Annotated in this window: 35 protein-coding genes (1 of these 35 cut by a window edge); 19 read left to right on the top strand and 16 right to left on the bottom strand. The window is 42.8% G+C overall.

The features are described from left to right. The first annotated feature begins 87 nt into the window (after positions 1–87). Complete coding sequence (locus tag JMY09_RS06450; protein ID WP_201622769.1) at positions 88–372, top strand: hypothetical protein; 285 nt, start codon at positions 88–90, stop codon at positions 370–372. 213 nt (positions 373–585) lie between these two features. Then, complete coding sequence (locus JMY09_RS06445) at positions 586–777, top strand: hypothetical protein (protein WP_201622768.1); 192 nt, start codon at positions 586–588, stop codon at positions 775–777. Between the two features lie 5 nt (positions 778–782). Here JMY09_RS06445 and JMY09_RS06440 read toward each other — a convergent pair whose 3' ends face one another. Next, the gene (locus tag JMY09_RS06440; RefSeq protein WP_201622767.1) at positions 783–1049 is read right to left on the bottom strand and encodes a hypothetical protein; all 267 of its coding nucleotides are present in this window, start codon (positions 1047–1049) and stop codon (positions 783–785) included. 171 nt (positions 1050–1220) lie between these two features. Continuing rightward, positions 1221–2585 (bottom strand): serpin family protein, encoded by a 1365-nt coding sequence (locus JMY09_RS06435; protein ID WP_201622766.1) that lies wholly within the window; start codon positions 2583–2585, stop codon positions 1221–1223. Between the two features lie 268 nt (positions 2586–2853). Between JMY09_RS06435 and JMY09_RS06430 the strand changes: the two genes are divergently transcribed. From JMY09_RS06430 to JMY09_RS06405, 6 genes are all read left to right on the top strand, one after another. After that, positions 2854–3531: a DsbA family oxidoreductase gene (locus JMY09_RS06430; RefSeq protein WP_201622765.1), complete on the top strand. Its 678-nt coding sequence runs from the start codon at positions 2854–2856 to the stop codon at positions 3529–3531. A 188-nt stretch (positions 3532–3719) separates the two neighbouring features. Continuing rightward, positions 3720–4883 carry an iron-containing alcohol dehydrogenase gene (locus JMY09_RS06425; RefSeq protein WP_201622764.1) on the top strand — a complete coding sequence of 388 codons (1164 nt, stop codon included), beginning with the start codon at positions 3720–3722 and terminating at the stop codon, positions 4881–4883. 94 nt (positions 4884–4977) lie between these two features. Continuing rightward, complete coding sequence (locus JMY09_RS06420) at positions 4978–5877, top strand: SMP-30/gluconolactonase/LRE family protein (protein ID WP_201622763.1); 900 nt, start codon at positions 4978–4980, stop codon at positions 5875–5877. 232 nt (positions 5878–6109) lie between these two features. Continuing rightward, complete coding sequence (locus JMY09_RS06415; protein WP_373416583.1) at positions 6110–7147, top strand: TAXI family TRAP transporter solute-binding subunit; 1038 nt, start codon at positions 6110–6112, stop codon at positions 7145–7147. Next, a complete protein-coding gene (locus JMY09_RS06410) occupies positions 7125–7697 on the top strand; it encodes a DUF1850 domain-containing protein (protein ID WP_201622761.1) in 573 nt (190 codons plus the stop codon). The genes JMY09_RS06415 and JMY09_RS06410 overlap by 23 nt, the downstream gene beginning before the upstream one ends. Beyond that, positions 7669–9780 carry a TRAP transporter permease gene (locus tag JMY09_RS06405; protein ID WP_227677199.1) on the top strand — a complete coding sequence of 704 codons (2112 nt, stop codon included), beginning with the start codon at positions 7669–7671 and terminating at the stop codon, positions 9778–9780. Before JMY09_RS06410 ends, JMY09_RS06405 begins: the two co-directional genes overlap by 29 nt. 813 nt (positions 9781–10593) lie before the next feature. On the opposite strand, the gene JMY09_RS14685 is transcribed toward JMY09_RS06405, so the two are convergent. Then, complete coding sequence (locus JMY09_RS14685) at positions 10594–10728, bottom strand: hypothetical protein (RefSeq protein ID WP_265088005.1); 135 nt, start codon at positions 10726–10728, stop codon at positions 10594–10596. Positions 10729–11141: 413 nt separating this feature from the next. Here JMY09_RS14685 and JMY09_RS06400 point away from each other — a divergent pair, with 413 nt between their 5' ends. The 6 genes from JMY09_RS06400 (at position 11142) to JMY09_RS06375 (ending at position 18105) form a co-directional block, all read left to right on the top strand. Beyond that, on the top strand, positions 11142–12020 hold the full coding sequence (locus JMY09_RS06400; protein WP_201622760.1) for a branched-chain amino acid ABC transporter permease: 879 nt from the start codon (positions 11142–11144) through the stop codon (positions 12018–12020). A 151-nt stretch (positions 12021–12171) separates the two neighbouring features. Further along, entirely contained in the window at positions 12172–13269 is a 1098-nt protein-coding gene (locus JMY09_RS06395; RefSeq protein ID WP_201622759.1) for a branched-chain amino acid ABC transporter permease, read from the top strand. Further along, positions 13266–14033: an ABC transporter ATP-binding protein gene (locus JMY09_RS06390; RefSeq protein WP_201622758.1), complete on the top strand. Its 768-nt coding sequence runs from the start codon at positions 13266–13268 to the stop codon at positions 14031–14033. The genes JMY09_RS06395 and JMY09_RS06390 overlap by 4 nt, the downstream gene beginning before the upstream one ends. Next, positions 14030–14863, top strand: a complete 834-nt coding sequence (locus JMY09_RS06385) for an ABC transporter ATP-binding protein (RefSeq protein ID WP_201622757.1) — start codon at positions 14030–14032, stop codon at positions 14861–14863. Before JMY09_RS06390 ends, JMY09_RS06385 begins: the two co-directional genes overlap by 4 nt. Positions 14864–14960: 97 nt before the next feature. Continuing rightward, positions 14961–16862 (top strand): AMP-dependent synthetase/ligase, encoded by a 1902-nt coding sequence (locus JMY09_RS06380; protein WP_201622756.1) that lies wholly within the window; start codon positions 14961–14963, stop codon positions 16860–16862. A gap of 25 nt (positions 16863–16887) precedes the next feature. After that, complete coding sequence (locus JMY09_RS06375) at positions 16888–18105, top strand: ABC transporter substrate-binding protein (protein ID WP_201622755.1); 1218 nt, start codon at positions 16888–16890, stop codon at positions 18103–18105. 253 nt (positions 18106–18358) lie between these two features. On the opposite strand, the gene JMY09_RS06370 is transcribed toward JMY09_RS06375, so the two are convergent. After that, positions 18359–18832 carry a GFA family protein gene (locus tag JMY09_RS06370; RefSeq protein ID WP_201622754.1) on the bottom strand — a complete coding sequence of 158 codons (474 nt, stop codon included), beginning with the start codon at positions 18830–18832 and terminating at the stop codon, positions 18359–18361. Between the two features lie 275 nt (positions 18833–19107). After that, the gene (lipA, locus tag JMY09_RS06365) at positions 19108–20154 is read right to left on the bottom strand and encodes a lipoyl synthase (protein ID WP_201622753.1); all 1047 of its coding nucleotides are present in this window, start codon (positions 20152–20154) and stop codon (positions 19108–19110) included. 686 nt (positions 20155–20840) lie between these two features. Here lipA and acnB point away from each other — a divergent pair. Together acnB and JMY09_RS06355 are read left to right on the top strand one after the other, a co-directional pair. After that, positions 20841–23444: a bifunctional aconitate hydratase 2/2-methylisocitrate dehydratase gene (gene acnB / locus JMY09_RS06360; protein WP_201622778.1), complete on the top strand. Its 2604-nt coding sequence runs from the start codon at positions 20841–20843 to the stop codon at positions 23442–23444. A gap of 227 nt (positions 23445–23671) precedes the next feature. Further along, positions 23672–24115: a PACE efflux transporter gene (locus tag JMY09_RS06355; RefSeq protein ID WP_265088004.1), complete on the top strand. Its 444-nt coding sequence runs from the start codon at positions 23672–23674 to the stop codon at positions 24113–24115. Positions 24116–24235: 120 nt separating this feature from the next. On the opposite strand, the gene JMY09_RS06350 is transcribed toward JMY09_RS06355, so the two are convergent. Beyond that, entirely contained in the window at positions 24236–25354 is a 1119-nt protein-coding gene (locus JMY09_RS06350; protein WP_201622751.1) for a class II histone deacetylase, read from the bottom strand. 289 nt (positions 25355–25643) lie between these two features. Between JMY09_RS06350 and JMY09_RS06345 the strand changes: the two genes are divergently transcribed. Both JMY09_RS06345 and JMY09_RS06340 read left to right on the top strand, forming a co-directional pair. Next, positions 25644–26879 carry an MFS transporter gene (locus JMY09_RS06345; protein ID WP_201622750.1) on the top strand — a complete coding sequence of 412 codons (1236 nt, stop codon included), beginning with the start codon at positions 25644–25646 and terminating at the stop codon, positions 26877–26879. A 124-nt stretch (positions 26880–27003) separates the two neighbouring features. Beyond that, positions 27004–27876, top strand: a complete 873-nt coding sequence (locus JMY09_RS06340; RefSeq protein ID WP_201622749.1) for a helix-turn-helix transcriptional regulator — start codon at positions 27004–27006, stop codon at positions 27874–27876. 56 nt (positions 27877–27932) lie between these two features. On the opposite strand, the gene JMY09_RS06335 is transcribed toward JMY09_RS06340, so the two are convergent. Next, positions 27933–28730: an enoyl-CoA hydratase/isomerase family protein gene (locus JMY09_RS06335; RefSeq protein ID WP_201622748.1), complete on the bottom strand. Its 798-nt coding sequence runs from the start codon at positions 28728–28730 to the stop codon at positions 27933–27935. 524 nt (positions 28731–29254) lie between these two features. Between JMY09_RS06335 and JMY09_RS06330 the strand changes: the two genes are divergently transcribed. After that, positions 29255–30067, top strand: a complete 813-nt coding sequence (locus JMY09_RS06330) for an alpha/beta fold hydrolase (protein ID WP_201622747.1) — start codon at positions 29255–29257, stop codon at positions 30065–30067. Between the two features lie 92 nt (positions 30068–30159). Here JMY09_RS06330 and JMY09_RS06325 read toward each other — a convergent pair whose 3' ends face one another. The 9 genes from JMY09_RS06325 to JMY09_RS06285 form a co-directional block, all read right to left on the bottom strand. After that, positions 30160–31236, bottom strand: a complete 1077-nt coding sequence (locus JMY09_RS06325) for an HpcH/HpaI aldolase/citrate lyase family protein (protein WP_227677198.1) — start codon at positions 31234–31236, stop codon at positions 30160–30162. Positions 31237–31335: 99 nt separating this feature from the next. Then, positions 31336–32544, bottom strand: coding sequence for a cysteine protease StiP domain-containing protein (locus tag JMY09_RS06320; RefSeq protein WP_201622746.1), 1209 nt, complete (start codon positions 32542–32544; stop codon positions 31336–31338). Between the two features lie 17 nt (positions 32545–32561). Next, the gene (locus JMY09_RS06315) at positions 32562–33413 is read right to left on the bottom strand and encodes an HAD hydrolase family protein (protein WP_201622745.1); all 852 of its coding nucleotides are present in this window, start codon (positions 33411–33413) and stop codon (positions 32562–32564) included. Between the two features lie 416 nt (positions 33414–33829). Beyond that, on the bottom strand, positions 33830–34801 hold the full coding sequence (locus JMY09_RS06310; protein ID WP_201622744.1) for a peptide ABC transporter ATP-binding protein: 972 nt from the start codon (positions 34799–34801) through the stop codon (positions 33830–33832). Beyond that, on the bottom strand, positions 34798–35871 hold the full coding sequence (locus JMY09_RS06305; RefSeq protein ID WP_201622743.1) for an ABC transporter ATP-binding protein: 1074 nt from the start codon (positions 35869–35871) through the stop codon (positions 34798–34800). Before JMY09_RS06305 ends, JMY09_RS06310 begins: the two co-directional genes overlap by 4 nt. Continuing rightward, the gene (locus JMY09_RS06300) at positions 35871–36785 is read right to left on the bottom strand and encodes an ABC transporter permease (protein ID WP_201622742.1); all 915 of its coding nucleotides are present in this window, start codon (positions 36783–36785) and stop codon (positions 35871–35873) included. The genes JMY09_RS06305 and JMY09_RS06300 overlap by 1 nt, the downstream gene beginning before the upstream one ends. A gap of 270 nt (positions 36786–37055) precedes the next feature. After that, positions 37056–38072 carry an ABC transporter permease gene (locus JMY09_RS06295; protein WP_201622741.1) on the bottom strand — a complete coding sequence of 339 codons (1017 nt, stop codon included), beginning with the start codon at positions 38070–38072 and terminating at the stop codon, positions 37056–37058. Between the two features lie 212 nt (positions 38073–38284). After that, complete coding sequence (locus tag JMY09_RS06290) at positions 38285–39928, bottom strand: ABC transporter substrate-binding protein (RefSeq protein ID WP_201622740.1); 1644 nt, start codon at positions 39926–39928, stop codon at positions 38285–38287. A 480-nt stretch (positions 39929–40408) separates the two neighbouring features. Next, a protein-coding gene (locus JMY09_RS06285; RefSeq protein WP_201622739.1) for a phosphoribosyltransferase domain-containing protein crosses the window boundary here: on the bottom strand, positions 40409–41057 show its 3' portion. Its footprint extends 650 nt past the window's final position; the window shows 649 of its 1299 coding nt (coding positions 651–1299); its start codon lies beyond the right edge, outside the window; the stop codon is at positions 40409–40411.

Below are 41057 nucleotides of genomic sequence, written 5' to 3'. Positions count from 1 at the left end.
AGGTCATACCCTCATCTAAGCTTTTCAGGACTTGTTTGCGATAATCTAGGGAGTAAGTCATGGTCATTTATAGTAATAATCGTTTAGTTGACTCATTCTATAACATTTTTGAAGTCAGGTGACTATAGTACGAGTACGACTAAGAGCACAGTAGAGAACAATCATCTTAATACAGCCGTAAGCGTATTAGAAAAATCAATTACCGCAACAGATATGAGCGACAGTGATTTCAATAAGTTAACCCACACCATACAACCAAACTTTTCAAATAAGCCGCTGCCACAATCCGACTTAACCTTGGCAGATAAGAATAAACGCTCCGATTGTGGTTTTGATATGCGCGTGGCTTATAAAGCAAAGCAGCTTACTTAAAGGGAGCTGTTAATCTAATACCATTGCTGATATCAACATTCATTTTTTATATGTTACTTACTGCTCTGATCAAACGGGTGCGCCTCCCAAGTAGGGAATTGGAATTTAGCTGTAGGCTAATTAATTAATTAAATAAATGATTAGGATTGTTGAGACAGCCTCAGTATATCTCGTTAAGTACCTACGTTAAACGATTATAGAGAGATGATGACTATGACTAACCAGAATGAATGGGGCGAAAAATATAAAAGTATCGCTCAAGTTATTGATGAATTAAAAACTTTTGAAGATCAAGAGCTGATAGTTATGGTTTCAAGCGACGGTGGGGAGACGTTGAGGCCTGTTAAGCTACTTGGCAAAGAATTTGATAAAGATAATAAAGCTTATTGCATCCTGTTTATTTAAGTGTTTTAACCCTCATTAAGCCAATCTTTTATTAAATGCTCAATAAGCGGTAGAGATTCATGTGGATGCCTATAATAAATATTAAGTACTTCAACACTGCCTGACCCTTCATCGCCAAAATTACTGAGCCAGTAATCCATGAGATCCTTTTGACTTGGATCATAAGTAAGTTTCATGGCTTTATTATTAGTTGGATTAATAAAGCTCACGGTATCGTCAGTATAAGTATAAGTATAAGTATAAGTATAAGTATAAGTATAAGTATCTAGCAATGTACCGTCCGCCCCATGTTTATTAAAGTAGCTCTCCCAGCTGTCGGTTACGCATGTCTTTTTTATGGATTCCCATGTTGCTAATGAATAAACATATTTTATGACCTGCTCTGATTTGCACAGTTAATAATGGCTTTTAACAAAGGTTTTTGATAATAGCCTTTTAAACTATCAAGGTTTATTGACTTGACCCAAGAACAGTATCGTCCCTGTTGCGTTATCCTTAATCACAAATATAAACGGATGATCGGCAGTGAACTCAATACGGTTGGTAGAGTAGCCAAGCGACATAGGTACAATAATGACGCCTGTCGCTGCCGCAGCTTTAGTCCCTGTTTCATCCACTTCAATCACTGCTTGATGTACCGTCGCATCGACTTTTATCGCTATTTGATCACTAAACAGACTAAAATCCGCCTGACTACTAAAAGCTATAGGCATGCCCATTTTAGATAATAATGGCGTCATCTCATAGCTTTGTTGCAGTTTGAATTTCGGTAAATCTACTATTACCTCACGTTTTACTAGGCTTTTATTCCACTGCTCAATCTGGTTTGTACTAAGACTCTCGCTTAGACTCTGCATCGCTGCTTGATCTTTGGCTTTGGGCAGTATTACCATCATGGAGAGCGCTTCGCCTTTATAAGGCAATTTGATTATCTGTGCGTGCTCATCTTCCGTATAAGCAAAATCAGCCTTATTATGCATCATATCTATAGTGACAGTGTTGCCATCAAATAAGCTAAATAGCTTCTTTTCGCTGGGGTTAAATGGCGTCTGCCAGTCTCCTTTAAAGTAAACAGCATTGGTCAATACAGTAGTCGTATTAGCACTGATACTACTTGGCGACATTAAAGCTGGGATCATCTGCTGGGTATAATCAGCAATAGTTGCGTTGATCTTTAAGCGCGCAGCTTCAGGACTGTTTTTAAAGTCAAGGTTGGTGACTTGACTGCCATAATAGTGGGCGAGCGTATCTAAGTAGCTTTTATTAGGCTTTAGCCCTTGCGCTATCCATATATCATTAGCGCTGACAAACTTATAATCCGGATTAGGCTTATTAAATTGCTGATATAGCGCTGCACTGTTGGCATTGAGAGTCGCTACCTTTGGATAATAAAAAACCTGCTCAATCTGCTGTTTAGTCTCACCTTGCGCGGCGTTATAGAGCATGGCCATCGCTGACGATAAGCTATAAGGTGAAAAGAAGAGGTTTTTATTATTTTGATCGGCTTGAGCGTTTAGCTGTTGATACAGCGCAATGGCGAATTGATTGTTGGCGGTGACAACTTGGTTGAGGCCTTTAGGAGTTGCAACAGAATCATCAGTAAGCACCGGTTGGATGGCATCTTGCTGCGCAGCTGACTTAGATGGGTCAGTACCTGCTTTGAGCACCTTGGCAGTATCAGCTGGACTGGTTGATACATAAGTACTATTACAGCCACTTATAGCCACAACTAAGCTACTAAGAGCCAAGCTTCGGTATAAGATTTTAGATAGCATTTTTGGGGAAGGTATTAAATGATTGAAGGTCATAATATAGTCGCTAATAAGGTAAAAGTTATGCTAATAAGCTCAAGGTTATATAGGTTTATAGTCAAGCAACCACAGAGTAAATCTATCAAACAACTATTCGATACAATAGATGAGATGAGTAGCTGGCTAAAAATGAGCAGGCTTTTAACAAGTTATAGTGAATCAATTTAGTAAATAAAGGCAACCAGCTACTAACACTAGCATTAGCTAATAAGGCTATTATTAACAATAATCATCAGTAAAATTATCGACATTAACAGGAGTTGTTATGACCAATTCAAAAAGCCAAGCATCACTACCATCAACACCACCATTAAAAATAGACATCGTATCAGATGTGGTTTGTCCTTGGTGCGTTATCGGCTATCGACAGTTAGCGCAAGCCTTAGAGTCGACTAATACGGCTTACGAGATTCACTGGCATCCGTTCGAGCTTAATCCTAATCTAGCCGGTGAAGGTCAAAATCTACGCGAGCATGTGGCCGAAAAATATGGCGTAAGTGATGAAGAGTCACAGCAAAGTAGAGATAGGATGCAAGCAGCGGGCAGCGAGGTTGGCTTTAGTTTTAACTTTAATGATGATAGTCGGATATATAATACTTTTAACTTGCATCAACTTCTACATTGGGGCAAGCAACAAAATAAGATGCATGAGTTAAAGCAAGCTTTATTCACTGCGCACTTTACCAATAACCGCGATATTTCTACCGTTGAGGTATTGGCGGATATAGCTGGCGAAGTTGGCTTGGATCGAGCTACAGCAGTAGCCGTGTTAGCAGATCAACGTTTTGCTGATGATGTGCGCAAGTCTGAGCAGTGGTCACAGCAACAAGGTATTCAAAGTGTACCAGCAGTGATTTTTAATGACCGTCATCTGATCGCTGGTGCACAAGGGGTAGAAAACTATAAAATTATCTTAAAGCAGCTGGCTGAGATGGCTGAATAAACCGCTTTTTTAGTGCTACGTAAGTTAAAACTTTAAGCCTAAGCAGGTTTCACCTCAAGTATTACTTCGCTTGAGGTTTTATGTGAACAGCCGTTTATAGAATTCGCTAGTTATTAGTGCTATAAACTGTATTATTAAGCTCATATAGCATTTTTATGAGCCAAGCTTTATAGATAAGGAAGTCGTTGATGATGGGAATTGAGTTTTATACTAATGGGCATATTATTAGTGAAGCTGATAGCATGCGCCAAAAGCTTGGGGAGTTAGCTAAGCAATACGCTGCTAGCTGCGCCATTATCGTCACTGATGCTGGTATCACTCAACTGGGCTATGTTGCTATCGCTCAGCAAGCGCTACAAGCATCAGGGATAAAAGTGGTTATTTTCGACAGCGTGGTAGCCGATCCACCAACTGAAGTGGTCAACGATGCCATGGCACTGGCAAGAGCCAATAACTGCGACTTAGTCATTGGCTTAGGTGGTGGCAGCTCTATTGATACCGCTAAGATAGTCGCTCTACATGCTAATGACTTTGAGTGCATAAACGATATCTTAGATGTGGATCTAAGTCACTTTAAAAAAACAGCGCTTTTCGCTATACCTACTACTGCAGGAACGGGTGCGGAAGCTACCTTTGTATCGGTTATTACTAGTAAGGATGGCAGCAAAAAAGCCATTTATACCCCAAAGATTATTCCCGATGTCGCTATTTTGGATGCGACACTGACCCTAAAGTTACCTCGTCATATCACGGCAGCAACGGCACTTGATGCTATGGTTCATTGCATTGAGGCTTATACTAGCCGTAGCAAAAAGAATGTTATCTCAGATGCATTAGCCCTAAAAGGACTACAAATGCTATGGCATAACTTTGACACTGTACTCAATCAAGGCGATAACCTCGAGGCTCGTGCTGAAATGCTGCTAGGCTCCACTTTAGCCGGCATGGCCTTTGTCAACTCTTCAGTAGCTGCTGTGCATGGCCTCTCTTATCCTTTGAGTATTAACTTTCATATTCCACATGGTCATGCTAATGCGTTAGTTATGTGCGGAGTGTTTAGCTTTAATTTATCAGCTGCTGCTCCTTTATATGCTGAGCTCGCCCGTGCGGTTATGCCTATCCAAACCGCTGCCATGAATGATTCAGATGCGGCAAGAGAGCTTATAGTTCAGTTAAAACGCTTCTTAGAAACTAGTGGACTCAAGTACCGCTTAACTGAGTTAGCTATCACTAAAAATGACATTCCAGCGCTGGCTGATATCGTTATCAATACCTACGCTCGGCTTATTGCTACTAATCCTAAGGACATGACTTTAGAACAAGTCACAGCAATATATGAGGAGATTCTCTGATAGTTGCTCATAAGTACTTAGTAAAGTACTTATAATTACTGCTAGCCACGGCTAGTTTTTAACTCGTTTTGTCTATTAATCAAGGAAGATAAAGATGTCAAAATATTCATTAGAAGTTGTTGTTGATGGTTTTCACTATCTAGAAGGACCACGCTGGCACAAAGGTGCCTTATGGTTCGTAGATTTTTATACTCAAGGAGTGTATCGGGTCAATGATGAGGGAGTAGCAGAAAAGAAAGTTCATATTGAGCAGCAACCTTCGGGTTTAGGCTGGTTACCTGATGGCCGGATGCTGATTGTATCGATGAAAGATCGTAAAGTTATGCGCTTAGAGGATAATGGTGAGTTAGTGGTGCACGCTGATATCTGGCAGCATTGTGCAGGCCACGCCAATGATATGGTGGTAGCGCCTAATGGGGATGCTTATGTCGGCAACTTTGGTTTTGACTTAATGGGTGGCGCTGATTATAAAAGTGCCGGCCTAGTGCTTATAAAACCTGATGGTAGCTCACAGCTAGTAGCAGAGGGCTTAGCTTTTGCAAATGGTATGGTAATCTCTGCTGATCAAAAAACCTTAATCGTTAACGAGCTGTTCGGGAATAAAATATCGCAGTTTACTATTAATGAAGATGGCACCTTGGGAGACAAGCGCGATTTTGCCAGCTTTGGCGAGTTGGGAGATGAGCCTAATCTTGGAGTGCGTATAGGCAATGCCAAAATACTACCAGATGGCTTAGCGTTAGATGCTGAGGGAGCAGTATGGATTGCAGACACTCTAAATCAGCGTGCAGTACGTATAGCTGAAGGCGGAGAAATACTAGAGACTATCGATACTGCACCTGAAGGTGTGTTTGCGGTTGCTCTTGGTGGAGCAGAGGGCAATACCTTGTTTATGTGTGCAGCCCCTGACTGGGATGAAGCGGCACGTAAAGCGGAAACTAAAGGGCGTATGCTAGCAGTCAGGGTTGAGGTGGGTCATGCTGGCACGCCTTAATTTAATTTAAAGCTGCTTTACTTTGTATGTGGTTTGCAACAAAGCGTTTAAAACCCCTAACAATAAAAGCCTTTATTAACAAATTGTTAGCTGGCAAATAAGCTGAATTAAGGCTATAGATCGAAAGTTGCAATATAGTTTATTTAATGCGAAGATTGCTATATTATTACAAAGTATATTTAATTTAGCTTATCTTATTGTATAAGACCAACACTATTCAAGGATGAATTCAATGTCTAATACCCTGTTTAACACTATAAAGTCGCCACTATTACTATCTGCCATATTAGGGGCTAGTTTAACCATTAGTGCCTGTTCCTCTCCAAGTTCAGAAACTGCGGCAACAGATGACACAACAGCAAAGACAACAGACGCTGCGGTATCTGCAGATAAGCTTGAGACTAAGTTTGTTACTATAGCAACAGGCGGTGCATCAGGGCCTTATAATATTATCGGCACCGCACTATCAGAGATTTATGCTAAAACTTTTGGGGTTAACTCCAAAACTCAAACCACAGGTGCATCAGTAGAAAACGTTAACTTGTTGACCCAAAGTAAGGTCGATATGGTACTAGCGCTGAGCGACGTAGTCACTGATGCGATTGAAGGCACCAATAACTTTGAAGCACCGATCACTAACATTCAACAGATTGCCGTATTGTATCCCAACGTTGTTCAGCTAGTGACCTCTGAAGGCTCTGGCATTAAAAATATCGAAGATTTGCGTGGTAAGCGTATTGCCGTTGGTGACCAAGGTTCTGGAACCGAAGTTAATGCTAGAACTCTGCTAGAGGGTTTTGGCATGACTTATGATGATGTTAAAGTCGATTATTTAGGCTTCGCTGACGCTGCTGATGCGATGAAATCAGGTAAAATTGAGGCCGCTTTTATTAGTAGTGGCTTACCAAACTCATCAATACTAGAGTTGGAACAAGGAATAAAACTGCAAATAGTCGCTATCGATCAAGCTAAGCTAAGCGAAATTATCAAAACTAAGCCTTATTTCAAAACCTTTGAGATTCCTGCAGGTACTTATGGCAATGAAAAGGCCATACCAACCGCTGCTATTATGAATGCTTTATTGGTGCGTGCTGATTTATCTGAAGACGACGGTTACAAATTAACTAAAGCCATATTTGATAATTTAGAAGGTCTAAAAACAGCTCACCAAGCGGCTAATGATATCAGCTTAAAAACAGCTAGTGAGGGCATGGTAGCCCCTATGCATCCTGGAGCTAAAAAGTACTATGACGAGCAAGCCGCGAAATAAACCTTCATGGCTAGGACTATATTTATGGTCGGGCGCAGCATTGATTGCTGCGCTAGTTGTTTTTGCTCTATGCGCTATAGTGGATCGTCAGAATGTCATTGAAGTGCGAGTTAATAGTAGTGATAGAGAGGGTAAAGTCGCCAATACTGAACTAACCTGTTATTTCGTTGAACCTAACTTTCAACTGCGTTGGATTCATTCAGTAGAGAAGCAGTGGTGGGAGGAGCAGTATATCCGTAAGAGTGAGGGGTTACTGTTGACTACTACTTATTTTCAAGCTTTTGGGGCCGGCACCCCATCGACCGAAGTGCTCGCTAAAGTACAAAAACCTGGCTATATAGGCTATCAAATTAATCAAAAACTACCCGCTCTAAATTGGGTAGTATCACGGCTGACTCAAGGTGAGATTGACTACGGTGGTAACCGAATTCTAATCCACAAGTTAGTGCCGGACTATTCTGAAGTGACTATCACTCCAAGAGCTTATAATCTAATAGATAGATGGAAAAAGGACTTATGTCATGACCTCCCACGTGAAGGATCACAATAGCGGGTTTTCTTTAGCTAACCATGATGCTAACTTAGCGCATCAATCTACTAGTCATATAGATACTGGGGTTAATACTGATATTGATGTGGTTAACGATGTCAATAATGATGTTGATCCTAGTGTCACGCAAGCGATACTAGAAAAATACGATCGCGAATCAATTACCCGCCATATCACTCATGGCCCTGTAAAATACTTTATTGCTATCCTTTGTATTTTATATTCTATTTTTCACTTATATATCACCTTTAATCCGATGCCAGCATTGCTGCAACGCTCTGTGCACGTAGGAGTTGGTTTTGCACTGATTTTCCTTATCTTTCCAGCTAGTAAAACCAGTAGCCGCAAAAAAGTTGCTTGGTACGACTGGATTTGGTTTGTGCTATCGCTATCAGGGATGGCTTATTTGATATATGAGTATCAAAGTATTGTGACCTCACGTGGCGGTATTGCCAATCAGGTCGATGTTATCTTCTCCATTATTACCGTTATTTGCGTGCTTGAGGGTAGTCGGCGGATTACTGGTTGGATTCTGCCAATATTGGCTTGTATATTTTTGCTATATCCTTTTATTAGTCACTTAGACTTTATGCCGAATCGACTACTCACTAGGCCTTATGATTTTGGCGATATTTTTGGTCAGTTATTTTTAAAGACCGAAGGGTTATATTCTGTAGCTATTGGGGCGTCAGTTACGTTTATCTTTTTGTTTATTTTGTTTGGCGCATTTTTAGCACGCTCTGGTATGGGTCAGTTATTTAATGACTTAGCATTGGCGCTGGCAGGTGATAAAAAGGGTGGTCCAGCCAAGGTTGCGGTCATATCCAGTGGCTTTATGGGCAGTATCAACGGTTCAGCCTTATCGAACGTGGTCAGTACTGGCGCTTTCACTATTCCGCTAATGAAAAAAGTAGGTTATCACAAAGACTTTGCAGGAGCAGTAGAAGCTAGTGCCTCAGTCGGTGGGCAGATATTGCCACCTATTATGGGTGCCAGTGCTTTTATTATGGCAGAGACGACGGGGCTACCTTATAGCACTATCGCCTTGGCCGCACTATTGCCAGCGATACTTTATTATTTAGGTGTGATCGCGCAAGTACATTTTCGTGCTGGGCGTCGCGACCTAAAAGGGATCGCTAAAGAGAGTTTACCGCGAGTAAAAGAAGTACTAAAAGCGCGTGGCCACATGCTACTACCCATAGTATTTTTGATATTTTTATTAATAAAAAATGTCCCAGTAGGCTATGCTGCTGCTTATACTATTGGCTTTACAGTGGTAGTAAGTATGCTGCGCAAAGAGACCCGTATGGGGTTCAAAGATATTCTAGGCGCTCTTGAGGATGGGGCACGCCAGTCATTAGCAGTGATGGCCGCTTGTGCAGTAGTAGGCATTATTATCGGAGTGGTTAGTTTGACCAGCTTTGGTACGGTAATGACCTCCTCTATTGTCACTTTAGGTGCAGGGTCCTTGTTCCTTACTCTGGTATTGACCATGCTAGCATCTATGGTCTTAGGCATGGGGCTACCTTCTATTCCAGCTTATATTATTACTGCTACGATGGCAGCACCGGCATTAGCAGGCTTTAATATTCCTATTTTATCAGCGCATATGTTCGTATTTTACTTTGGTATCTTTGCTAATATTACACCACCAGTGTGCCTTGCTGCCTTTGCCGGCGCAGGTATCTCAGGTGGTGATCCAATGAGAACAGGATTCTTATCATTGAAGCTGGCATTAGCTGGATTCATCATACCCTTTATGTTTATCTATAGCCCTGCTATGTTAATGATAGATCCGACTGGGCTTGCAGTAACAGCGAAAGATTTTCCGCTGCCGTCTATCGTGAGTATAGTAACTATAGTAGTGACTTCAATCATTGGGGTCTTGGCCCTTAGCGCAGCTTTAGAAGGCTATTTCAAAAGTGATATGAATCTGATAGTGCGCTGTATTTTAGCAGCTGGAGCATTATTACTGATTTATCCTGGTCTTATAACTAGTGTAATAGGCGCTGTAATAATAGTCGCTATAGCGGTATTGAATACCAAGGCTAGCAAGTCGCTATCTACCCCTTCTACTGCTTAGTATTGAATGCGCAGCGTTCATAGTTAAGCGCTTATAGCTAAGCGTTCATAGTTAGGCGCTTATCGACAGTCCCATTATAAAAAAAGGTCACTTCATTTGAGGTGACCTTTTTTGTTAGCTATTTTTAGTAACTGGCTTTTAGTTACTCTGCTATATAAACCTTTAGCCAGCGCCTTTATTAGCATAGCCTGACTTTGCACAAAGCCATTATATTTAGCTAAATAATCATCTGTATTTTCGACACGGCTAATATTTAGTAGCAGTTCCCAACGGCAAAATTTGGTTCTTATTAGGTTTAAATCACTGATATCTGACTTTAGTAAAACCGTTACATCGTTATAAGCTTGACCAGTGAACTTTTGGCAGCTAGTACAGTTGCAAATAGTACAGTGGCAAATGAAGCGCTCAAAGGGCTGGTCATGGATAGTATAAGGCAGGACTAGGATATGGTTTAAAGAGTCAGCAGTTTACAGAATTATTAGGTTACAAAATAAATAAGTTATAAAGTCAGTGCTTTATTTGAGAAGAAATTGTTTTTAAAAATAGCAGTCTAAGGGTACGTTTAATCATTCACTAAGTCACCTTAAAGATTATCAGGGATTAAGACTGTGAGTAGTTCAGATTGTCAGTGGTTAAAGTTGTCAGCGATGAAAATATTAGGCTGATCAGCCGATGGTCAGCATTGCAATAAGCAAGTTGCATGACGGTTATCTGTGCTAGTAATTTTAAGATCATAGCAGGGTCATTTGTCCCTATTTTAACTAGATTGGAAATATGGTTTAGCCCAGACGAGAGTAGCGGTATCTAGGTCAGTTAGCCGCGTTGCAGCGCCTCAGTTTGTGGCGGCATCGTGGCAGTAGAAAAGTCATCAGCTGATAGCGGCTGCCGCTGCCGCTCACCATAATAAAAGTAGCTGGCTGGAGTGGCTGCTGTATAGGCGTTAACCATCTAAAATCAGAGTGACAATAAGGGTCATGGTGACGGTTTTAGTGTTTGCTAGTGTGGTTTATCCGTCTAGTTAATTGAGACGTCTTATCCTAGCTGACTAACAACCCCTTAAATAATACTAAGTTTAAGCTAATCTGCCCGAGCAAAGTGTTTGACTGTGTGTTTGTAGACATTGTGTAAATGTTGCTGTAGTGTAAATAAGAAATAATTATTTTTTTTGAGATGGTTAGGTTAGAAAATGGCGTATTTGTAAGCTATAGCTCGCCTGTTTAACGGTATTTAACCATCAGCTCAGCGTCAACGGATAATCACTGTATCCCAAGACTAGCTAACTATATTGCAACAATTGATATTTAATGAAAGTTAATTTTTAACAGTGTCATGGATGACACTTGGCTTATTAGAGGAAACACATGGACGTTTTACAACTGCTCATTAGCGGTACAGCTAACGGCTGCATATACGGGCTGTTGGCGCTAGGTTTTGTATTAATTTACAAAGCGTCAGAAGCAGTCAACTTTGCTCAGGGCGATATGTTAATGTTTGGGGCGATGTTGGGCATCACGTTTATTAACGCCGATGAAGCCAATCTGCCCTTTTTAGTGGGGTTAACCTTAGCCGCCATTTTAATGGGATTATTTGGTTATCTATTAGACCGTTTTGTACTACGAGGTATTTTTGGCCAACCCCAATTTGCGATGGTTATTCTGACCATCGCTTTAGGCTTTTTAATTCGTTTTGTCGCTGGCGTGATCTGGGGACACAATCCCATTTATCTTGAAACCCCCTTCACTGGCAAAATGTTGCCATTGGGCACTATCAACGTGCCTATCATTGATGTGGTGATTATCTTTGCCACTACCTTGTTAACCGCCATGATCTATTTTTTCTTTGCGCATACTCGTCTCGGGATTGCGATGCAAGCTAGTAGTCAAAATCAGATGGCGGCCTATTATATGGGCATTTCGGTAAAGCGGGTGAATGGCATAGTCTGGGCTTTATCAGGCGTGGTTGCGGCAATCGCTGGGATATTATTTGCCGCCAAGGGAGCGGTAGAACCGTCGGTTGGGCTGTTATTCGGCATTAAGGCATTTTCGGCAGCCGTTATTGGGGGCTTAGGATCGTTGCCGGGTGCCTTAGTAGGTGGCTTGTTGATTGGCATTATCGAACCATTTGCCTCACGTTATTTACCGTCAGGTACCGGGCAACTGGCCCCGTATGTATTGATGCTAATCATATTAATTTTGCGTCCTGGCGGTATCTTTTCGCAAGTCAAACAGAAAAAAGTATAGCCACATTAATTGAGGTACGTCGCATCTGCGCTGATTGATAGAGAGAGAACATTTAGATCACATTTATATTTAGATAATGCTTATTTATATAAGTACCAAGTATATAAGTACCAAGCATTAAGGATATAGAGATCAAGGACGAGGCCGCATCATGAAAACCATATTTAAACGTAGCTACGATCAGGATATCAACCTGTTTAAAGACCGATCGCATTTGATCAAATATGCGTTATTACTACTTTTATTGTTAGCCGCCCCATGGCTATTGGCCAGTTACTATTTAAATGAGCTAAGTGCGGTCTTAATCTGGTCGGTAGCAGGGCTAGGTTTGATGCTGTTAACTGGCCATACCGGACAGGTTAGTTTGGGTCATGCGGCGTTTATGGCCATTGGTGCATTTACCAACTTAGCCTTGATGCTACGAGGTTGTAACTTTTTCTTGGCCCTAGCAGCTAGTGCCATTATCACAGGATTGATAGGGGCTATTATCTCTCGGCCGATTCTGCGCACCAGCGGCATTTACCTGTCGATCGCCACCTTGGTGTTAAGTATCATCATCGAGGATGTGGCGATCTTGGCCGAGCCGATTACAGGGGGCGTAGCGGGTCTAACAGCAGCGCCTATCTTTATCTTTGGCTATCAAGTTGACCGCTATGTTGCCCCAACAGCGTTCTATTTTTTGTGTTTGGCTATTTTAATTCTAGTGATTGTCGCTTACTTAAATATTTTACGCTCGTCGACGGGTAGGGCGTTTGTCGCCATCCGTGATAGCGAGGTATCAGCACGGGCGTTGGGTATTAATGTGACCCGTTTTAAAACGCTAGCCTTTGGATTGTCCTGTGCCATTACAGGGATGGCCGGGGCATTATACGCCCACTTTGTCCAAGCAGTTAACTATGAAAGTTTTTTAGTTTTGATATCGATTACTTTGTTATTACAGGTAGTGGTTGGGGGCTTAGGCTCGATTCACGGGGCGATCTTAGGGGCGATTGTAGTGGTATTGCTACCGCAAGTGATTGCCATCGGTGGCGACTTTATGAGTCAAAATATGGGTATCTCGATCGCCAATTATCCGGGTATCGATACCGCCTTATTTGCCTTGGTTATTGTCATTATGATTATTTATGAGCCGCGTGGATTGTATGGTATGTGGGTTAAGGTACGCACTTGGTTAGAGCTGTTTCCACTGTATCGTAAGGGTATGTTCCGTCGCTCGAAGACCTATCTGAAAACGGAGCGGATGCAATGAGCTTATTACAAGTAGAGTCGCTGTCTATCGCTTTTGGTGGCGTCAAGGCGGTCGACCAAGTCAGTTTTACAGTAGAAGAGGGCGAGGTATTTACCATTGTCGGGCCCAATGGGGCAGGCAAGTCGACTATTTTTAATCTGATCAGTCGTTTGTATGAAGCCGATTCGGGCACGATTCATTTTGATGGTCATGACCTGACCCATGCACCGGCCCATGATATTGCCAAACATGGCATTGCACGCACTTTTCAAAACATTGAACTGTTTGATCACTCGACTGTGCTACAAAACTTGCTGATTGGTCGTAGTTGCAAACGCACCACCCATTGGCTGCAAGAGTTGTTGTTTTTACCTAGTGTGCGGCAAAGCGAACGGGAACATCGCCGCAAAGTAGAGGCGGTGATTGATTTTTTAGATTTGGCCCCTTATCGAGATAAGCTGATCGCAGCCTTGCCTTACGGTATTCGTAAAGTGGTCGAAATTGCCCGAGCCTTATCGTGCGAACCAAAACTAATTTTATTAGATGAACCGGCTTCTGGCCTGAGTGTGGAGGAGACCGCCGATATGGCATGGTGGATCGAAGACATGCAAAAAGACTTAGGTCTAACAATTTTGATGGTCGAGCATGACATGAGCTTGGTGAACAGGGTATCCAATCGGGTATTGGCTGTTGCCGAGGGCAAGTCATTGGCAATGGGTACGCCAGCTGAGGTGCAATCTAACCCTGCTGTGATCGAGGCCTATCTAGGCAAGGAAGCCGTATGACGACGACACTGTTAGAACGCACAAAGAAAAACGATTCAGCTGGTTCAGCTGCGTCTAATCCCGATAATTTGCTAGAACTGCATAACTTAGAAGCATTTTATGGGCCAGTCATGGCCCTGCGGGGCGTCTCCATCGAGGTGCCTAAAGGCAAAATCGTCACAATTTTAGGCGCAAATGGGGCGGGAAAAACCACCTTAATGAAGACTATCTCTGGGGCACTAAAACCCCGCAAAGGCGAGATATGGCTACGTGGCAACCGCATTGATGGCATTGAAGCCGATAGATTAGTGCGACAGGGATTGGCACATGTACCCGAAGGCCGAGAGGTGTTTCCCTTTTTAACTATCGCTGAAAACCTCGCAATGGGGGCTTATATCCGCAAAGATAAAGCAGAGATTGCCCGTGATATCGAGATGGTTTATACCTATTTTCCTATTTTAAAAGAACGCCGTAATCAGAGTGCGGGCACCATGTCAGGCGGGCAACAACAGATGCTGGCAATTGGACGAGGATTGATGTCTCGTCCTGATCTTATGTTGCTAGACGAGCCATCACTTGGATTATCGCCCCTATTGGTACAAGAGATCTTTGCGATTATTCGCAGACTAAATATCGAGCAGGGCGTTACTATTTTACTGGTCGAACAGAATGCCCGTATAGCCTTAGGTGCTGCCGACTATGGTTATGTGCTTGAAACTGGCCGCATTGTGATGGCTGACTCGGCAGCTAACCTCATTGAATCAGAGGATATTAAAGAGTTTTATTTGGGCCAGTCTGATAAAAAAACTGAAGCGCCGATGCGTTGGAAGCGCAAAAAGACATGGCGTTAAAACCGATAAAAGACAGCCGTATATGGCAAGTTTACCCAGCCTATGGACAGGCGATAGCAAGCGACAATCAGGTCAGTAAACCAAAGGTCAAGCAACGATGAATACCAATAATGCAACAAGGCCAACACCGAAGGCGGCCACACATTTTAATCCAACAGTAGACGTGCGCCAAGATCAACCTGTCGCTAATGCCAGCCATCAGGCAGCGCCGATCTTGATCGATGGCTGTGACACCTTAGTTAAGTTGTGGCGACAAAACTGCTTGAAGTGGGATAGCAAAATTGCCCACCGTGAAAAACAGCTGGGTATCTGGCAAAGCTATAGCTGGCTAGATTATTATCAGCGAGCGCAAGATATCGCCATGGGGCTGGTAGAGCTGGGCTGTCAAGAGGGCGATACCGTATCGATCCTAAGCGAAGATAATAAAGAATGGCTATATTGTGACATGGCCATTAATGGCATTGGAGCGATTGCCAATGGCATCTATACCACAGACAGTGCCAGCCAACTGGTCTACTTACTAAGTGACAGTCAATCGCGCTTTTTAATTGTCGAAAATGATGAGCAATTGCACAAGTTTTTGTCAGTGCGCCAGCAACTGCCTCATATAGCGAAGGTCATTGTTTTTGATAAAAAAGGCCTGCGTGATTTGGTCGATGATGACATCCTATTTTTAGATGATTTGTATACGCTAGGCATGGCAGCACCAGACGCAGCCACCCGTTTTGCTGCTGCCATTGCAGCCACCCAACCTGAAGACATACGCACCCTGATCTATACCTCTGGTACCACTGGTAACCCAAAAGGGGCCATGATTACCCAGCGCAATATATTGGCCCAACTGCAAAACCTACAGCCGGTACTAGACGTCCATTCTGATGATGAACAACTGTGTTTTTTGCCCTTGTGTCATATGTTAGAACGTTTGGTGTCAGTCGATATGCCTATTCATCATGGCTGCTATGTTAATTTTGCCGAAAGCATAGAAACCGTGTTTGATAATCTATGTGAGATTTCGCCGGATACCTTTACTGCCGTACCTCGATTTTGGGAAAAGATCTATGCCAGCGTAATTAACTTGCGGGCTGATGCAGGCGGTTTTAGCCAATGGATGTTTGATCAAGCCATTATCAGTGGTCATGCCAATAACAATAGTCCCCGTCCCAGCCTGATTAACCGCCTACAGCTTAAATTTTGGGATCTGTTGGTACTGCGTAACCTGCGCAAGCTGATCGGTATGAACAATATCCGGCGGGCTTTGACTGGTGCTGCGCCTATATCGCCCGAGCTATTACAGTGGTATCAAGCGATCGGGGTCACCATTTATGAAGGCTATGGTATGACCGAAAGCGCTGGAGTGATCTCGGTCAATACGGGACAAGAGATGCGGGTGGGTAGTGTCGGAAAGCCAGTGCCCAATACCCGAGTGCGTATTGCCGATAATGGCGAAATCTTATGCCAAGCCGATAGCATATTTTTTGGTTATTTAAATCTACCCGAAAAAACCGCCGAAGATCTAAAGGATGGCTGGCTGCATACTGGTGACGTCGGCGAGTTACGTGATGGCTACCTGTATATTACAGGCCGTATTAAAGACATTATTATTACCGCTGGTGGCAAAAATATCACCCCAGCTGCCATCGAGAGCCAGCTAAAATTTTCTCCTTATATTGGTGATGTTGTAGTAATCGGCAACCAACGCAAATACCTGACTTGTTTGATCATGATTGATCAAGACAATGTCGAAAAATACGCCCAAAATCATCAAGTGATCTTTTCTGATTTTAAATCACTATGCCAAGCCCCTAAAGTGCTTAAGCTGATTGAACAGGTGGTTGACGATGTCAATAAACAGTTCGCCTCAGTCGAACAGATCAAATACTTTCGCTTAATTGATGTCTTGTTAGGAGCAGAAGACGAAGAACTGACCGCTACCATGAAACTTAAACGTAGTCTCGTCGAACAAAAGCATCACGCTTTAATCGACTCAATGTATTAATCGGCGTTTGCCATAGGAGCAACACATGAAACGGATTTTCACCCTGACCCTAGCCATGCTATTAGCAGGCTGTTCACAAAACCCGGTCGAAGGCGACCCTGCCAAGACAACGGAAGGCGATACAGCTACGACCAGCCTACCGGTTAATGGCGTCACCGATGACGAAGTCTTAATCGGCGGCATGCTAGATTTATCCGGTCCCTTTGCTGCTTTTTCTGTCCCTGCCGTCGCAGCTGCCAACCAGTATTTTGAAACAGTCAATGCAGCGGGTGGCGTTCACGGCCGCAAGATTAGATATATTGTCGAAGACCATGCCTACCAAGTTCCCAAGGCAGTCCAAGCAGCCAACAAATTGGTCACCCGCGACAAAGTCTTTGCCATGCTACTAAACGTCGGTACGGCCCACAACATGGCGGCTTTTCCGGTATTAGATAATAACGATGTTCCCAATGTGATTCCCTTAAGCTTGGCCATGCCAATGCAGACAGAAGGCGATTTCTCACGGCGCTTTACCATCGGCTCGACCTATTATCAAACCATGAAAGCAGGCATGAAATACATTATCGAAAAAGAAAATGTGACCAAATTGTGTACTATGTACTTTCCATCAGATTTTGGAGAAGAGACTCATCAAGCAGCCAAAGAGTTGGCCGCAGAGATCAACACACTAGAGCTGGTTGAAGTATCTACCCATCGCCCCGACGAAACCGACATGTCCGGTACCTTGGCAAAAATGCGTGAAGCCGATTGTGGATTGGTTGCCGTTGCTCTAACGGTTAGACCCAGTATTGGCGTCGTTGCCACTGCCAAATCAATGGGTTGGGATGAGGCGAAATTTATTGTTCCTATATCCAGCTTTCATTCGGCAGTATCCGGTGCGCCAGGCGGTATTACTGAAGGTCTCTATGCCGTCTCACTATGGGAAGATCTAGACATCTTAAAAGCCAATCCTAAGACAGCAGAATGGATTGCTAACTACAAAAAAGCCAATGGAGAAGAGCCAAATACAGGCGCAGCGATTGGTTATCTGGGTGCTAAAATATTAGTCGAAGGCTTGGAAGCTGCTGGCCCTACTCTTAATGCCGACTCGTTAGCCAAAGGCATCGAAACCGTTAATATCGATGATGATGTGATCAATGCCCATATCGGTATGAGCGCTGATAACCATGCTGCCGTAACGCAAGCCTATCTGTCGCAGGTTGTCGACAGTCAATGGCAAACCGTAGCAAAAATTATCGAGTAATCAATATTGAGGACCAGTTCGTCTACTGAACGGCTGATAATCCAGCACTCAATGAAATCGACTGACCATAAACCCTTGCCGTTATTAATGACAAGGGTTTATGCGTTTAAATTGTGAGCAAACTTAGGGCATCTTAACCGGCTTTACATGACAATCCTTAGCGCAGGCTTTGGTCTGGCTAAGCGGTCATGAATAGTCATAGTGAAAACAGAGGTCACTTAAGCTGATCTTTTTTAGTAACTATCTTTAGCTACTAACGTCTAGCTACTCTGCTATATAAACCTTTAGCCAGCGCCTTTATTAGCATCGCCTGACTTTGTACAAAGCCATTGTATTTGGGTAAGTCATCGTCCATGTCTTCAACACGACGATTATAAAATAGATGCATAGTAGGTGCAGGTAGCGCCGCTACATCAGGGTAGTTAGTAGTAGGCACTAAGATAAGATTGCCAGCTAATCCCATCTCTATACTGGGTTTATCGCAGCGAGTACATAGACCACGGCTAATATTCGGTGGCAGTTTCCAACGGCGAAATTTGGTTCTTATTAGGTTTAGATTACTGACATCTGACTTTAGTAAAACCGTCACATCGTTATAAGCTTGACCGGTGAACTCTTGACAGATAGTACAGTGGCAGATAAAGCGGCTAACAGGCTGATTGTTGATAGTATAAGTGTTGCTTTGACAGGCGCAAGAGCCTGCCTGTGGGGTAAATTCATGGCTCATCAGTCAGTCCTTAATAACAAAGTTTATCTACATTTATTATGCTTAAATATAGCATCATCTCAGGCGTATGATAGGCTCACGCCCCAATAATTAGAGGATGACCCATGTTTGGCGCATAGAATGTATCCTATGAAAGCCAAAGACACTAATCTAAGTTTCGATGCTACGTTACTAGATTTTCGGCTAGAAAAAAGCCAAGGTATTAGTAGAGCGTTCATAAAAAAGGAGACCTATAGCAGGTCTCCTATTTTATAAACTGTGTAAGAAATAAAATTCTAGCAGCCCAATTTGCCTTCAGCAATGAGGGCTTTTTTGCTACGGATAGGAGCTGGGCAATCTTCACCATAATACTGACGGTCGGCAAAGTAGCTTGAACGTACCATAGGACCCGCCCAAATGTTAAAGAAGCCAATCTTTTTGCCGTAATCCATATAACGCTGGAACTCATCTGGATGTACATAGCGATCGACTGGCGCGTGGTTCTTACTAGGCTGTAAGTACTGGCCCACAGTAATCATATCAACGTTATGCGCTTTTAGATCGTCAAGTAAAGTATAAATCTCTTCTTCAGTCTCGCCTAAGCCCACCATAAAGCCACATTTAGTAGCGATATCAGGACGACGTTCTTTGTAAATTTTTAGCAAGTCTAAAGAATGCTGATAATCAGAGCCGGGGCGGAAAGCTTTATAAAGACGGGGCACCGTTTCAATATTATGGTTAAACACATCTGGCGCTGTTTCTGTGAGTAAGTCTAAAGCGATATCCATACGACCACGGAAATCAGGAACTAAGATTTCGATTAAGCAATTCGGGCTAAGTGCTCTTGCTTCGTTAAGTACTTCAACAAAGTGAGCAGCGCCACCATCTTTTAGATCATCACGATCAACTGAGGTGATAACCGCATACTTTAGCTTAAGACCTAAGATGGTTTCGGCAGTATGGCGTGGCTCATCAGCATCTAGCTGATTAGGGCGACCATGACCGACGTCACAGAATGGGCAGCGACGAGTACAGATGTCACCCATAATCATAAAGGTAGCCGTACCATCAGAGAAGCACTGGGCTAAGTTTGGGCAGGCAGCTTCTTCACAAACGGTAAATAGCTTTTGCTCACGCAAAGTGGCTTTAATACGAGCTACTTCGGCAGGGGATGAGAGTTTAACCCGGATCCAGTCTGGCTTTTTCTTGGCCTCGACAGTCGGGATCACTTTAATTGGGATACGCGCAACTTTATCGTAGCCACGTAGTTTTTCGCCTTGGATGGCTTTCTTGGGTTTGACTCTGGCAGCAGGGACGTGCGTTTGTACGGCTAATGAGCTCATAGTTCTTCCTAACCCTTATGATCCTAAACCTTCATAATCCAAATTGTTACAGGATAAGGGTTTAATTTATTATTTGACGACAGTGATTATTCATTGATAACGAGTGTTTTGAATGACCCAATTATAGCAAAAATAACTATTTTTATCATCTTTGTATCGTGACAGAATAGAGGAAAAATAAACTGAGATACGGTTTAGATATTAGAATAAATAGCTATTAATGAGTTATAAGATTTAGTTGCGATGCGGCGCTCAGTTGTACTAATTTATGACTCTGAGATACAGACATGGAGGCGAGTGGTTACTAGGATAAAGCTAAAGAATTATTATATTGAATATAAGCGACTTAAGTGACAACCATTGAGATTAAAGTGCACCTTAGGCGTAGCGTTTAATTTAACAGAAATACTTGCAAAAAACACGGCAAAATTAACTTAATATCTATATTGGTTTTATTTATCACTATTGATAACCTAAAGTTTATTAAAAGCCATCCATAGTAGAAAATACCTCCCATTTCGTTAATAAATGTTGGCTATACCTAGCTGTTTACGCTTTGGTCATTAACATTTTGGACGTTTTAAGCTATATTAACAGCCATAAATATCCCATTTAGCGTGCCAGCGCAGGCAGTCATTCTGACTACCCACGTGCTGCGCTGATAATTAATGACGAGGATGACTATTGTGTTAGAAGCTTATCGTAAACATGTCGCAGAACGTGCCGAGTTAGGAATTGTACCTTTACCACTTAGTGAGCAACAAGTAGTAGATTTGGTTGAATTACTTAAAAACCCACCTGCAGGCGAAGGCGAGTTCTTAATGGACTTGTTAGAAAACCGTATTCCCCCTGGTGTTGATCAAGCCGCTTATGTTAAAGCTGCGTTTTTAGCCGCTATCGTAAAAGGTGAAGCTGAGTCTTCATTAGTCAGCAAGCAAAAGGCAGTACAAATCTTAGGTACTATGCAAGGGGGTTATAACGTCCAGCCCCTAGTTGCGGCTTTGGATGATAAAGAATTGGCGCAAGACGCTGCTGAAGCTTTAAAGAAAACTTTGCTAGTGTTTGACGCGTTCAATGACGTGACTGAAAAAGCAGAAGCTGGCAATGCTATTGCTAAAGAAGTGGTGCAGTCTTGGGCGGATGCTGAATGGTTCTTATCTCGTGCAGAAGTACCAAAAAAATCTACTTATACTACTTTTAAAGTCAGTGGCGAAACCAACACTGATGACTTGTCTCCGGCGCAAGATGCGTGGAGCCGTCCTGACATCCCATTACATGCTTTAGCTATGCATAAAAACTCTCGCGATGGCATTGTTGCTGACGAAGAGGGCGTTGTTGGGTCTATGAAACAGATCGAAGCGCTAAAAGAAAAGGGTCATCCACTTGCCTATGTTGGTGACGTTGTAGGTACCGGTTCTAGCCGTAAATCTGCGACCAACTCGGTACTATGGTTGATGGGCGATGATATCCCTAACGTGCCAAACAAACGTGGCGGCGGTCTAGTACTAGGTAATAATATCGCACCTATTTTCTTTAATACTATGGAAGACTCTGGCGCATTACCAATCGAAAAAGTAGCAGTTGACAATCTAAATATGGGCGATGTGTTTGACATCTATCCGTATGATGGCAAAATCACTAAGCATGATTCTGATGAAGTACTATCAACCTTTAAGCTAAACTCGCCAACTTTGCTTGACGAAGTTCGTGCCGGTGGTCGTATTCCATTAATCGTTGGTCGTGGTTTGACTAACCGTGCCCGTGAATACATGGGTTTGGGTCATTCAGACGTATTTGCTAAGCCAGAAGAGCCAACTGATACTGGCAAAGGCTTTACACTAGCGCAAAAAATGGTTGGTAAAGCTTGTGGTCTAGTAGGCGTGCGCCCTGGTATGTACTGCGAACCAAAAATTACCACTGTCGGCAGTCAAGATACTACTGGTCCGATGACTCGTGATGAGCTAAAAGACTTAGCTTGTTTAGGTTTCCAAGCCGATCTAGTATTGCAGTCTTTTTGTCATACCGCGGCTTATCCGAAGCCGGTCGATGTCGAAACTCAGCATACGCTTCCTGATTTTATCATGAACCGTGGCGGCGTAAGCTTACGTCCAGGCGATGGTATTATTCACTCATGGTTGAACCGTATGTTACTTCCAGATACCGTTGGTACTGGTGGTGACTCGCATACTCGTTTCCCAATTGGTATCTCATTCCCAGCAGGTTCTGGTCTAGTCGCCTTTGCTGCTGCGACTGGTGTTATGCCGCTTGATATGCCTGAATCGGTTCGTGTACGCTTCGTTGGCGAGCGTCAACCTGGTATCACGTTACGTGACTTAGTTCATGCCATCCCTTACCAAGCGATTAAAGAAGGTCTATTAACCGTTGATAAGAAGGGCAAAATCAACGAGTTTAACGGTCGTATTCTTGAAATTGAAGGTCTAGAAGACTTAACTGCTGAGCAAGCGTTTGAATTGTCTGATGCCTCAGCTGAGCGTAGTGCTGCTGGTTGTACCATCACTCTATCTGAAGCGTCAGTGACTGAGTATCTAACGTCGAATATCACTTTACTTAAGTGGATGATTTCAGAAGGTTATGGCGATGCACGTACTATCAGCCGCCGTATTGAGCAAATGCAAGAATGGCTTGCTAATCCAAGCCTGATGCGTGCTGATGAAGATGCAGAATACGCAATCGATATGACTATTGATATGTCTGAAATCAAAGAGCCGATACTTTGCTGCCCGAACGATCCAGATGATGCTAAGACTTTAGGTGATGTCGCTGGTGATACTATTGATGAAGTATTCATTGGGTCATGTATGACCAACATTGGTCACTTCCGCGCTGCTGGTAAATTGCTAAAAGATGTCCCAGCAGGCAGCTTGCAAACTCGTCTATGGATTGCGCCGCCAACCAAAATGGATGCGCGTCAATTGATGGAAGAAGGTTATTACAATATCTATGCGCAAGCCGGTGCTCGTACTGAGATGCCAGGTTGTTCACTATGTATGGGTAACCAAGCGCGTATCGCCCCAAACTCTACAGCGGTTTCGACTTCAACTCGTAACTTCCCGAACCGTTTAGGTCAAGGTGCTGACGTCTATCTAGCTTCTGCTGAAGTAGCGGCGGTTGCTGCGGTACTAGGTAAACTACCAACCAATGACGAATATCAGCAATATGCTGGTATGCTGAACAGCATGGGCGATGAAGTGTATAAATACATGAACTTCGACCGTATGTCAGAGTATACCGAAGAAGCTGATAAAATTAGCGTTGCTCAATTGAGCTAAGCTTTAGGTTTGAAAGTTAATGATTAAAATAAACCCCGTATCTTTATGATGCGGGGTTTTTTGTTCAAGGTAACCCAAAAGAGTAGGTGTCTGATATACCTACTTCTATGTATAATAGATCAGCAGGCGGAAACCGTGGCTCTGCACTTGGCTTAGCTTTTTTTCTCTCTAGTTCTTTCGGGACGGACCGATACTTTATTATGCACCTATGTGCTTTGGAGTCTTGGTTGATTACATTATCCCCTATCAAACGTCGTTTGGTCTATGTGACGATTTTTGAAATTATTGCTATCCTCTCATCTACTGTAGTACTGATGTATTTAAGTGGTGGTGACGCATCAGAATCGCTACCTGTTGCTATAATGGTGTCATTGGCGGCAGTAACTTGGAACTTTATTTACAATACGGCGTTTGAAAATTGGGAACGTCGCAAGCAGGTAACACAGCGCACACTATTGATACGCAGTGCCCATGCGGTAGGCTTTGAAGGCGGGCTATTTTTAATTTGTTTACCATTGTATATGGTATGGTACGGCGTAAGTCTGACAAAAGCTTTTACCATGGAGGCGACGCTATTGCTATTCTTCTTAGTCTACACTTTTATTTTTACGCTTGTTTTTGATAAGATATTTACCTTGCCTCATCAGTACAAGACAGCATCTGCGTCTTAAGCAAGTCCATTAATACCTTGTATGGTTTACTGATTAGAACTAAAAAAGCTGCCGATTGGCAGCTTTTTTTCATGAAGAATAAGATTTTTTGTACTATAGAAAATAGGCAGTTATTGAAATTTAAAGAGGAGCTAAATTCGAGACAGCAATGTTGTTAGCTTGTCTTTGAGCTTCTGCAATGACTGCTTCTTGATGAGGTAATACGGTTTTGGTATAACCGAGAGAGTCACCAAAAACTTGGAATGGGTTTTCTAAATTGAGTGTGATATTGCTTAAACCTTCGATAACACCAAGACCCATATAAGGGGTTGAAGCCAAATCATAACCCCCTTCTTGGCACATAACTAGGCGTCCGCCGCACAATCTTTCGGCAGTCTCTCTAATGGAGGTAGCCATAAATCTGAACCCTTGTGGCGTAAGAGCCATACGTCCGAGTGGATCATAGCACCCAGCATCTAATCCACAAGCAACGATAATCATATCTGGCTGAAAGGCTTCAAGTGCGGGAATAATGGCCCGGTTGAATGCAGACTCATAAGTGGCATCACCAGAACCTGGAGGTAGGGGAATATTTATATTATAACCTTCACCCTCTCCTTCGCCATTATACTGCGCCGTTCCCGTATCTTCTTCCAAAAAGCTATAGTGTTGATGAATAGAGATAGTCAATACAGAAGGATCACGCCAGAATATTTCTTGCGCACCGTTGCCATGATGTACATCCCAATCAACGATTGCGACACGTTTAAACCCGCCAATTTCTAAGGCATGTTTGGCGGCTAGGGCGACATTATTGAAAATGCAGAATCCAGCACCGCGATTGGTTTCGGCATGATGACCTGGTGGTCGTATTAGTGCATAAGCATTATTTACTTCGCCTGATAATACTTTTTCTACTGCAACCAATGCACCGCCAGCAGAGAGCTTGGCGATCTCAACGCCACCTTGTGCGAAGACAGCCCCAGGACCCCCTTCACCAGCAGGTAGTAGGTTTTGCTCTGCTAAAGATTGATAGTATTCTGTACTGTGCACTCGAAGAATTTCATCTGTGGTGGCTACACGCGGTTCGATAGAGGTAAGTTGTTTGAATATCCCAGTTTGTTGCAGCAAATTGTAAAAGCGGCGTTTTATATCTGGTCGGTCTGGGTTGCCACCTGGCTGAATTTGAAAAGGGGGGAAGGCTTGGTTTAAGCTGTCGTACCAAAAGTACGTTTCGTCAAAGACTATACCTGTCGTCATTATGCAATCCTTTGTTAATGATGAGATGCCACTTTGTATGGCTACTAATACATCATTACATAGAGACGCTACCGCATGATATTACCCTTAAGTGTGTGTTTTAAAAAATATCAATCATAGAGACTTGTTGTCTCTTTAGAAGGTAGGGCAACCATCGTCCGTAGCAAATATAGGATTAATTACCAGTTTAATGCACCCTTATGGGTAATATCTACGGCTAAAAGGGCAGTGTAGTATTAAGATAGGATGCAATACGCAACGGATAATCACAACACAAGGAAGGTGTTTTATGTTAAAAGGATTTCGTCAGCTCTATTTAAACAGAGAGGTCTTAGGGCCATTCGCCGCCATCTATGGTGTTGGTTTTGCCCCCTTATTGATACTGCCTTTTTTGTTCACCGCCATTATTAGCTATTTCTCTATCTCTGAAGCACAGGCAGGCGTGCTGGTGAGTACAGAGCTTGGTGCTATGTGTCTGGGCTCTTTATTAATTGCAACTGTCGTCGATAGATTTCCCAAAAAGTACGTAGCGGTATTTGGTACGGCTTTAGCAGTGATTGGCAATTTGCTTTTTATGTCATCGACCACTTTGATGACTTCTTATGCTTATTTAGTGATAGCAGGACTAGGCTATGGGATTGCGTTAGCAGCTGGCAATGCTGCAGTCGCTGCTCTTGGCGCACGATCTTCTGATATATTTAATAAGGTAGTCCTGTTAGGGACGTTCATGATGATATTATTACTCAATATCTTCCCGCGTATCATTGTGGCGTGGTCGTTACCCGGTGCTTTGATTGGTTTGGCAGTTCTACATTGTTTACTGATACCTTTGTTGCTGGCGATACCTACATCAACACATGCTGAAGCGGCACAAAGTAGTCATGATTCAAAGTATGCCATTCTCTTTAAACCTCTATCTATAGCCATTATTTTAATGATGTTCTGTTATTTTGTCAGAGACACTATGGTATGGGTTTTTGCTGAAAATATTGCTAACACGCGTTTAGGGATTGCGCCTGAAAATATTGGTTTTTTATTTAGTATACATGGGGCAACCTCATTGCTTGGACCTCTGCTATTGATTTGGATGATGCGTCGCATTAGTCAACAAAAGCTATTACTAATGGGTATCATTGTCACTGGTATAATATCCATGGTCGTTAGCCAAACTCAAAGCGTGTTTTGGTTTTCATCAATGGTCATACTTTGGTCAACGGCGCACTTTTTTACTTATAGCTGTGTCATGGGTTTTGCAGCAGCTGCAGACCCCAAAGGTGTTGTGGCAGCAGTGGCTGGTGCAGCGGTAATGGGTGGTACGGCAGTTGCCCCCGCTATTGCTGGCTACGCTATGGACAGTGGAGGTTTAACTGCTTTTACAGTAGGTGTTGCTACCGCAGTCTTAGCCACCTTTATTTTTTCTTGCTTAAGTATATACTTAAGAGGCAAACCTAAAGGCTTAGAACGACAAGCTAAAAAATTGCTACAAGTATCTGAGCCGAGTAAATTACAAATCAAAGAAATATAGTTAGTTAGTCACTTTTTTAGTTATAAGATTGCCGTTACTAGGCCTAAGATATGCTTTAGAGGGTATATGATAACGGGGCGTGCGATTGATTTCACTTTATTTATTAATGAAGGAATAACAATTGATGAATACTGATATAGAAAAATTTACTTTATGGAATAATAAAGTCGGTCAAATCATCGATGCAATCGGCTCGGAGGCATTTACTATACAGTTGGCTGAAGCAGTACAAGCCATGATACCTGATGCGTTGATTATCATATTTTCTATACCAAAGGATCAACAACCTCAGTGTTTATTCGATAATTATCCTAAATATATTAGTAAGATAAATACTAGAGATTGGATATCGGGTGCTTATTTGTTGGATCCCTTTTATATAAAGTGTTTCGACGGCTCACCTCAAGCGATGTATCACTTAAATGATCTCATTCCTGAAAGCTTCCTAGCGTCTGAGTACTATCAGTTGTACTACGCCTTGACGCAATGTACTGATGAAGTGTGTTTTATTGCCCATACCCAAAAAGACTTACGACTCTCCCTTTCCGTTGCAAGGCTTGAGGGTTCTGATGGTTTCACAAAACAAGAGTTGGCACGGCTAAAATCGCTATCCTCTATCGTGTTAAATGCCTTAAACAAGCATTTTGTAACAATAACAGTAGCTGAGAGCGATATCAAAACCAAATTCCATAAGCAATTACAAATAGGGCTTAAGGAGTTTGGAGCCTCGATTTTAACGGCACGCGAGCAAGACATGATACAGCTTATCTTGCTCGGTCACTCCTCCAAGACTATCTCAAAACAGCTTAATATCTCTTTTGATACGGTGAAGATGCATCGAAAAAACGCCTACAATAAATTGAATATATCCTCGCAAGCCGAGCTTTTTTCACTGGTTCTCGCTTCACTACCTTATATTGAAACTCACCCTAATAAAGACCCTTTGCAAGTCTACTTATCTCAAAATAGCCTGCATAATCTCTCTGAGATAAAATAAAGTTAGGGGACGATAAGGATAGCAGCGTTTAATGAGTTGGACTCATGATATGCCCATTATTTACCCATATAAACTGGCTTACGCTTCTGCATAAAAGCACTAATACCTTCCTTAAAATCATCAGTCTTGGCAAGCATAGTCTGCTGATCAACTTCCATATCCAGCGCTTCGTTTAGTCCCATAAAGCTGTGAGTATTAATCATATGCTTCATTGATGCCAAGGCTTTGCCAGGCAGGTTACTTAAGCGCGTTGCTAATGCTAGGGTCGTTGCCTCTAACTCGTCGCTACTGACCACCGTATTCACTAAGTTTAGGCGCGCCATATCATCGCTAGTGAGCTTATCCCCAAGCATGACCATCTCAGTGGTTTTTGCCACCCCAATTAGCTGGTTCAATAAGTAGATACCACCAGCGTCGGGCACTAAGCCAATATTGACAAAAGCTTGTACGAATTTGGCATTATCAGCGGCGATACGGAAGTCACAAGTCAGCGCTAAGTTCATACCTGCGCCTGCGACCGCACCTGCTAACTTGGCAATAATCGGCTTATGGATAGCGCGCAGTTTCAAACTAATTTCAGCAACTTCGCCAACCATAAAGTTAAGCTTGTCAGATAAGGCGTCACCTTCCATACCGTTCTCAAGCATCTCACCAATATGCCCACCACTTGAGAAGTTACCACCAGCGCCTTGCAATACAATCACTCGTACTTGCTCATCAGTATCGGCCTTGTTAAGGGCCTCCATCATAGCGTTCTTAAGGGTAGTACTAAAAGCATTTAAAGTCTTTGGATCATTCATAGTAATAGTGGCGATATGATCGTTAACTTGATAATCAACTGAAGGCTGCGACATGGGTTTTATCCTTATTGTAGTTTGTGGTAATAAATCATTAGATGCTCATTACTATAGCAGTTTGGATGACTTATAAAAGCAGGTTCTATGAGCGCTGAGACTATGCGTAGATGCCAAATGCATAGATACCTAGATACAGGTCTGATAAGTGGCTTCATTGCAGGCTGGGTTTTGTACACTTCAGGGTTAATGGTAAAAAGTCGTTTGTAAGCACTGAAGCTATAAGTTTGGTTATCCTAATGGCTAAGTAATAATACTATTAAATCAATGCATTATATTCTATGATAAAAACATTGAAATTTAGTTTATAGTCAGTCCACGCAAGAGTTGCTGCAGAGTCATTAGTATAAGTTTGCACGAGCCTTAGTCATATCTTCACTTTTAGACAGAAAATTTATATCAGTAGCTGGCGATTTACTAGTTGTAAATAGGATTGACTATATTAACCGATCAGCTGACATTTAAAATTAGTCAGCAAATCAATCGAACTTATTAAAGTTACTATTGCCTACAAGGAAGTGGTTATGCCTCATATTCAGCTTAATAATGCCAATATATATTATGAAGATAGCGCGCCTGACCAGCGGCATAAGCCTGTCATAATATTCGCTCACGGACTACTGTGGAGTACGCGAATGTATGACGAGCAAGTTGCCTATTTTAAAAAGAACTATCGCTGTATTGCTTTTGACTTCCGGGGGCAAGGTCAGTCGCAGATTACCAAAGACGGCTATGATATGGACTCGCTAACTGATGACGTTATTGCCTTGATGGATGCGTTGGCCATACAGAAGTGTAATTTTGTTGGTTTATCGATGGGCGGATTTGTAGGTCAGCGTATCGCTATTACTCATCCTGAGCGCTTATTATCATTAGTTCTATTAGAGACCTCGGGCGATGCTGAAGACCCTGATAATATCCCTAAATACGCTAAGTTAATGACCGCTATGCGCTGGTTAGGTATGAAGCCTGTCAGCAAAAAGATAATGCCTATCATGTTTGGTAGCACTTTTTTGACAGATAAATCACGTCGGTCGCAATATAAACAATGGCAAAAAATGCTAGAGGGCAATCATAAGATTGGCGCAACTAAAGCCACCAAAGGGGTGATTGAGCGTGCAGGTGTTTATCAGCAGCTGGGTAAGATTAACACACCAACGCTCATTATAGTCGGTGATGAAGATATGGCGACCCCTTATCCTAAAGCTGAGCGTATACATTTTGCTATAGCAGGGTCAAAGCTGGCCGTAGTGAAAGGCGCGGGGCACACGGCGACTGTAGAACAACCTCAGCAAGTGAATAATCTAATTAGCAAATTCTTGGGTAGCTGCCTTTAGTGGTAGCAGTTAGGCTATAAATTAGCTGTTAAAAAGCCGTTATCAAATTTATGATAACGGCTTTTTTACTATTTAAGGCTTATATTATAAGCTTACAGCAAGGGCTTATAGTCACTATTACCATCATTAATAGTACCAAAAACTTCAGCACGATTGACAACTTCAGTCGCCCATGCACGATGAGTTGCTGGCTCTAGCATAGTATTATTGTATTTAAATACCGCTTTGGCCTCGCTATGGAGTATGGCTTGCGCTTCATCTAACATGCTAGCAGGCACACAGTAGGCTTGTTGCACTAGAGCAATTTGACTAGGATGAATAACAGTTTTGCCGACTAATCCTAAGCCCACGTCACGAGTTAACTCTTGCATAAATAGTGTCGGCTGGTCTAAGTACTCAAAGACTGGCGCTGACAGATAAAACCCATGAGGCACAAAACAGCCGAGCAGCTGATAAGCTAAAGTACCAATTGGAGTATCATAGATGATACTGTTCTTTGGACGGCGCAAACGTAGGGCTGCAAATAAGTCGTTACCACCGATACGTAAGGCAAATACCGGCTGACTAAAGGCTTCTTTAAAACCGATGGCCAACTCTTGGTTGTGATGCGGATCAAAAAGGGCCGCGGTCTCTAGAGTCGGCATCAACAGTTGGTCGGTATCTAGATTTTGACAAGCCATACGCCAATTAGATAGGCTATACATATCGACTTTAGGTAATACAAACCCATCGAGCAATCCAATATGCCTAAAATCTGCTAATTTCTGTAGCATCATTGGGTTGCGTGGGCGCACAAATACTAAGGGTCGGGTAGGCTGCTTTGATTGCGGCTCTATCTGATCAACAGCTTGTCTTGAAGGCTCATTGATCATATCAACATGCGCCGCCCAAGTATCTAACAGCGCTTGTAAACGTATCAATGCTAACTCTATGTCGCTATGACTAACCGCATCTTCTAAACAGATAATAATACTGTTGATCGTCGAGAGTTTGTCACGCTTGATAACTTGCCAGATATCTTGTCGCGTAGCAGGCATGTAGAGACTAGCACCCAACTGGTAAGGATGATGGGTGTGCGGCTTGACCAGCGCATGCCGATCGGTAATGAGATTGGCATAAGACTGAGTATAATTATAAAGGCTGGACTCGTTTGTTGTCATATCGGGCATAATTAACGTCGTAAATAGTGATAAAGAAGTGAATGTAATTAACAGATATTGACCATAGCAATACTATAAATAGCAGGTTTAAAATAGTGATTTAAACTACTAATTATCTGCGGTTGTATTACGTTGCTTGATTAAGGTAATAGCCTGATAAGGAAGTATTTTAACACCTAATACCTCAATATTAATATCTCGCTGAGCACATAAATGTCTTAATAATAAGGTATCAGGATGGTCGGCTGTCGCTAGCAAAACACACTCAGGATCACGGCGCAATATCGCTCTTGTTGCCTCGGCAATAGTCGGTTTAATACGATTGCGATTGCTAATGTCATATTTTATTGCCAGCTCATCAATTAACGCTGCGGTCTGATAGCGTGGCTGTCCAAAGGTAGCTAAAGCCACTGGTAATACCGTCAGCTGTTGTCTTGCCATGTCAATATGATCAATGAAAGCTAGACTATGATCAACTTCTACTAAGTTATCATAAAATATACTGCGATGTAGCCCGTATTGTGGCTCAGTATATAAGCTACGTGATATAAGCCCTGACACAGTACTGTTTAACAGTCCTGAGGGAATTAACCAGTCATCGGTACTGGCTGCTAGCCAAGCCACACCAGCAGGATCAGCCAGAGTCAATAGCGGCACAACACTTAGACCTTGATGAAAAAAGTTAGCAAAATTCATATCAGTAGGATGATTAAATGACGCAAGGCTACTCGCTAGCTCTTGATAGATAGCCCCTTTACCCGTCCAGCCATCGACAAATACTATAGGACTATTCGGATAAGCCTCCAGCAGCATTTTTAGGGCTACAGGATCAAGGCCACGATCACGAATGATGCTGATACCATAATGCACGCTAGGCAGATTGTAAGCACTATTCGTGTCGGCTAGAGCACGTTGTAATAACACCCCTACTGGCAAGCCGGCACGCACTAAGCTGATTAAGACTAACGGGTTTTTATTAGTGATGCTTTGATAAAAAATATCATGTAAAGAATAGGCTAAGTTAGCGATATCAGTAGCAGTGCGCTGGGTGCCTTGAGTCAATGCTTGAGCGTATAGCTGCTCGTGCATCGCAGTTGGAGCGCTCTCCAAAGTTAACATATCTGAGTAATGGCGTTGACCGTTTTGAATTAAGGCTTCTTTTTGGCTGACTGGCACATCGGCAATGGCTTCTTTATTGACGATATCTAACAGGACAATGACATCGCTGGCAAGATAACTCCCTGAGCCATAACGAGCTAACTGAGCTATTTTTGTAGCTTGATCCACTGGAGAGATAGCAGGGTTATCTTTATTCATTATGATGGCCACGCCTGTTATTGAGAGGTTGATGCTGATTGTAGCTCTGAATGTAGCTGCCCATGGTTGGGCATACCGTACCAGTCTAGTAATTGCAGAAACGGGAGATCTGCCAAACTATCACCAAAGCCAAAACTGGGGCGCTGACTGTCTAAATGGTGTTCTAGCAGGAACTGGACCGCATGACGTTTATGAATAACATGTGGGAGTATCGCTAAGTTATTAGCATTGACATGGACATAAAAGTGCTGATCAAAATCCCGTATTAATAACGGTAATTTATCGGCCAAATCTACTAATACTTGATGGTCTTTTTGCGCATGTTTAATAGCTAAATAGATGGTTAACTTGCGCTTATTAGCACCATTATAACTAATCTTGCCACTATCAAAAGTATCGCTATGCGGCGTGAACACTAACTGACTGTTAGCCCCTTTACTGTGATTAGCAAACACTTCGCTTAGCTGGTTGAGCTTATCTTGTAGTGGTGTGAGCTGCTGATACATATGCTGTTGCCAAGCCGCCAGTAATTTATTATCTGGGCTTAGTATTATCGCGCCATGAGTCAATACTTGCCAACTGTCAAAAGGCAGTTTGACTCGTTGTATCTCAGATCTATCACGCGCAGTGACTACTATCAATTCAGTGCTAACAAGCAGCCAATTAAAAAACGCCGCTTGGCGCTGAGTCATAAAGCTCAAGGGCTGGACTTGTTTATTTACACTGGCACAAATTAAGTTTTCGGTTTCACCGGTCGCTAAATCCCAAGCGTCAATTTTACGCTGGGTCTGAAATAGAGTATCGTCCAAATCCATTAGCGCATAAGGTTTGATGAGGTTTTCACTAGGTTGGAAAAATGGGAAGGTCATTGGATTTTCCAAAAATAGAATAATAGCAGGGCTGTTTAGATAGGGCTTATATACAAATATTTAATGGATATAAAGCGCTGATTGTTAGAGTTGTTAATTAGCTATCTAGCATGCTTTAGCCAAGTTCAGACAGTATAACGATAATCATAAAAAAGGTCAGAATAAATCGCTAATAAAGAAGGAAAAGTATGATAACAGGAGTGGATTGAATCCATTTGGGGTTGAGTAGATAAGTTTGAAGGAATAAAAAATGAAGGGACGCGTTATAAAAACGAGTTAGAGCTGAGTAGGGCTATTGATTTGATAAGCTCAGAAGATTTAGCTTGTAAATATTCTGAGCTTATTGAAGTTTGATTATTCAAATAATAGAACGACATTAAGCTGGTAGGGCTGATCATTATAGAGTCAGCACCTAATTATCCATATATCTCTTCTAGTCGTAAACAAGAGACTAAGCGTCCTTGCCACTCACGCAGCTCAGGCTCTATTTCGCTACAGATAGGCTTAGCATAAGGACAGCGTTTATGAAGCGCACAGCCACTTGGCGGGTTAAGAGGGCTAGGCAACTCGCCTTGTAGGGTCAGCTGTTTTTTATGTCCGGTCACTGAGGGTGCTGCCGAGAGTAAAGCGATGGTATAAGGGTGTTTGGGATCATCGTAAATAGCATCTTTAGCACCATGCTCGACCGCCTTACCTAAATACATCACCATCACATCATCGGCTACATGGCGTACGACCGAGAGGTTATGCGAGATAAAAACATAGGCGGTGCGATACTCATCTTGCAAGTCCATAAATAAATTCAGTACTTGCGCCTGAATAGAGACGTCAAGGGCTGATGTCGGCTCATCAGCGACCACAATTTTAGGGTTGAGCATCATGGCGCGGGCAAGAGCAATACGCTGGCGCTGACCACCAGAAAACATATGCGGATAGCGACCAGTATGCTCAGGACGTAAACCAACGTGCTCCATCATGGCATGCACTTTGCTGCGTTTTTCTTCTTTGCTCAGCGTAGTATGAATATCTAACGGTTCGGTCAGCTGAAAACCAATAGTATGGCGTGGGTTGAGACTGCCATAAGGGTTTTGGAACACCATTTGAATCTCAGTACGCAAGTTTTTAAGCGCACTTCTGCTGTAACTGGTAGTTGCCTCATTATTAATAAATAGCTCGCCACCGGTCGGCTGCTCTATCAAAGTAAGCTGGCGCGCTAAAGTAGACTTGCCACAGCCCGACTCACCGACAACCGCTAGGGTTTTCCCTGCCTCTAACTCAAATGAGATGCCGTTCAACGCCTTGACGAAGGCTTTACCTTTTCCTAATCCTAGAGACACCTCATAGTGTTTATGTAGGTTGTCGGCCTTTAAAACGATTTTATGACTCATATTTCAGACTCCAGAGTAGCCGTTTGAGCAGTCCGAGTAGGATGTTCAGGAAGGGTGGCGTGAATACAGCGGACCTCGCCATTTGGGGTTTTTAAAATAGGGGGCGGCACCTCACAGGCGGGCTCTTTATAGGGGCAACGTGGCGAAAGTAAGCACCCTGTTGGACGATCATATTGACTAGGAACCACACCCGGTAAGCTGTTCAATCTATCTTGTCCAACTGCCAGCTCAGGAATAGCTTGTAGTAGCGCCTCGGTATAAGGATGGGCAGGTTTTTGGAATATTTCTGGCACGGTGCTAGTCTCGACCACTTGACCGGCATACATAACGGCGACATCACGAGAGTTCTGCGCCACTAAGCCCAAGTCATGAGTGATAAGCACCATGGCCATTTGCTTCTCGCGCTGCAGGCGACCGAGCAAATCCATGATTTGAGCCTGAACCGTCACGTCGAGAGCGGTTGTCGGCTCATCAGCGATAAGCAATTTCGGCTCACAAGCCAGCGCCATTGCAATCATCACTCGCTGACTCATACCACCTGAGAGTTGATGCGGATAGACACGCAGACGGTTCTTAGCATCTGGCATTTCAACCAGCTCTAATAATTCTAAAAGACGCTGTCTTACCGCAGCTCCGCGCAAGCCAAGATGGGTGGTTAATACTTCGCCCATTTGCATCTCGATGGTAAAGCTTGGATTAAGGCATGACATGGCGTTCTGAAATATCATCGAAATATCTTTGCCAATAATCTTGCGCTTTTGTTTTGCTGGCATGGTTAACAGCTCTTTGCCATCAAAGTTCAGTCGATCAGCAACCACAGTAGCAGAAGAGGGCAATAATCCCATCAGCGCCATCATAGTGACTGATTTACCAGAGCCAGATTCACCAACAACCGCAATGACCTCTCCTTGTTTTATTTTTAAAGAGACGTCATCGACCGCACGAAAAGCTCGTGCTCCTTCGCCAAAAGTAACCGATAGATGCTCAATATCGAGGAGGAGTGAGTTATTGGTGGCAAGGGTATTCACTGAGCTATTTACGTCAAAGCTATTTACTTGAGAATCGTTCATTAAGACACCTGCTTCAATTTTGGATCTAAGGCATCACGTAGACCGTCGCCCGTTAGATTGATAGACAAAGCAGCTAAGAAAATCGCTATACCCGGCCAAATCGCTAACCAAACATTGCTTTGGATATATTGGCGAGCAGTACCTAGCATGGCACCCCACTCAGCATCAGGTGGTTGCACCCCGAAACCTAAGAAACCAATCGCACCCGCTTCCAAAATAGCAGTAGAGAAAATCATAGTAGCTTGGACGATTAAGGGCGCCATACAGTTGGGTAGTATAGTAATAAATAACAGCCTTAATACGCCTGCACCCATAACTTTTGAGGCGATAAAATACTCACGTTGCAGCTCAACCATGGCTGTAGCACGAGTCAACCTGATAAAAGGCGGTGTACATACTAAGGCAATAGTAATAATGGTATTAGTCATTGACGGCCCTAAGATAGCGGCAATAATGATGGCAAGCAATAGGCTTGGATAAGACATCAAAATATCATTCACTAGCATGACTGCTTTGCCCCAAACCTTGGGCCAAAATGCCGCACTTAGTCCTAAAGATACCCCGACAATCATGGCGATAGAGGTAGCACTGATACCAATAAATAGCGAATAACGTGCGCCGTGCATAACGCGTGAGAGGGTGTCACGACCAGCATCATCGGTGCCCAAAAAGAACATCGAATCACCACCACTAAAGAAGGATGGCGGTAGCTGCTCTTTACCGGTAAATAATTCATGCGGGTCATAAGGCGCAATGGTAGGAGCTAATATGGCGATGATGACCATCAGCATTAAAACGATAAAACCCAGTACGGCGCCTTTGTTTCGACAAAAGGTGTATAAAAACAGCTGCCAAGAAGTTGGCGGTTTAGGGGCAACCTGCGCAACATCGGAAGGAATTACAGAAGGCTTCATTGGATATTCCTTTAGTGAATTAGACCTTGTTTTACTCCACTGGCTTGCTTACTTTATTGCGCTAAGTTGCTTATTTAAATTGCTTATTGCTTGAGCTAACTTAGCATCTGCTTGTCTTAGGAAAGCTGAGTAATACAAACTTAGGGACACAAGGTCATCATGAGCACTATGGGTAATTATTAAAAACTATAAATAGCTATTGCAGATACAATTATGATGAATTACAGAGGCATCAAAAATGTAGCAAGTGGGCTTCACCCTAACAATAAACTATGAAGAATGGCGAATTCTAGGATTAATAAATCCATATAAAATATCGATCATTAAGCTCACCAGAATCAGTGCAGTGGCGACCAATAAAATACCATTTTGTACAATAGGGTAATCACGAGTAAAGAAGCCATCTAGTAACCAGTTGCCAACGCCCGGCCAACTAAAGATAGTTTCGGTGATAATAGCTCCAGCCAATAGTGTAGCCATCTGCAATCCCACTACGGTGACCACAGTGATAAGCGCATTACGCATCACATGAATCAAAATCACCCGTTTTGGTGATAAGCCTTTAGCTCTTGCTGTACGTACATAATCTTCGTCTAACACCTCAAGCATTGCTGAGCGGGTCATACGAGCGATCATAGCTAGAGGAATTGTAGATAGAGCCACTGAGGGTAAGATAAAATGTTTGACAACGTTCCAAAAGGCACCGGGCTCACCAGAGCTTAAAGACCCTAATAGCCAAGAACCATATAAAGGTTTGACGTCTAGGAACTGGGCGACAGAGATGACCCCAGAGACCGGTAGTAGACCTAAATAATGAGCAAAGATACCTGTCAAAATAGGCCCAAGTAGGTAGATGGGCATAGAGTAGCCGGCAAGTGCGCCCGACATTAAGGTATAGTCAATCCAAGTGCCTCGACGCAATGCGGCAAAAATACCCAAACTGATACCAACCACACTCGCTATGGTAATCGCGCAAAGTGCTAATTCTAATGTCGGCACAAAATGGGCGAAAAAATCTTGTAATATAGGGGTGCGAGTACGAAAGGATTCACCAAAGTTACCTTGCAGTATCCCAGTGAGATAATCCCAATATTGTACGGGCAAGGGTTTGTCTAAACCAAGGCGCACTAAAGCCTGCGCATGTAGCTCAGGATCAACCATACGCTCGCCCATCATAATCTCAACAGCATCGCCAGGTACAAGACGAATGAGAATAAAAGTCGATAGGGTTAAGCCGATATAGACAGGAACTAAGATTAAAATCCGGCGTAGAATATAAAGTAGCATAGCTCGGCTCGTTTTTATAAAAGTGGCTTTTAGCAAATATAGCTCAAGCTCAGACAAAGGTGGCTGGAACAGAATCTCTGAACCAGCCACAAACGTATATAAAGCAATAACTATCAAGTAAAAGGCGGCACTAAAGTTTATTAGGTATTGGTATTGAAGCTAATACTAGTACTGAATGCAGCGCTAGTATTAACTAAGGCTATTTACTACCTTTATTCAATATCAACGCCATCAAAGCGAATTGAGCCGAGTGGGCTGATTTTGTAGTCTTTAACGTTAGGGGTGGTTAATACCGTCACCACTGAGTTAGCAACTGTGGTCCAAGGCAATTGATCTTTAAAGATAACCTGAGCTTGCGTATAATTGGCAATACGCTCATCTTGGTTGGTAATGGCACGTGCATCGGTCACCAGCTTATCAAAGTCTTTATTACACCAGCGTGAGTAGTTATTACCACCAACCGCATCACAAGATAATAAGACACCTAACCAGTTATCAGGATCCCCATTATCGCCAGTCCAACCCGCTAGAATAGCCTCAGGCTCGCCTTTGGCAGCACGTTTTAGATACTCGCCCCATTCATACGTCACCAGCTTGGCTTTCACGCCTACTTTGGCCCAATCAGCCTGAATCATCTCTGCCATCAGCTTGGCATTAGGGTTATAAGGGCGCTGCACTGGCATATACCATAAGTCGATTTCTAAGTTTTTTGCACCAGCTTCGGCCAATAGTGCCTTAGCTTTTTCGACATCGTAAGGCGCATCTTTGATGTCTTTATTATAGCCCCACTGCGTTGGCGGCATTGGGTTAGTGGCTTTGATACCAGAACCTTGATAGACCGCATCGATAATAGCGTCTTTATTAATCGCCATATCGAGCGCACGGCGAACATTCACATCTTTAAGTTCTGGTTTTTCAGTGTTATAGCCTAAGTAACCGACGTTAAAGCCAGCCTCATCTAAAACGTTTGCTTTGCCGGATTTTTTAGCAGAGTCCACTTCAGAGGGGTTGGCATAAGCTGAGACATTACATTCGCCCGCTTGTATTTTTTGCGCACGAACCGCAGAGTCTTTGGTGATGACAAAGACTAAGTTATCGATATGGATATCGTCTTTGTTCCAGTAGTCAGGGTTTTTGCTATAGCGAATCTGTGCGTCTTTTTGATAGGAAGTAAAGACAAACGGCCCAGTACCGACCGGCTTAGTGTTTAGGTCAGCGGCTTTACCAGCATCCTGTAATTGCTTAGCGTACTCTGCAGAATGCACATAGGCAAACGGCATGGCTAGGTTTTGTAAGAAGGGCGCATTGGTCTCGTTCAGCGTAATTTTGACCGTATAATCATCAACTTTTTCTACTTTATCGATGATCTCAGGCAAACCCATATCTACTGAGTAAGGGAATTCAGCCGGATAGTCTTTGTTAAAGGCAAAGTCAGTATCAATCATACGTTCGATAGTAAAGATAACGTCATCAGCGTTGAAGTCACGCTTTGGCGTGAAGTAATCAGTCTTGCCGAACTTGACGCCTTTACGTAGATTGAGGGTATAAGTCTTGCCATCTTCGCTGATTTCCCAGCTTTCTGCTAAGCCTGGCTCAATTTCGGTTTCGCCACGTTTGAACTGGACGATACCGTTAAAGATAGGGTAAGAACTGGCATCAAAGTCAGTACCTGCCGTATATTGAGCAGGGTCAAAGCCGGCAGGGCTACCTTCTGAACAATAAATTAGGGTCTTAGCTGCTTTGGCATCGCTGCCAGCATCTGCTGTTTTGTCGGTGGTTTTATTGTCGCCGCTACAGGCACTGATGCCTAAGGTTAGGGCTGCTAATAAGGTAAGCTTGAAAAATGGGATTTGCATTGTGATAACATCCTGTATAAACCATCAGATAATTACCAATTAATAAGACGACAGTGACACTATGCGCCACTGATATCGTCATATAATTGATAAACCCTTAATTCCTTTTAAAGTATTTACTCATTCACGTTATGTTAGGTCATCATTAATTAGCTAAAGCTGGAAATGATCTAACAACTGCAATCTCAAATCTTTGGTTTTCAAATAATTGAGAGGGTGGCGCTGAATGAGCAAATGAATAGACAGAATATATATGTAAAGGTAAGGTTAAGCAAGATGTCTATAACGTAAATATGAATTTTTTTATGCTATAAGCATCTTTTTTATTATGATTTTTACAATTAAGCGCCTTAAAATCAGATACCTATAAAACTAAACTCTGTTTTAGCAGTACTATTACACAATCTAAACACGCTATTATTAGTGCTATAAACCCATTATCAGTAACTATCAAGACCAATATCTATCTTAAACGAGACTCTAGCTAGGACTTACTATCAGCACATTATCCAAACCATGCCACAGCGAATCAACACTCTCAGACGAGGTTTCTACACACAATACGATCAAGTCCCAGTCAGCAGGGTTGACGTTATAAACAAAGTTAGTCATGCCTAAACCATAATTATCGGTAAAGCTTAACCTCGTGCTAATACCGCCCCCTAGCGCAATTGGCGAGCGGGTTAAGGCGCTAAATTTAATCTCAGGATGATTAATTACATTATCGATATTGCTGTTTTTCTCAAGCCATTCGGCCAATAAAAACGGTAACCATACAAATTCATTACTGCCCAATACTAGAATTCTTGTAGGCAAGTAGGCGTCATCAAGCTGTCTTTGCTGATTAAAGACCCTAACTGCTTGTTGAAAATTTGCCAAGTAACTATCGAAGCCATCGGTGCTAGTTAAGGTGGGGAAACGTCCCCAATTGCCCGTATCACCTAAAGCATTACTACCTGCTTCTGTGGTATCAACTGATGGCATCATTATAGGCTCAGGATTAGGGGCATCCGTCCATTGCCAAGCGCCAGATAGCAGATGATGCCGATAAAAGTCGATATTTGCTAAGCGGCTGGCAACGCTATCGTCAGTATCGGCTTGATGCTGATTTAGCGACCAGTCAACCAAG

The organism is Psychrobacter urativorans (genome assembly GCF_904846695.1).
Taxonomy (GTDB): Bacteria; Pseudomonadota; Gammaproteobacteria; order Pseudomonadales; family Moraxellaceae; genus Psychrobacter; species Psychrobacter urativorans.
This window is presented reverse-complemented; position numbering and strand designations above follow the sequence as displayed.

Coding starts and splice junctions, on each gene's coding strand:
- JMY09_RS06445 (WP_201622768.1), top strand. CDS start 586: ATGACTAACCAGAATGAATGGGGCGAAAAATATAAAAGTATCGCTCAA.
- JMY09_RS06435 (WP_201622766.1), bottom strand. CDS start 2,585: ATGACCTTCAATCATTTAATACCTTCCCCAAAAATGCTATCTAAAATC.
- JMY09_RS06430 (WP_201622765.1), top strand. CDS start 2,854: ATGACCAATTCAAAAAGCCAAGCATCACTACCATCAACACCACCATTA.
- JMY09_RS06425 (WP_201622764.1), top strand. CDS start 3,720: ATGATGGGAATTGAGTTTTATACTAATGGGCATATTATTAGTGAAGCT.
- JMY09_RS06420 (WP_201622763.1), top strand. CDS start 4,978: ATGTCAAAATATTCATTAGAAGTTGTTGTTGATGGTTTTCACTATCTA.
- JMY09_RS06415 (WP_373416583.1), top strand. CDS start 6,110: ATGTCTAATACCCTGTTTAACACTATAAAGTCGCCACTATTACTATCT.
- JMY09_RS06410 (WP_201622761.1), top strand. CDS start 7,125: ATGACGAGCAAGCCGCGAAATAAACCTTCATGGCTAGGACTATATTTA.
- JMY09_RS06405 (WP_227677199.1), top strand. CDS start 7,669: ATGACCTCCCACGTGAAGGATCACAATAGCGGGTTTTCTTTAGCTAAC.
- JMY09_RS14685 (WP_265088005.1), bottom strand. CDS start 10,728: ATGGTTAACGCCTATACAGCAGCCACTCCAGCCAGCTACTTTTATTAT.
- JMY09_RS06400 (WP_201622760.1), top strand. CDS start 11,142: ATGGACGTTTTACAACTGCTCATTAGCGGTACAGCTAACGGCTGCATA.
- JMY09_RS06395 (WP_201622759.1), top strand. CDS start 12,172: ATGAAAACCATATTTAAACGTAGCTACGATCAGGATATCAACCTGTTT.
- JMY09_RS06390 (WP_201622758.1), top strand. CDS start 13,266: ATGAGCTTATTACAAGTAGAGTCGCTGTCTATCGCTTTTGGTGGCGTC.
- JMY09_RS06385 (WP_201622757.1), top strand. CDS start 14,030: ATGACGACGACACTGTTAGAACGCACAAAGAAAAACGATTCAGCTGGT.
- JMY09_RS06380 (WP_201622756.1), top strand. CDS start 14,961: ATGAATACCAATAATGCAACAAGGCCAACACCGAAGGCGGCCACACAT.
- JMY09_RS06375 (WP_201622755.1), top strand. CDS start 16,888: ATGAAACGGATTTTCACCCTGACCCTAGCCATGCTATTAGCAGGCTGT.
- JMY09_RS06370 (WP_201622754.1), bottom strand. CDS start 18,832: ATGAGCCATGAATTTACCCCACAGGCAGGCTCTTGCGCCTGTCAAAGC.
- lipA (WP_201622753.1), bottom strand. CDS start 20,154: ATGAGCTCATTAGCCGTACAAACGCACGTCCCTGCTGCCAGAGTCAAA.
- JMY09_RS06350 (WP_201622751.1), bottom strand. CDS start 25,354: ATGACGACAGGTATAGTCTTTGACGAAACGTACTTTTGGTACGACAGC.
- JMY09_RS06345 (WP_201622750.1), top strand. CDS start 25,644: ATGTTAAAAGGATTTCGTCAGCTCTATTTAAACAGAGAGGTCTTAGGG.
- JMY09_RS06340 (WP_201622749.1), top strand. CDS start 27,004: ATGAATACTGATATAGAAAAATTTACTTTATGGAATAATAAAGTCGGT.
- JMY09_RS06335 (WP_201622748.1), bottom strand. CDS start 28,730: ATGTCGCAGCCTTCAGTTGATTATCAAGTTAACGATCATATCGCCACT.
- JMY09_RS06330 (WP_201622747.1), top strand. CDS start 29,255: ATGCCTCATATTCAGCTTAATAATGCCAATATATATTATGAAGATAGC.
- JMY09_RS06325 (WP_227677198.1), bottom strand. CDS start 31,236: ATGCCCGATATGACAACAAACGAGTCCAGCCTTTATAATTATACTCAG.
- JMY09_RS06320 (WP_201622746.1), bottom strand. CDS start 32,544: ATGAATAAAGATAACCCTGCTATCTCTCCAGTGGATCAAGCTACAAAA.
- JMY09_RS06315 (WP_201622745.1), bottom strand. CDS start 33,413: ATGACCTTCCCATTTTTCCAACCTAGTGAAAACCTCATCAAACCTTAT.
- JMY09_RS06310 (WP_201622744.1), bottom strand. CDS start 34,801: ATGAGTCATAAAATCGTTTTAAAGGCCGACAACCTACATAAACACTAT.
- JMY09_RS06305 (WP_201622743.1), bottom strand. CDS start 35,871: ATGAACGATTCTCAAGTAAATAGCTTTGACGTAAATAGCTCAGTGAAT.
- JMY09_RS06300 (WP_201622742.1), bottom strand. CDS start 36,785: ATGAAGCCTTCTGTAATTCCTTCCGATGTTGCGCAGGTTGCCCCTAAA.
- JMY09_RS06295 (WP_201622741.1), bottom strand. CDS start 38,072: ATGCTACTTTATATTCTACGCCGGATTTTAATCTTAGTTCCTGTCTAT.
- JMY09_RS06290 (WP_201622740.1), bottom strand. CDS start 39,928: ATGCAAATCCCATTTTTCAAGCTTACCTTATTAGCAGCCCTAACCTTA.